The following is a 57671-nucleotide window of genomic DNA, read 5'->3' on the forward strand; positions in this document are numbered from 1 at the left end:
GCCTGCTTCATTCAAAATTTCAATCGCTGCATTAGCAGTCGCTGTTCCCGTTACTGGATACCCCTCTGTGCTATTTCCAGTGATCGTAGCCGTTGGCGCCGCCACGGTTAAACCGTTTACACTCACGGTGATTGGGGCACTCGGATCTTTGCCTTCGGATTCAGCTACGACCGTCACGGAATCGCCTTCTGACAATTCAGGAACCGTTGCTTCCCAGTTGCCTTCATCATCGGCTTCAGCCGTGATTGGGTGGCCTTCAGGAAGCGTGATCGTTACCGTTGCCCCCGGTTCGGCTGTCCCACTAACAGTTGTATCTCCAGCACTGACTGGATCGATCGTTGGTGTTTCCGTCTGCAGGATATCTGCAGGCACCACAACAGGTGTTGGGTTGCTTCGATAGGTTTCGCCGCCAGCGGTCACAACCGCTGTCACATTCAGGGTTTCTTCCGCGGCAACATCCGCTGGATCTAACGTCACCGTATAAACGCCATTCTCATTGGCAGTACCTGTTCCGACAATTTCGCCATCCGCATTGGTGATCTCAATGGCCGCATTTGGTGCAGTTGTTCCAGTCACTGGATAGCCCTCTTGACTGTTTCCTGTGATCGAAGCTGTTGGGGCATTGACCGTTAAGGCGGACACGGTGGTACTTGCTGGCTGACTTGGTGTTTGTCCTTCTAGTTCGGCGACAGCTGAAACCGTATCACCTTCTGACACTTCGTCCACATCAACACGCCAATTGCCCTCTTCATCGGCTTCCGTCACGATCGGATCTGCACCGTTGACGGTCACAGTAATCGAGGCACCAGGCTCGGCCGTTCCGCTGACGCTTGTATCCCCGGCAGTCACTGGTTGGATCGTTGGTGTTCCCGTTTGTTGCTCGGCATCGTCTGCTGGAACGACGATTGGCGTATTGCCACTGCGGTACGTTTGACCGCCAGCAGTAACGATTGCAGCAACATTCAAGTTTTCATTTTCTGCTACATCTGCTGGGTTCAACGTGATACTGTAGTTGCCGTTCTCATTTGCCGTCCCAGTGCCAACGACTTCACCCTCGGCATTGGTGATTTCAATGGCTGCATTTGCTGCGGCTGTCCCCGTCACAGGATACCCATCGGTGCTGTTTCCTGTAATCGAAGCCGTTGGGGCATTGACCACTGGTGCTGCTACCGTTGCCGTCGCAGGTTCACTCGCTGATTCCCCATCCGCTTCCGCTACTGCTGTGACTGTATCACCTTCTACCAATTCAGGGACATCGGTCGTCCAATTGCCGTCACCATCTGCGGTTGTGGTAATAGGTGCACCGCCGTTGATCGCCAATGTGATGGCTGCGCCTGGCTCAGCTGTTCCGCTGATCGTCGTTTCCCCTGCTGTCAATGGATTGATCGTTGGTGTATCGGTTTGATCTTCTGGTGTGTCTGGTGCAAACCAAATCGAGTTATTGCCGTCAGCATCCGTAAATAAATCAATGGTGATGAGGTCAAGCTGAGACATCGTTGCTTCGAAGCGAGCTTCGTAAGGAGTGGAAGGATTCGCCACACCATTTTCAACCAATTGCGCATAGGTCGGACTGGTAACATTCGTTGGAATCACCACGTTTGTTTGACCTAAAACAGAAGCAGAAGCGACCTGATCTGCTAGATCGGTCGTAGCATTCAAGACATTTTGAGCAGTTTCAACCGTGCCATTTAAAGTCGCTTTGGCGGTATTGACCGTCGTTTGTACCAGTGTGTTGATCCCGCTGATCAAGGTACCAATTCCTGGGATGCCGCTGGCACCATCTAGAATACTGACTTGGATCTGTGCTGCTTGTAAATTATCAAGAATTTGATTGATGCGCTGATTGACAACGATAAATAAACCATCATCCACATTGGCAATCAGGGCACGTTCGTTTTCGGTTAATCCAGCTGGAACTTCAAAATTCGCTTGGCCAAATTGTCCAAGTTGATTTAATAAGTCTAACTGAGTCGTAATTTCATCTAAGTTGACGGAAATCACTTGGCTAACATCCACGATTGAAGCCGCCGTATACAACGGATTTGGTACGCCGGGTAGGATTGTTGGCGGAATATCCAATGCGTCAGCTAAATTTTGATTGACGATTCCATCCACCGTGCTGATCAAGGTATTGACTGCTGGTGTGACTGTTCCGATCAATGTTTGCAAGGCTGGGAAATTCCCCACTTGTAGTGTCACATTGGTGGAAATCGATGCATTTCCTGCCGGTTGAACCAAACCAGTAAGTCCTTGAGGAACCCCAACAATTGCGACTTTATCCCCGTTCAAGACATCAACCGTTACTGCATTTGATCCAGAAATCGAGAAATTGACTTGGTTCGTTGCACCAGGCGTTGCATAAGGTGCAGACGCACTTGTGCCTGAGTTATTAGACGCTGTGATATCTGAGAAAAGTTCAGCTGAAACCAAAGCAGCTTCAACCGTCGTTGGTGCCCATAACAAACTTGCTGGCACGACCACCGTACTCGTCAACAACATCCCACTGACAGTTAAATTCGCAATAATGTTTTTCTTTGTTCGAACGCGTGTGTTTTTCTTTGAATCCATGAGCTTTTTGTAATTAATGCCTTTCATTCATTCTCCTCCTGTTCGAAAAAAATTTAACCGACAAAAGATAAAACTGATAATCTCTGGAATGTTTCCTGCCCCCTTTTAAACCAGATGAAAATCTATTTCAACCCAACACCCAAAGGCATAGAGAGAAAACAAAAGTTACCGATCGCAAAGCGAAGATTTTTTCGCATGCTTTCTGAAAAACCCAGTGATTTTTGTTCAAATAGTTTCACAGCATTTTAGAACGCACTTGTGAAACTTGGAAATTAAATAACTAAACAAACGCACTGTGTACCAAAATTCCAGCAAATTTATTTCTTTCCAACAAATTATAAACACGATAAATAATTAAAAAAACACTGAAATTAACATTACAAAACATAAAACATTTATTTTATAAACAAACGCAGATTATTTATATTTATCTTATAAAAAGGTGCCTAACGATAAAAATTTATCATTTTTTATCAAAAAAAGTACCTTACTCCTTATAATTAATCAACATAATGAATACGATTACATTTGTCTCTTTCTACGCAACAGGAGAGAAAAACGATGATGTTGTTTTTTCTTGTTTTAACCCCCGTTTTTTACCTACGAAAATAAAAAAACAAAAATAATTCAGGAATTTTTCACGATATTGTCTAAAATAACTCTTACCGAAGAAAAAAAGGGCTCGAAAAGCTGCCAGAACGTTCTGTGAAAAAAGGAATGAAAATCTCCTTTTAAAATCGAGCGTGCACAATCATGAAATGAAATTTCTTCAACCACCACCTACTTTTTTCTTTCAGGGAAATTCTTCAGTAGCTATTTGGTCTTATATTTTGGACGTAAGCGTTCACTCGCTTCTTTTTGTTTATACTTGCTGGTAAGAAGGAAACGCTGCTGCCCAATCGTCTTCTTCTAATACCACATAAGGAGCATGAGAAGATGGATTGGTTAGTAATGATTCTTGTATTGATATGTCTTAGTTTTGTCTGAGAAAAAAGCGTGAGAACGAATCGTTCTCACGCTTTCTTATTATTTCACGCCCTCTCCGGGTGCACATTACCGCGAAACATCCTTCCATCAAATCAGAAGCGGTCTGAAATATAAGACCTTTTTAATTCCTACACTGGACTTGTTTTACTATAATGAGGATACATGATTTCATTAATTCAATGAGAGCGGAGGCTTTCTTATGTATGGCGAAACGATCAGACAAATCCGATTGAAAAAAGGCTTCACCCAAAAAGAAGTCTATGGCACGATTATTTCAAAATCCTATGCCATCGAATTTGAAAAAGGCAAGCATCAGATTGCTGCCAACCTGCTGTTGCAAATCTTAGAAAATCTATCAATGGATATCGATGAATTTCTCTATATCGCGAATGGCTATCGGCTGGATGAGCAAAACAGCTACAACCATCGGTACACACAATATTCAAACAAGCACGATATCAACCAGTTACAAATTCTATTACAGGAGCTGCAGCAAACTTCTAGCCGACTTAACAATGTCCGCATCGCGGAGGTTCACTCACGGATTCGCATGCTGCAATGCTTGGCAGAGCATGGCGTCTATCGGAAACGTGCGGTTTTGGAATGTGATCGTCAAACGATTATCTCCTATCTCGTTGATGTTGAGAGCTGGACGTTACAAGAAATCCAACTCTTTGGCAACACCATCGATCTTTTGGACAACGACCATAATTTCCTCTTTTTCAAAAAAGTATCCAAGATGCTCGAATACTACATCGATATGGAAGTAGGTCGGGAAATTTATTGCGCACTACTGATCAATTTGATCGAATATACGCTAAAACACCAGCAATACGATGCGACGGAAGTTCTCGTCGTCCAATTAAAACTTTTGGCGACAGACTACAAAGAATTTTTCCACCAAGCCGTCTGCAAGTTTTTCCAAGGCGTGTTGCTCTTAAGAACCGGTGACAAAAAAGCAGGCAAAAGGATTATCACAAAGATGCTAGCTATCATGCGAGAATTGGATCAAGGTGCCCTTGCCGATGATTTTGCTTTACTGCTGGATGATGACTACCTCCGAGCATTTGCCTCCTCCGAGTGATAAAGCGGCAACTGCAGCGTTCGTTTAATAAAAAAAGGAAGTGATGATTGCCATCACTTCCTTTTTCAGCTATTAGCTAACACTGCGTTCGTCTGTTGCACCAAAGTATTGATACATTGGTTTTTGGCTGCCATTGAGCAATTGATCGACCGTCACAAATTCATAGCCTTGCGCTTTGAGTGCTTTGATGATGGCCGGCACGGCTTGAACAGATTTCGGATGAATATCATGTAGCAAAATAATCGATCCATCGTAAACATTGTTTTGGACGACCTTCAAAATCTTGTTTGGATCTTTCAGCTTCCAATCCTCGGTATCAACACTCCATTGAATGATCGATTTTCCTGCCGCTTGGGCGCTTTGCTGATCGATCGCCCCATACGGTGGGCGCAAATTCTTAGGCAAGACCCCTGTCGCCTGATAGATGGCTTTGTCCGTTTTGGTTATTTCCGCTTTGACCTCCTCTGGCGACAACGTATTTAATTGAGGATGAGAATAGGAGTGACTGGCAATTTCATGCCCTTCCTCATGGACTTTTTTCGCGACTTCAGGGTATCGATCCACCATTTGGCCTAATTCAAAGAACGTTGCCTTCACATCATTGTCTTTCAAGATTTTTAAGAGATCCAATGTCGAGGTATCATTTGGTCCATCATCGAAAGTCAACGCAACATATTTTTTGTTTTCGTCTAACATCGCTTGTTGCTCTTTCAATTGATCCGCATTGACAAGCTCTGGATCAATAAACGGTGCAATCTCTTTGTAAGCCAAAGTGATCTCGGCTACACCTGTTTGATTTTGCGGCAACTGGAGCGTTATTTTTTCAGGATCATAAGTAAACTTTGAATCATAGGTGATTCGGTCCATCCCCAAGACGGCATCAATGATTTTAGTCGGTTCTTTGGCTTGATCCAAAAGCTTTTGTTGAATCACTTGCTGGATCCCTAGCAAGCTGCCTTCATCTGGAACCAAGTCGTTCAAGGATAGTTCATTGCCAGTTTTCTCGGAAATAAAAATTGGATCGGCAACCACGCTATCCGCATCTTCAAACCGCCCAGTCTCCCGATTCCAAACATAGCTGTCCGCTTTTAAGGAATAGGTTGATACTTTTGATGCAACTGCTTGTGCTTGAATCCGAGCGATCGTAACGGTCTCTTTGTCGGCGTGTTTTTTGCATAGCTTGTTCGCCATGGTCGATAATTTCTTACTTGCATCCTTTACAGGGATGGCATTTTCTTCTTTTGGTCGGAAAATCAATTCTTTTTTGTCCCCATCAGACAATGTTTCAAGTTTTGCTGGAATTCCCTCTTTGGCCTGCTCTTCTTGGATCGATGCTAATAGCTTTTGCGCGGCAGCTTCATATTTTTCGCGTGCCAATGCTTCTTGCTGCTTCAATGTAAAGGCGATATAGCCCCCAGTGGCGATAATCACGATTGTCAGCAGCGTCATCAATGAAAAGAGATACTTGCGATGGGTTGGCTTCTTTTTAGAAACTTGACGATTGGCGGATGGCGTGCGTCTTGTCGTTCCCGTAGTTTGGTTTTGATGTGATTCGACCCTTGAAGTAGGTGCTTGTTTTTCAGAAGTCGCTTCTCTATGTTGTGAATTATTTGAATCATTGCTTGCTTTCTTCATAAACATTCTCCCTCAAACATAATAACGTAAACAAAATGTAACATAAGCGTAACAATATTTCAACAGTGTTACAGAGATTCTTATAAACTTCTCTTTTTGTTCACAAATTTTGAGAATTGTTCTTAGAAATCCTTTATTCTGCTTTTAAGAAAACCAATTCTGCCAAGTATGATATCGTGTTCACTGCTTTTTCTTTTTGTTTAAAAATAATGAGAGATATCTTTTTGTACTTTGATGCTTATTCTGTTTATAATTCAGCGTGTGACAATTACTTTAAAGGACGTGTTCAAAATGAAACACAAGTCAGCAACGTATTTATTTATTCTTACATTAGTCATCGGTTTAACCTATCAAATGCTTCCCTATACACCCCTAAGCGCTTCCGTTTTATCCATCATTGGTACTGTATGGAATGTGATTTTGGCATTTGGCGCAGGGTACTTCCTTTTACGAGGAACCTTTTTGGAACAATTCAAGCATTTTCGTTTCATCGTTTTATTATGGGGTGTCCCTTTCGTCATTTTGACTGGCGTGTTCTTTTCCTTTATTTATGCCGCTATTTTTGGACAACCAACAACCAACTCGATCAGCGAAACCATCACTGTCCAAATGGTCTTTTTACAAGTACCTTTCATGTTGATGGGAGAAGAATTGCTTAGCACCAACCTCTTGTTGGCGTTGCAGAAAAGAGGTCTTTCTTTTGCCTGGTCATCCATCATTTGCAGTGTGTTATTCGCTTTATGGCACATCCCAGCGTACGGTTTTCATCCAGCACAATTATTGATCACCTTGATGCCCGCAAGATTGGCACTCAACTACGTTTGGAAAAAATCCAATAGCGTATGGGTCAGCTGGATCTGCCATTTTCTTTATGATTCCCTGGGATTCATTTCATTTTTAGGTAAATAAGCAACAAAAAGGACAGCTGAAGCATAGCTGTCCTTTTTGATAGTCAGTAACGCCTTTCCCCAATGGCTTACTTAATCGCTATTTACGCTTTCTGAAATAAAGCCAGCTTGCCGTGGCGATAAAGAACAAACCAACTACAAACGGGATCAACGTCCCCTGTTCATCGGTCTGCGGCAATCTTTGTGCAGAAGCGCTTTTTTTCGAAACAACAGTCGCCGATGGTTCTTTTTCTTTTTTATCAGAAATAATGATGGTTGCTGCGTTTTCTTTTGTATAAACATACGTCACAGTTGCCTCTTCCTTACCGAATGTACCTTTGGCATTTTGCGGCAGCCGACTTTCGTCTACTATGTAGCCGTCGATTGTTAGTTGATATTTTTTTGTGCTGGCATCGTAAGACTCGCCCACGTTTCCACTGATCGTTTGTGAAGGATGAATTTCTTTGCCTTCTGTATCTACGTATTCGACCGTTACATCAGCTGCTGGTATCGGATTTTTTGTGTAGATGTAGATGATTGTTTGTGCTGTTTCGCTAAATACACCTTTACTATTTTCTGGTAATTGGCTTTCGTCTAAAGTGTAGTCTTCGATCGCTAGTTGAAATTCTTCTGTACTGGCATCGTAAGAGTCGCCTACGTTTCCTCTGATCGTTTGTGAAGCGTGTATTTCGTTGCCTTCTGTGTCCACATACTCGACCATCACATCCGCTGCTGGTACGGGATTTTTTGTGTAAATGTAGGTGACGGTTTGCGCGGTTTCACTAAATACGCCAGTACTGTTTTCTGGTAATTGGCTTTCGTCTAAGGTGTAGCCTTCAATCACTAATTGATAGTTCTTCGTGCTGGCATCGTAAGACTCACCTACGTTTCCACTGATCGTTTGTGAAGGGTGAATTTCATTGCCTTCTATGTCCACATACTCGACCGTTACATCCGCTGCTGGTATCGGATTCTTTGTATACACATAGGTGACGGTTTGTGCCGTTTCGCTAAATACGCCTTTACTATTTTCTGGCAATTGGCTTTTATCTAAAGTGTAGCCATCGATTGTTAGTTGATATTGTTCTGTACTAGCATCGTAAGAGTCACCCACGTTTCCACTGATCGTTTGTAAAGCGTGTATTTCTTTGCCTTCCGTATCCACGTACTCCACTTTTACATCAGCTGCTGGTATCGGATTTTTCGTGTAGATGTAGGTGACGGTTTGTGCTGTTTCGCTAAACACGCCTTTACTATTTTCTGGCAATTGGCTTTCGTCTAAGGTGTATCCATCGATCGATAGTTTATATTGATCTGTGCTGGCATCGTATGTATCACCTACATTACCGCTAATTTTTTCAGCAGCGTGAATTTCGTTGCCTTCTGTATCAACGTACTCGACCGTTACATCCGCTGCGGGTATCGGATTTTTTTTGTAAATGTAGGTAATTATTTGCTGGGTTTCACTAAATATGCCTTTGCTATTTTCTGGCAATTGGCTTTCATCTAGTGTATAGCCATCGATCGATAGTTTATATTGATCTGTGCTGGCATCGTAAGAGTCGCCTAGGTTTCCATTAATCGTTTGAGAAGCGTGAATTTCGTTGCCTTCTGTATCCACGTACTCCACTGTGACATCCGCTGCTGGTATCGGATTCTTTGTATACACATAGGTGACGGTTTGTGCTGTTTCGCTAAACACACCTTTAAGATTTTCTGGTAATTGGCTTTCGTCTAAGGTGTAGCCTTCAATCACTAATTGATAGTTCTTCGTGCTGGCATCGTAAGAATCACCTACGTTTCCACTGATCGTTTGTGAAGGGTGAATTTCATTGCCTTCTGTATCTACGTACTCGACCGTGACATCTGCTGCTGGTATCGGATTTTTTGTGTAAATGTAGGTGATGGTTTGTGCTGTTTCACTAAATACGCCTTTACTGTTTTCTGGTAATTGGCTTTCGTCTAGGGTGTAACCGTCAATTGGTAACTTATACTCATCCGTACTAGCATCATATGAAGCACCAATGGTACCAGATAAAGTCTTCGTTTCATGGATTTCTTACCCTTGAGTATCAAGATATCTGACAGTTACCTCTCCCACCTGCTCCGGGTCAACAATGACATTGACTACATGTGTTGTATATACACTATATGAGGCTTGTCTAGCCATAAAAATTGCTACGTAAGTCCCCGGTTTGCTCGGATCAACATTTGTGTAGTACGGAAAGATCTGTGAGTCAGAAATACTTTTTTCTATGTTGCCGCTAAAATTTAACTTAAACGCCTCGATCCCTGATGCCTGTGTTGAGAAATCGAAGTTACTGTTTACAGGAATATGAATCGTATCGGGGCTATCTCCAAAAGCATACTCGCCTACAATTTGACGCTCATAAAGTGCCAATGTTTTGGTTTCTCCTGCTTGCAAATTGATAGAATTTCCAATCGATGTAAATGCGTAGTTCAATCTTTGATTCGTTGTACCCACTTGCTTAATAAAGTAGCCCCCTGAAGGAACCTGAATCGTTACCTTTCCTGAACTGTCCGTGACTAACAACGTCACTTCACCAGATGTCGAGGAGGTCAATGTGAAATAAGCGCCTTGGATTGGCTGGTTTGAATTACTATCTAAAACTTGAACCGTCAGTTGCGCATTGGCAGCTCTTGCAGAAGACGGATCAACAGAAGAAGGGTCATTATTTACTGTGTCTACAGCAGATTCTTCTTTATTTTCCGATCCGCTGGTGGCTCCTTCACTGTTACTACTTGCTTGTGTTTGCTCGTTCTTAACATCCACACTCGATGAGGTCGTTGTTGTCAGCGTAGGATTTTCTACTTGAGAGGTAGCTTGTCTAGCATCCGCAGAAGCATTCGTATCATCAGATTGCACTGTATTCACTTCTTCCTGATCCACCTGCGGAGATTCTGAAAACACTTGGCTTTCCGCCATTACCTGAAATGCTGGCGTTACCACCACAGCACTTAATAAGATTACTAAAGATAGAATAGATTTAAACTTCTTTTTCACAAACTTTCACCTTAACCTTCTTTTTCAAAATTAAAACTTTTTTATCCAAACTTTTTTTACGCCTAAAAATCATTATAATTTATTAATTTTTAATTTACAAACATTTTTTTATTTAGCGTATCATTCACTCCTATCAAAAAATTTTTATGCGGACACATGAAATACCATTGAGCGTATGTATACTTAATTCACTTGTCATCGCATTGCATCACCTCTTCAGAATTTTATAATTCAAGCACCCTTACCTTCAAGCAAATCCAGTGCAAATCAGCGCAAATCTTCTTTACATCCTTGTTTTATCAATGATTTCATTTTCAAAAAAGCAAATTATTTTTTACTTAATCGTGGCATTCTTTTTTTGAATGATTCGAGCAAGTCTATCTTCTACTCTCAATATGTGATATCTTTGAACATTTATCAGTTCATATATGACAATTGTTACCTATTATAGGTGAAGGATTCACTGAAAAAATCGAGCACTTTCAGGAAATTTTTTAGGGATATCTGGCATAAGCTCATTTAAATTTAATCTTTTAAGAACAAAGAAAATATCTTGTGCATTTTTTCGTTAAATCGAGCTTTACAATTGTTTCTTTGAACCGCTTTATGATAGGATATGTCAGAAGGAGCATTGAAATGACTATAGCTGAAAAAATAAAAGAGAGTCGCTTGAAATTAGGACTCACCCAACAAGAAGTTTCCGAAAAATTATTTGTTACTAGACAAACGATCTCAAATTGGGAAAACAATCGAAGTACCCCAGACATCGACACATTGATCAAATTAAGTGATCTCTATCAAATTGATTTAGAGTCACTGCTAAAACCAGAACAATTAGCAGAAGAACCAGAAATAAAGATCGGGGAGAAGAAAAAAACCTTCCGCCTTCCTCTATACATGCTAAATTTGACTGCAGTCGTCGCTTGCGTTTTCACCGACTTCTTAATACCTACAGGAACAATGACCCTATGGACAGCTGCTGCACATTTTTTGTTACTAGTTAACTTTGTCCTTTTATTCGGCTTTTTCCTCACAAAAAAAAGACCCCTCCCTGCAAAAACAATTGTCTTTGCATTAGGAAAAGGTCTGCTGATCTTAGCCATTATATTAGGTTTTACTCTTTGGTCGAATAAAGGAGCTTCCGCTGATGCGTTACATCTGATTGGCCATAATTATGGTCATTTTATCTATTTGACGTTTAAAGCCATTGGGGTGATTTATTTGTTTGATTGGCGGAAGTTTATGTACTAAAAAATTTAAGCAGTTTAAAAAACCGCGTGTTTTTTATCCTATCAGATAAACAGTTAAAATCCATATTAAATAGAAAAGTACTCTGATATCTATACAAGATATCAGAGTACTTTGTTTTAAAACTCAGAAGGTTTTTCATTAGTTAAGCCAAAGCTGTATGCAATAGCATCTAAAATTCTCTGACTAGCAAATCCATCTCCGTAAGGGTTTGAAGCTTTAGACATTTGGTCGTAAATATCATTATCTTCAAGCAATTCTTTGGCAGAGACAAATACTTTATCTTCACTTGTACCAACTAATCTTAATGTGCCAGCCTCTATTCCTTCTGGTCTCTCAGTTGTATCACGTAAGACTAATACAGGTTTTCCTAAGGAAGGAGCTTCTTCTTGCACTCCTCCAGAATCTGACATAATCATATAGCTATGATTAGCAAAGTTTTGAAAATCCACCACGTCTAATGGTTCAATTAAATGAATTCGATCGCAATCAATCAAAGTTTCTTTTACCGTTTTTCGAACTATCGGATTCTTATGCATAGGGAATACCACATGTACATCATCAAAGTGTTCGACAATTCGATTTATCGCTTTGAAAACGTTCTTCATAGGATTTCCTAAGTTTTCTCTTCTATGCATTGTAACTAGTATTATTTTTTTATCCCCTATATCTGTTAATAAAGAATGACTATATTGGTCTGAAATGGTATATTTCATAGCATCAATAGCCGTATTTCCGGTAACGTAAATATCGCTGACATTTCTTTTTTCATTTAATAAATTCTTCTTACTCATCTCAGTAGGAGCAAAATAAATATCTGCTAAAACATCAGTGAGCTGTCTATTCATTTCTTCGGGAAACGGAGAGTACTTATTCCAAGTTCTTAGACCTGCTTCTACATGCCCAATTTTTATTTGATGATAAAAACTAGCTATTGATGCCGAAAAAGTTGTTGTCGTATCACCATGAACAAGAACAATATCTGGTTTTGCTTCTTCAAAAATCTGATCTAATTCTTTTATTACGCGACTTGTTATACCCGCTAATGTTTGTCCATCTTTCATTATATTTAAATCGTAATCTGCTGATAAATCAAAAATATTCATTACCTGATCTAACATTTGGCGATGCTGAGCCGTCACAGTTACAATTGATTCGAATCGAAGATCTTCTTCAATAGCTTTGACAAGTGGTGCCATTTTGATAGCCTCTGGCCTTGTACCAAATATTGTCATTATTTTTATCATAATTATTTACTCCTATTTAAAGATAATTTCTTAACGAAATATAGCGCATTTCTAAAATCCTGTTCATAAGAAAATAAAATTACATAAACTAACGTATTACATAAAAATGTACAAAACACGCCAATTATAAAAGCGATAAATGAATGAGTAGGAATATATTGCTTTAAGAAAAGTCCTAATGTAATAGCTATAGAAAGTTTAATAAAGAAAATTATAGTTTTCTTTGCGTAATCTATGGAAGAAGTTTTCAAACCATATTTAAAAACGAGATAAGGTTCATACCAAAATATTACTAACATAGTTGATAGAATTGTTCCAAGTATAATACCACTTATCCCTAAATTAAATGATTTCACAAGGACTAATGATAACAATATATTTATTAAACCTTCAATTATAGATTTCCACCTCTGTTGCCAGAATATTCCATATGCAGCTATAAATGTTCTGCATGTTCCCAGATATATTTGTAAAGTAATTTGTATAACTATAAGTAACATTAGTTGATCCGAAAAAAGAAAATCTTTTCCGACCCAAAGTTCTATGAAAGGATTCATTACTGTAACCAACGTAACAGAAATAAAATAAACTATTGATGAATTAATAAACAAATGAATCTTAAATAACTCTAATTCCTTCCTTTTGTTTTTTTCTGTAATAGCATTTCCTAAACTAGGAGTAACAGCACCTGTAATCTGACTTGTAATACCTCGAATAGCAGTGATTATCATTGTATAGTTAGCATATTTACCAACTGTCGCTAAACCAATAAAATAAGATATCATTATATTATCAGTAGCCAAGACGAGTACACTTCCGATTTGAGATGAAAAATTTCCAATAATATTTCTTTTCAAACGATTGCGTATTTCTGAAGAAGTTTTTGTTGGATTGATCGCAAAGATATCCTTATATTTTCTTGAAACAAAAAATGAAATTACAATATTACCTCCTATTGTAGCTATAATCTGTAAAATCAAATATATAATAAAGTTGTTAAAAAGAATCAAAGAAATTATCTGTGAAATACTAAGTGCAACAAAGAACGAAAACTCAATTATAACAACAACATAATTTTTTTGATCAGCATTAAGTAATGATTTTTTATAAGTAAAAAAATAGCTGACTACAGAATTAATCAAAAACAATATATATATATAGTAAACATTCGATACATTAGAACCTTCGATAAATAAATGTAGGAAAGGAATTATTAAAACACCTAAAATACCGACTGAAATCCCGATAACCATATAAGATTTCTTATAAAGGTTCATAAGAGCACTTAATGCTTTTTTATCTTTAATTGCCAACGGCTCATATAGTTCATAAATGATAGATGTCCCGAAACCTAATTCTGCCAGTGATAAAAAGCTTAAGATATTCGTAAATAATCCATTTAGACCTAAATATTCAATTCCTAAATACTGAATAAAAAAAGATCTTACTAAAAAACTCATTATTAGTCTTAATACAAATATAAAAACTGACACTGAAGAATTCAAAACCGTTTTCTGCAATCTAGTTTTCATAGAAACCTCTCTTTTATATACCTTTTATAATTTATACAATTCTTCCTAAGAAAAAGAAAAAAAGAATTAAACCCTAATTTGTTGAGAATCCAATTATCAATGTCTTTATTTTGTTGTCTTTTATCAGTATTGGACCAATAATATTCTGCAGTTAGAGTTATTTGATTTAAAAGCCATTTTCTTCTGTCTATACCTATTCTTTCTACCACTTTACTTAGTTTCATCTTCTCTTCAAAAGTATCCAAAATAAGCTCTGAATTTACTCCTTTAGTCATATTATGACTATGTACTCTGTAACAGCCTATACATTTAGATGAAAGAAAGATATCTGATTTAGTCAAACCATATAGATATATTATGGTATCATTTACCATTGAACTATCTAATATTCCACTTTCTATCAATTTACTTTTGCGAAATATTGTCGTAAAAGTCGACTTTGGCTTTGGTACCTTTCTTTGAAAATGTTCAAGAGCTACAATATTCGAATAAATCGAGTCCTCTTTTATTTCTCTTAAATGACGCCTCTCATTTGTATCTTCATTGAATAAATATGAGTCAAACCCTACAATACCAACGCTTTCTTTTTGAGAAAAAATTTGGTAAGCAAATTCAATAAAGCTATCATCAGTATAAAAATCATCATCATCACAGAAAATAATGAATTCTCCAGAAGCTTTCTCTAATCCAAGTTTTCTTGAGTAAGATGGCCCCATATTAATATCGTTTTTAATATATTTAATTTTATTGTTATCAAAAGTTTTAAACAAGTTATAATAAACATCATTTGAAGAATTATCATCTATTATAACTATCTCGATATTCTCCCATTTCTGCATGATAATTGAGTTAATACATTGTAATAAGTATTTTTCTCTATTGTATGTCGTTATAATAAAGGTCACAGTACAATTTTTCATTATAAGTCCTCTCATAATAAATCATTTTATTGAAAAATATAAATAGATAAGTAACCCTTTCAGACTCCTTACTCCATTAACAAGCTTCATTTTCTTGATTGAATTTTTATTTTTTTTGAAAAGTTTTTTCTTTTCCTCAAAACTATTATTACTATAAAATATAGTATTTAAGATTCCTACAGGAAGCCTATATCTTTCAATAATTTTAATTGATTTATGCTTTTCTCTGGTACTTATATCGCTATCATTGATATTTTTCTTTAATTTATTCATCCATAAAAAATCTCGTTGTACCTTGTCATCGATCTTTTTACTTAAACTATCTTCTGTAGAAATATAGTAATTCGTCAAATAAGCTTTAACAAAATTTATATTTTTAGTTACTAAAATTAAACTTGTAAAGAAGATCATGTCTTCTCCTAAGTTATTTCCAACTTCAAAAAATAGTCTTTTATTAATTAAAAAGTCTCTTCTAATAATCCATGAATTAGTGTTCGGTGTAGTTTTATTTTTCAAATAATTTATAAGTAAATTGCTTTTTTTAAAATATATTTTAGCTTTTTCTTTTCATCATAAGAATTAACTATAAAATGTCCACAAAAACAGGCATCAGCATCGTTTATACTTATTTGATTATACATTGAAGCTAAGAAATTCTCTTGATAAGTATCATCTGAATCTAAGAAAGTAACATACTTTCCATTGGATTTAAGAATACCTATATTTCGAGCATTAGATACACCATTATTATCTATAGATATGTATTGAAATCTACGAAAATTACCACTATATTCATTAATCAATTCTTCCGATTTATCAGTAGATCCATCATTAATAATAATAATTTCGTAATCATCAAATGTCTGACTTTTCAAGCTATCTAAACATCTCAAAATTGTAGTCTCTCTGTTATAGACTGGTATAATAACACTTATTTTACACATTTTTATCCTCTTCCAACAATTTCTCAATCGAAATGAAATGATTTAAGGAGCCATTATTCAGCCCATTAATATTGTCAAAGCTAAAAAGATTGTTATTTGTTATTTTTTCTACTATCTCATTATAATCCTCACTCAACTTTTTCAATTCATAAACTTTAGATTCTTTTTTGTTATCAGTTATAAGGTTTTTCATTTTATTCGAATAAGCTATTGGAATAAAAGGTATATTATATACTCCGGCTAATACAGCACTATGAAATCTAATAGCTATTATCATGTCGCAGGTTGAAAATTCCAATAAAAATTTATCTATATTACTTAAATATGGAATTATTTCAACATTCTCAGGATATTTTGATAGTTTTTTTATATAATAAGCTCCGATTAAATCATTTTCTCTTTCACAGTCAAATGCAAGTAATTTTACTTTCCCCTTAGTTTCTTCAATATAACTATCTGCAATCTTAGCTAAACTTTCATATGTTTGCCAATTATCTATGTTATTGGATAAAGATCTGTACACAGATATTCCTAATATATTTGTTTTAGCTTTTTTCTCTTGATTATTTTCCATATTAAAAACAATATCAGGATAATGATGAAGGTTTATATTCTTCAGTTTTCCTGATAGTTTATTAAAGGACTCTTTATCTCTTACAGTTATTAAATCTTTTGTCCGCATCTCTTCTTTTGCTAAGAAAAACCCAACATTCCTTTTATCAAATTGCCCAAGATTACATCCAATAATAGCAGATTTAATATTCTTTCTCTTTAATATTCTAGATAATTTTATTCTTTTATAAAAATATATCCAAGTTTTATAATTTGTTAATGTAAATAAAGAACCTCCAATCGTAACATGGAGATCAGTATCGTTCAATATTGTAACTAGTTCTTCAGATCTAAAAAAATTAATATTATTAATACCCTCAAAAGGTTTCTTCACTATATTGTTGTCTACGCATAAATATATATCATGTTGAGAAAAATACGAAGCGAACAAAGAGATCATTAGGTCATCACCTATGTTGTTGTCCAGATAAGCATTTAAAACAATCTTCATAATACACCCCTTTAATTAAATCTAAAGAAAAAGTTATACGGAATAAAAGTCTGTGATCCTAGTTGTAAAGAATAGTAGAACATAAAGAAACAGATAGGTATATATAATATAAGCAACACCAATCTATATTTAAACAAAATCTTTTCCACCAAATCAGGGACTACTAATATTGAAAATATAGTTCCATACAATGACAATCTGTGAGAGATAGTCCCATATCCGAAAAAGGATATATATATAATTAGACCAACTATAAATAATTTAAAAGATAAATTATTTTGAAATCTCTCAATGTTAAAAAATGCAAGCATTGCAATTGCTAACAAAATAAAAATTGCTTTTGTTCCTTCGATACTTTCACTTCTATTTAAATAAACTTGATAAACCGGAAAAAAATTAGTTACAACAAAAGAAATTAGATTAATTAGAAAAAAACTTGAAATTCCTAGAAAAAATATTATCTTCCTGTTAAATACTAGTAAAGTGACAGGTATGAAGCACAACGCCATTAAAGCTGACATATGAAAACCACTTGCAATCACAATAATTAGTAAGAACTTCCCTATTTTTTTTGTCTTAAAAAATGATAACCAATAAAAATTATTACAACAGCTGTCATCATTCTAACTACGCTAAATGAATTCAAATAAAATAATGGATACGAAATGTATAATAAAAAGCTCAACCAAAAATTTTGTGAATACTTTAAACATACAAAGCTTAGACCAAATATTTGAATCGCTGCATTAATCAAAAAATAATATATAGGAGAATTGAGATATCTTGATAAGATAATAAGCAAGTTGTTTAAATACTCTCCTCTTGTAACAATATTAGTTTCTGTATAATTAGTAATGGTATAAAAATATTGCATATAGTCCCAACCATTATTATATCTAAATGCTAAAAATAAAAAAACAACTAAGATAGCTATCATTTTAAATAAAGTTGTGCGATGAAATAGGCTTTTTTTATTAAAAATAATAGCCATAAAAAGCTCATTAAGGTAAGAAATTGTAATTATTAAAAACAGAGAAAAATAGATAAACATAATTTATCCTTTCAAAATTTGAATTAACGACTCTCTAAAATTTGTATTATCGCCTTTTATTTTATCCAAGAAATTATTCCTTCCAACTGTGTAGTATTTAAAATCATTGTCAATATAGTTTAATAGCTCTTTTTCTAAATTATTTAGACTGTCCAAAACAATTCCTAACTTGTAATAGTCTATTATTTCAGCTAAATAAGTTCCTTTATACGCAACTAAAGGTTTCCCAGCTATTGTAGCGGAATATAAGCGATTAGGTAAAGCAGTCTTGTTATTTTCAGAATCACAGTATCTAAGCACGCTTACAAAGTCACAATTATAAATAAGTTCGCGCTCATCTTCAGGGTTATATCTTCCTTTAAATACCACATTATTAATCCCTAAAGTTTTGGAGAAAGTCTCCAATTTTTCTTTAACTTCACCATCTCCAATATAAGAAAATTTAAATACTTCTGATGATTTAGTATTTTCTAATACAGTTGAATTAATTTCAAAATCCCGAATAGTCCCAATTGTAAGAATTTCATATTTATCTTTTCTTAAAAAAGAGTTTATCGGAGGGACATTATCATTTTGATGATAACCATAAGTGGTATTATGATTAATTACATATTCTCTTTGTGGCAACCAATCTTTGTACTTTTCGGAAGAAAGAACTACTAAATTAATTCTGTTTAACATTTTTTTTAAGTTCATTAAATTAATAATTTTATTTTTATCTCTTATATCTAAAATATAACTTAAATGAATTTTCTTTTGGAAAAATTTATTTAAAAAAAACGTTAATGGTAACCCAAAAATTATCACAGTATCATATGTGTCATCTACATACCTATCTTTTATGAATCTAGAGTACTTATAATAGTCTATGAAACCTCTTTGAATTTTTCGCTTATTATCATTGTAAGTAAAATGATTTTTCTTTTCTATACTAGTCCTATCCCAATTAATTAAATCATAATTAATATTCAACTCTTCAAAAATTTTGATATAAACTTTAATATATGGCATATGAATTATGTTTGAAGGGGTTACAAGCAGTACTTTCATGATAACCACACCACACGATTCACATAATCTGTATAAGAAACAATAATCCGTAATACTTTTTCAGATACATTTGGCATTGAATAATCTGATACTTGCCGGAGAGTATCATCTTCTTGTGACTCTAAAACTTCTAATCCTTCAAGAATTCTGGTTTTCTTTAAACCAACCATCATCACACTAGCTTCTTCCATAGCTTCTGGTCTTTCATGTGCCTGACGGATATTTAAAGCTTTGAACCCGAGGATCGATGCTTCTTCACTGATCGTACCACTGTCACTTAAAACAGCTTTAGCATTCATTTGAAGCTTATTGTAATCATTAAATCCCATAGGTTTCATGGTTTGAATCAATTCGTGGAATTGAATACCCTCTGCTTCTATCATTTTCATTGTCCGAGGATGAGTACTGATAATAATTGGATATTGATATACTTCAGCAATTGAGTTTAGCGAATCCACTAGATCATGAAAATTTTCTTTTGAGCTAATATTTTCTTCCCTATGTGCGGATACTAAAAAGTACTCATTTTGCTTAAGATTTAGTTTTTCCAAAATAGATGAATTCTCAATATCTTCTTTTCTAGAATTTAGTACTTCAAACATCGGACTACCTGTCTTAATAATTCGATCAGCTGGCAATCCTTCTCTTAGTAAATATTCTCTGGCGATATCACTATACGTTAAATTAATATCAGCTGTATGGTCAACAATTTTTCGATTTGTTTCTTCTGGTACTCTTTGATCAAAACAGCGATTTCCAGCTTCCATATGAAAAATAGGAATGTGTCTTCGCTTCGCGGCAATTGCACATAAACAACTGTTGGTATCTCCCAAGACCAAAAATGCGTCTGGTTTTACTTCTTCAAGAATTGGATCTATTTTGATCAGTATATTCCCAACGGTTTCAATGGCTGTACCTGTTGCTGCATTCAAAAAATAATCTGGTTTCTTTAATTTAAAATCTTCAAAAAAAACTTCATTTAGTTCATAATCATAGTTTTGACCAGTATGTACAAGTACATGGTCAATCGCTTCAGAACTCTCTAAACGATTAATAACTGCTGATAAGCGAATGATTTCTGGACGAGTCCCGACGACTGTCATAACTTTTAATTTTTTCAATGTTAGACCTCCACGTAATAAGTATCAGGATTTTCAGGGTCAAACGTTTCGTTCACCCACATAACAGTAACCATGTCAGTATTACCTAAGTTCTCAATATTATGAGTATAGCCAACAGGTATATCGACTACTTCTAATTTCTCACCAGAAACAAAATACTCGATAATTTCTTCAGAACCAATCTTTCTAAAGCGGATAACGCCTTTTCCACTTACTACCAAAAATTTCTCATTTTTGGTATGATGCCAGTGATTTCCTTTAACAATCCTCGGCTTTGAAATATTAATTGAGACTTGTCCGCGATCTTCAGTCCTCAAAAATTCGGTGAATGATCCGCGATCATCGATATTCATCTTTAAAGGATATGAAAACTCATCCTCTGGTAAAAAGCTAAGAAATGTACTATACAGATTTTTTTCTATTCTACGATTTAATTGAGGTACAGATAGATTTATTCTACTTTCTTTAAAAGAAAGAATTATATCTCTCAAAGCGCCCACAGTTACTGTATCCGTTTCTCTTACTGAACAAAAGTCATCGACAATAAATGGTTTTGCTTGAAGGCAATGCAGCAATTCTTTAACAACATCATCAATATAGCAAAGTTCAATTTCTGCATTTTTATCATTGACGGTTATTTCTTCACCTCGAGCCACTTTATAACAAAAAGTCGCTACTACCGTATTATAATTTGGTTTCGACCATTTTCCATACAAATTAGAGAATCGATAAATGTAGACTTTCGCTCCAGTTTCACTTTGATATTTTCGTAAAAGATCTTCTCCAGCTTTCTTACTGCGACCATAAGCATTGTTAAGAGCAGCTTGAATAGAGGATGATATCATTACTGGACAGGTATTGTTGTATTCCTTTAGTTTATCTAGAAGAACTGAGGTGAAACCGAAATTTCCTTCCATAAACTCTTCTTCTTCCTTGGGACGATTCACGCCCGCTAAATGGAAAACAAAATCTGCTTTTAAGCAATATTCATCTAATAAATGTGGACGAGTATCTATATCATATTCAAAAATATTTCCATAACCTTCATTTCGAAGCTCTGCAATTAAATTTTTACCTACAAATCCATTTGCTCCTGTAACTAAAATATTCATCGACTTTTCCACTCTTTCAACTCTTCTTGAACATAATCTAATGCTAATAATTTTTCCTTGATTTGTTCTACAGATAGTCGTTCTGTGTTATCAGAATTGTATTCACCTTCGTGTGTCAACTCAGTACTGCCTTCACTAAAATATTTCTCGTAGTTAAGATCTCTAGTATCAGCTGGAACACGATAGAAGCCGCCCATATCTTTCGCAACGAGATATTCTTCTTTTGTAAGAAGCGTTTCATATCTTTTCTCACCATGACGTGTACCTATAATTTGAATCTCATTTTCGACTTTAAAAAGTTCATTCACTGCTTGTGCTAGATCACCAACCGTTGACGCAGGCGATTTTTGAACCATGATGTCTCCTGCTTTTGCATTTTGAAATGCAAAAACAACTAATTCAACTGCTTCTTCTAAACTCATCAAGAATCTAGTCATGCCCGGGTCCGTTACAGTTAACGGTTTTCCTGCTTTTATTTGCTCAATAAATAATGGAATCACAGAACCTCTGGATGCCATGACATTACCATACCGCGTTCCGCAAATCATTGTATTTTCATCTGCCACAGTTTTCGCTTTTGCTACAAAAACCTTCTCCATCATTGCCTTTGAAATCCCCATTGCGTTGATTGGATAAGCTGCTTTATCTGTTGAAAGACAAATAACTTTTTTTACCCCCATCTCAACAGCAGCTGTCACAACATTATCCGTACCCATGACATTTGTTTTAACAGCTTCCATCGGAAAGAATTCGCATGAAGGAACTTGTTTTAAAGCAGCCGCATGAAATATGTAATCTACTCCGTACATTGCATTTTTAACACTATTTATATCGCGTACATCCCCAATATAAAATTTCAATTTGTCATTGTTGTATTTCTTTCTCATGTCATCTTGTTTCTTTTCATCTCGAGAGAAGATACGGATTTCTTTTATATCGGAGTCTAAAAATCTTTTCATTACTGCATTACCAAATGAACCTGTACCACCTGTTATTAATAACACTTTATTATTAAACACTTTTATTCCTCCAATATTCTTTTGAATAATTTAATGTATTTTTGAATTTGAATATTTCTACAATAGTTTTTGGAAACTTTGTTTGACATATTCTTACTCATAGAGCGAAGTGTTGTTTTATCATTATTTAAAGTCAACAAACTACTTATTAATTCTTCCGAATCTCCATTATGCACTGCGATTCCTGCATTACTTAATAATAATTCACGAGCAATGTCAGTGTTCGTATCCATGATCGCAATTACTGGTTTTTCTGCTTGATAATAACTATATGTTTTACTAGGAACTGCTAATCCAGAGAGACCCTCTTCAAGTGAAACAATAAATATAGAAGTGATGCTTAAAGCATCATTAAATTCATTCCCACTTAAATAATCAAACATAAAGCAATTCTTTAGACTTTTTTCTGTGATGACTTCTGATATTTCTTTTTTCTTATTGCCGTGACCAGCAAATAAAAAGGCGATTTTTTCTTTAGCAATACGTTCATCAGAAATTGTCTTCAAAATGGTATCCATATCCTGTGCCGTTCCCATATTACCAAAATAAGAAACTATGAGTGGATACTTATTACTTATCTCTATAAACTCCTGTGTCACAAGTTTATTCAATGATTTTTCTTCTGTTGCCCAATTTGGTATTACTATTATTCTTTCTGGATCAATGTTCCTATTTTTTCTAATATACGATTTCATGTCATTTGACAAAGCCACAATATTTGATGCTTCCGGATATAATCGTTCATTTATTTTTTGCATAAATCTAGAAATAAAACTATTCTTCCTAATCGTACCTGTTCTTTCAGCAATTTCAGGATAAAGATCATAAGCAACAAAAATAATTTTACATCCATATAGTCTTTTTGCAATAATGGATATTAAAGGCAAAATAGGTGGGTTTGAATAGACAATGATTGTTTTGTAATTTCTACACATTCGTACATTAAATAGTATTGTGAATATAAATGAAAAGTAATTTATTAGTCTACTTAAAAAATTCTTTCTGCCAAGTTGGATATATTTTTTTCGATAAACCGTCATATCATCGATTTTTTCGTTAACTGGTATTTTTTCATTTTTTTGTGTATATTCTCGAGGATAACCACATAGGACATCGACTGTTAGACCTGCTTTACTTAATCCTTGAGCAGTCTGATAAGGTAAGAGTGCCGAAGAAACATACTCTGGATAAAAGAATTGGCACATAAATAGTATATCTCTTTTCACTTTTCACTCTCCTCAATACTAGTCTTAAAATCTCTGATTTGATAATCAAATTTCACATTATTAAAAATCGATTCTGGATAACCCTCCAGCGTTGAATCATAGAAGAGCGTGCCAAAAACTTTTTGAAGTAATTTGCTATGCTCCGAAAGTTTAGAAATAAGGGTATCAAATCCTTTTATTAAATATATATTTCTGCTATGAAATTTTGCGATTTCATTTACCATTAAAGACGTGTTGACGAGCACTTTGTTCTGGGGATGGAACGTTCCATTTAACTGATTATCTATAATTACTTTGACAAAGCAATGGAGATTATCAATATAAAGCATGCTTCTCTTGTTGTTTACTTTAGGAAATACATTAATTTTTTTTGCCACATTTGATAATCTTTGGTAATTTCCAACACATTGCGGACCGTAAATCATAGGAGGTCTGATTATCGCTACTTTGAAAGAATCAGTTGCTAACCTTTCAATCTGTATTTCAGCTTCTCTCTTAGATTTACCATATGGTGTTTTAGGATTTATTTTAGTCTTTGCAGAAATAGCTCCACTCTCTACTCCAAAAACAGACATCGTACTAAAAAAAATAAAATGCTGTACATGTTCTTTCTTTGCTTTTTCTGCTATTCTAATAGCTAAATCACGATTTACTTTGTAATACAATTCTTCATTCGTTTCTTTGACGTGAACAATAGCTGCAAGATGAATCAAAACATCATATACAGAAAAATCAACATCTTTCCAAGTACTATCCCTAACACTAATCGTTTCAATTTGATAATATTCTTTATATTGCTCTATCCATGTTTTAAATGATGTACCAATATAGCTATTCTCTCCTGTGATGAGGATACGCTTCATTGCCCATCCTCCTTCTTAATACTACTTGTTCCGCCTTCTATAACACCCTCACTTTTAAAAACAGAAACAATCGTTCCAAGAAAACACTTCAGATCCATAGAGGGTGAAATGCTTTCAGTATAATTCCCATCTAAAAGAGCTTTTTGTTTAATTTCCAACTCGTCTCGACCACTAATTTGAGCTAACCCAGTCAATCCTGGTCGAATATCATTTGCCCCATACTTATCTCGTTCTTCAATCAAATCATATTGATTCCATAGCGCTGGACGAGGTCCAATGACAGCCATATCGCCTTTGATAATATTGAATAATTGGGGCAGCTCATCCAAACTAGTTTTTCTTAAAAATTTCCCGACCTTGGTGATATAAAAATCAGGGTCTGCTAATAGATGTGTCGGCATTTCTTTCGGTGTATCAATCTTCATTGTCCGAAATTTATAAATGTTAAAATGAGTTTTATTTTTACCAACCCGTTTTTGCTTGAAAATAATTGGCCCCTTAGAATCTAGTTTTATTGCTAAACATAAAAGTAATAAAACTGGTGATAACACAACGATCCCCATTAACGATAAAATAAAATCAATGATTCGTTTCAATCCATCCTTATACAACAAAATCCACTCCTATTTGTTTGAAGCATTTGCAAATTTCACGATTTCATTAGCCAATGTAGCACTCTCTTTAGGAAGTGCTTCTACAAAATAAAGTACCTCTTCCAATGAATATCCTTTGATATTACCAACAAAAATTTTCTCAAAGACTGCTTCATCATTCCGTTCTTTATCTAGTAATAATTCTTCGTATAATTTTTCACCAGGCCGAATCCCTGTTTCAATAATCTCAATCTCTTCTTCGCTATAACCACTTAGACGAATCATATTCTTCGCAAGATCAACGATTTTCACCGGTTCGCCCATATCTAATATGAAGATCTCGCCACCTTGAGCAAGTGCGCCTGACTGAATAACTAAGCGGCTAGCTTCTGGGATCGTCATGAAATAGCGAGTCATGCGAAAATCAGTCACTGTAATCGGTCCACCTTTTGCTATTTGCTCACGGAATACTGGAATCACACTGCCTCTTGAACCTAAGACATTACCAAAACGTACAGCAGAAAATTTCGTGCAACCTTTTTCATTTAAGCCAGTAACAATCATCTCAGAGATGCGCTTTGTTGCCCCCATGACGTTTGGCGGATTATTGGCCTTATCTGTAGAGACCATTACAAAGTTTTTCACCTTCGCATCTTTAGCAGCTTCAGCAGTATTCTTCGTTCCGTAAATATTGTTTTTGACTGCCTCTCTAGGATTGTATTCCATCAACGGCACGTGTTTATGGGCTGCCGCATGATAGACGATATCCGGTTTGACTTCGTTCATGATTTCAAACATCTTTTCACGATCTTGTATATCGGCTATAACGGGAACGATTTCGGTAATATTGTCTTTAAAATTGTTGTTCAACTCGCGGTCAATTAAGTAAATCGAGTTTTCTCCGTGTCCTAACAAAACTAGTTTTTTAGGATTGAATTGAATCACTTGGCGACAGATTTCGGAACCAATCGATCCACCAGCACCAGTCACTAATATCGTCTTTCCAGTAATTTGATCTTTGATGGAGTCGATATCCAATTTGACTTCATCTCTACCTAGCAAATCAACGACATCGATTTTCTTCAAACGTGAAGTGCTGATTTTTCCAGAGGCGATTTCTTCCATTGATGGCATCGTGTTGACTTTGACATGCAAAGGTTCAATTAAGCTAAAAATACTCCGCAATTTTTTCCGTGACAAGGATGGAATAGCGATCGTAACCATATTGATCTCATACTTTTGAATCAATTCAGGCAAATCGCTGATACAACCCAAGACTTTTTTCCCAGAAAGATAAGTGTTTCGTTTATTCGGATCATCATCGACAAATCCGATAATATTAATGTCACTTGCCGTTTTCGAACCTACGAAGCTATTGTAAAGAATACGGCCGCCTTCTCCTGCACCGACGATCAGGGTATTTTTGACAACCTCATTGGACGTACCCCTCATGTTTTTTCTTTCAATATAGATCCGCCAAATCAATCGACTAGCAATAATCAGAAAGAGCGAAAGAAAGTACGTAAAGATCACTAAGCGCACGCTATAGGTTTCATCACCGAAAAACAAGATCACGTTACAAGTAAAAGCGCTGCATGATACAGCCAAGAAGATAGCAATCATTTCTTTCAAGTTCGTGTAACGATTGATTCGAGAAAAAACACGAAACACTGATCCATAAAAAAGATAGAAACCGACAGAAAGGCTCACCGACATCAATGTAAATTCTTTTGGAATCGCCACAAAGGGTTTCATAAAATAAACTGCTGCAATATTTGCTGCTATGATCAATAAACTATCTACAACTATCAAAGTTACAATTTTTCTTCTTCTCGTTAATTCAAACAACCCAGTTGCCCCCTAAAATAACCCGAATTTCTTTTTTTTCACTTCTGTAAAAGCTGGAAAACTGATTTGATCCCCGTTTATCAAATCTTTTGCTACTTGTTTCATCAAGGTTACTTTGAGCATGCCAAAATCTTGCTCAATTTGCTCATAAGCTTCTTTTAAATTAAAGGTGCGTTTTGTAACGCCATGGGCATCCGAAGCGACCATCTGAACAAGATTATGTTCAACCATTGTTTTTGCTGTTTTTTGGATTTCTTTTCCAAATACGCCGACATAACTTGGCGCAGTTAACTGTGCCAAACAGCCCATATCCAAAAAAGGGATGAGATTGTTAGGGTCTTTTCTAAAATGAGCATTCCGCTCGGGGTGGACAATGACTGGAATCTTTCCCAGCTGTAGTAAATCGAAGAATATTTGTTCTGTATACGTAGGCACTTCAATCGTAGGAAATTCTATCAAGATATACGTATCATCAAGATCTGTAAAAAGGATGTCATTTTTCTGTATATCCTCAATTAAATCTCCTGTTATCCTAACCTCTTGCCCCTCAAGAACTGTCAAGGGCAGGTTCCGTGCGTCTAATTCTTCTTGTAAAGAGGTAACGAGAGAAATGACCTCTGACTTCGGATTGCGGTATTTTCCATTGTTATGATGTGGGGTACAAAGGATATGCGTAATTCCTTGGCTAATCGCTTTTTCAGCCATAGCAATGCTCGCAGTGATGTCTTCTGCACCATCATCAATTCCTGGTAAAATGTGGCAATGTAAATCAATCATTTCACTCGTCTCCTTCAAATTAATTAATTTCCATAATAATAGTAGTAACCTGAATCTTTCGAGTGTTCGGCACCGTTATAGACCACCCCAATGATTCTTGCTTGAACCATATTCAAAAGATCTCTCGCTTTTGTTAAGGATTCTTTACGTGCAACATTTTCTCGAACCACTAAGATCGTCCCATCTGCTTTAGATGCCATGATTTGTGCATCGGTGACTGCTACAACTGGTGGCATATCAAAGATAACCACATCGTAAAGGTTTTTCGCTTCTTCCATCACTTGGTTCATTCGTGCTGACCCAAGTAGCTCAGATGGATTTGGTGGTTTTGGTCCGCTAGTTAAGACAGATAAATTATCAATCACCGTTTTTTGAGCTGCTTCAAGGACGCTCGTTGAGGTACTTAATACGGTACTCAATCCACTCGCATTGTTTAAGCTGAATGTTTTGTATACAGTAGGCTTTCGCATATCGGCATCAACTAACAATACTCGTTGTCCTGATTTTGCAAAAACAACCGCTAAATTAGCTGAAGTTGTCGATTTTCCTTCACCTGGACCAGAAGAAGTAACAACAATGGTCTTGATTTGTTTATCTGCTGAAGACGCAAATTGAATATTTGTACGGATCGTACGATATTGCTCTGAGATTGGTGAAGAAGGATCAATTAGCGTGATCAAACTTACTGCATGTGTCTGCGTCCCAGTACGTTCTTGTTTTTTTGCCATCATTGTTCCCTCCTAGACTCGACTACGACTGCGGCGTGATTCTGCCGCTTTGTCGCCTTGCGGTTTCTTAATAAATGGTGCACTTGGTTTTTTCTGAATGGTCGCAGCCAATTCTTTTGGTGACATTTGGGGTACAGTACCTAATACGGTAAAGCCTAATGTTTCAGTTACAAATTTATCATCTTTGACAGTTCGATCTAGCAACTCCAATAAGAAGGCTAAGCCAACACCGACCATGATGCCTAGTACTAGACCAATGGCTAAGTTTAGTTTGTTGTTAGGTGAAACTGGAGTGGTACTAGCTACCGCACTTGAAATGATTGAGATTTTATCAACATTCATAACATCTTGGGCATTTTCTTGAAAGACTAATGCAGTCGTGTTGGCAATATTTTGCGCTGACACTGCATTGGTACTAGTTGCCTGAATGGAAAACATTTGTGAGTTTTGCGATTGATTGATTGAAATGGATTCTTTCAATTGTCCGACAGTCAAGTCAAGGTTGTTTTCGGACTCCAGTCGATCCTTTACTTGTGTCATAACTAAATCACTGACGATCATATCCTTATACGTATTGATCATTTGCAGGTTTGTATTTACATCGTTTGCATTGGTAGTTTCTGATTGAGGCAATGTCACAATCAACTGGGCTTGTGAACTGTATTTAGGTGTAATGACAAAGAAGGTGAATATCCCTGCTAAAGCTAAACCAGCAAACATTGAAATAAAAATAGCAGCTAAGTGTTTCCGTAGAATTGCGAATATTTCTTTTAAGCTAATTGTTTCTTCCATCTTTTCTCCACTTTCCTATTCATTCTCTAGATTTAGTTGAGCTTTCAACTCTTTTTGAACTCTTGCTAGTTCTTCTTCACTCACACGTTGATATGAGATGCCGTCTTGCATGAATCCTTCCCCTTGCAACTGATCTTGTTTGATCGTTTGAAAGGCACTGCGATAGTTAAATGCTAAGGTTCGCATGTCATCGAAACTCATATCTGTCTTCATGTTTTGCTCAACAGCATTTAAGATCGTTTGATATTGGGTGATTCCATCAAGACTCAAGACTTTCTTAACGATCCCTTCAACGATTTTCCGTTGGCGTTCTTGCCGTCCATAATCGCCGTTTGGATCTTCATAACGCATTCTTGAATAGGCAAGAGCTTGTTCGCCATTTAGTGACGTACGTCCGATAGCAAAATCAAAGCCATCTTGCGAAAAGGTGATTTCATTATCAACTTCAATGCCGCCGACTGCATCGACTAATTCTTTTAACCCAGCCATATTGATTGATACATAATGATCGATCGGAATATCTAAGAATTTTTCTACGGTATTCATTGCCATCGCTGGTCCACCAAAAGCATAGGCATGATTAATTTTATCTGTCGTCCCATGTCCAACGATATCAACATAGGAATCTCGTCCAATACTCACCACCGTCGTCTGATTGTCTTGCGGACTGATGGTCGCAACCATCATGGTATCAGAACGGCCTTGTTCGACTCTCCCTAAATCACCGGTATCGATCCCCATCAGTAAAACCGAGAAGGATTCTTGTTGGGATAGATCGACATCATTTTCACGTAGGCGATCTTCTCGATCACGCTCGACTGATTGATAAGTTTCGTTAATTGAATTTGACACATCAAAATATAGTTTGGCAGCGACACCGATCAATCCGATGACTAACACTGCGACGATTGAAAAAATAATTAAAAAGATTTTTTTTCCTTTTGACATTTGCTTTCCTCCAGTTATCTCTATTTTCTTTGATACATGTATCCATTAGTAGACAACGTCTGAACTTTGATCTGTCCAGGTGCCATCTCCTGCTGATGTATCCTCTGAATAACTTTCCGTTGAAGCGGGTGTATACGTGCTGTATCCTGTGTACCCCATTTGGGTAGCGACTTTATCTGCTAATTCGGTGTATTTATCTTTCAATTCTTCATTGCGAACTTTGCTGATACTGTCGACTGCACTCAGATATTTTTCTAAGGTGACTTCACTGGTCACCTCATCCCCATCAAGCATTTCATCAAAAGTTTCTTGTAACTTTGCAATGCGGTCTAATTGAGTATCCGCATATTCTAAATAGGAAACAACTAACTCTTTCCATTTACTATCCTCAAAAAAACTCAGATTTTCACGGACATTCCCAACATCCGTTTCTTTTAGATCGGCTCTAATGATGACATCATTTTCAGCACTTTGCCAATTTGAAACGCCTTCAGTAAATAAGGCTTCCGTATCCGCTTGTACTTTTAATTTTGCCTCGATGTCTTTTAGCTGATCATCAAGGGCGGTTTTTTCTTGTTGGATATCCACTGACTCACTTGGCAGTGCATCATCATCGATCCCATAATCGTCTGCTGATACTTTCACTGCAGAAAGTTTTGCGACTGTTTTAAGAACGTCTTCTTCTTTAAGATCTTTTCTCAAAAACGTTTGATCTTCGTTGCTGTAAAATTCAGCAATTTCATTAGACAACTCATTGATGCGATCTTTTTCGCTGGCAATCGCTGTCTGTGCGTATTCGACTCGTTGCTGATATTGCCTTTGGTTATTTTGTCGGTAACCAATGAAACATATTGCAACTGCGCCAATACCAACGGCTAAAACAGTCAAAGTCTTTACTAACGGCTTTCCCATGAACACACTCCCTACTTCAATTGTGCTTGTTTAAGCATTCTGCCTTCCTCTCACATAATAAAGGCAATTCTAGTTTATTATAAGAGAAATGTATCATTAAATAAAGGAAATTCCCGCTTTTTATTTATTAAGGTATATTTTTCGTCAATATAAGACTTATATAATGCCAAACATCAGTTATTTTAAAAAACCATAAATAACATCTACTCTACTTGACAGTTTTTTTAAACCCTCATTTTAAATAATAAATAATTCAGTTATAATCGTTGTTCTCATCACCTTTTAGGGTTGTCACTTTATAGAAAAATAACCTTGAGAGATTGTATTCATTCATTTTCCCAACATCTTTTCATTATAAATAGAAAAGATAAGAAATTCAGAAAGTAATTTTATACACTTTTCTTGTTATTATAAATCAATTTAGCAAAGATGAATTTTTTTCTTGGTGCACTTAGGGTTTCCTTCGCGTTTACTATTTATTTACACCAATCGTTCCTGTTAAAATTATAAGTTATCTTCTGTAAACTGACTTTCCCCCTCAATTCCTCCCTCCAATTTCTATGGTTTTTTTAAAATATAGTTAATCATTCATTTTTTATTTTATCACAATAAAATCATCACCCCCCTCTCATACTACTCAATGCCAATCAATTTCCTTCTATGCGCTGAAAGAAACGTGTTTCTACCTATATATATGCTGGTCGTCAGTTGATTTATAGAAAATGCAAAAAATCTTGCGCAGGCTCAGGTATAGATTTCACCAACCGATGAAATACGTGATTTGTTTTTTCTTCCCTATCTTCTTTAAGATGAATAAGTAAGATTTGCGATTTTATTCATGAAAGGAGCCACGTCTTGAGAAATTTTCAAATTAATTTCATTACCAACACTGCAACGATTCGATGGCTGAAAATTTTGATGGCATTCGAGAAAAATTATCAATGTTCGACTCAAGGTTTGGCAAAGATTTCAGGAAGTACCACGCGAACGATCGTTACGGACGTGACAGATCTCAAAGAGTATTTTGGCGACTGTTTATCGATCGACTCTTCTCATAAGGGGTATATTTTTTCAATCAAGCAGTCCGCTGTGTATTTAACGAAAAAACGTGCGCTGATTGCCGATGAGATTTTGTTCCATATCATCGAAAGTATTTTCCACAATGATCTTTATAGCTCATCGGAATGGGCAGAGAAGTACCATATATCAGAAAGCACCGTTCTTCGCTATTTACGGAAAGTACAACCTATTTTTTCTTTCTATCGTTTGGAGATCCAAACCAATCCTATTTGCTTTCTTGGTGAGGAGATCAATATTCGCAAGTTTTTCCATGATTTCTATTATGAATCGGAAATTACTGCCATACGATCTTTCCACCGATCGCCATCCAAAATATCACTGCTAGTGCTTTTTCAAGATGTTATCAACTCGACCAGCATGCTTGTTCATTTGGTGAATTCAATTATTACTTGTATATCACCTTTGAGCGCCATTTTGCAGGTCAAAGTATCGAGTTGCCTAAGCAAATAAAAAAAATATTTGAACAGTATAATGATTTTCGGTTATTTTCTGAAATCAATGAGGCTATGAGTGAACAATACCAAAAAGAACTTCCGTATGAGGAAGTCCTTTATTTGTTCTTATTGGTAAAAACTCGCCGCTCGATCAGTAATTTAGCGATCGAGCAAACCTTTTGTAGAGAGTATAATCATTGGCCTGAAATCAAGCAGCTTGCGGCAGCCTTTGTCAAGGATTGCTTGCCAGGTACACAAGATAGCGCTCGCGACCGACTCTTAGTAGAGTCCTTTTTTACGGTAGCAAAAATCAAGCAATTATTATCCCCTTTATTAAACCATATGATTTCTGATACCGTTCAATTTGTCGAAGAAGCATATACGGACGATTACCATCTATTTAAAAACTATCTGTTGACGCAACCATTAGCTAGAGAAATTTGGGACAGTAACACACTGGAGCACTTAGGAACGAGCCTTACGATGTATGTTACTTCTATTAAATCTTTGTACTGGCAAGCGAAGAAGAATATCGCTTTTTTGTTCGAAGGCCCCTTTTATTTATGCCAATTATTAAAATGCAAATCTGTTCGTTATTTGCGCAGCTCTCGGACCTTTTATTTCCCGGACTCCAATGAATTGTCCGCAGGCTATTTGGAAAAAAATCAAATTGATTTGATCGTTACCAACTATACGGAATACATTACCGAATATGCCCAAGACATTGATTATTTACTATTCAAAACCTTTCCCGATGAGCACGACTGGGAAGCTTTAGAGGAAAAACTGAACGCCAATTTCAATCCTTGATAAACGAACACCGTATGTTTGACTCCATCTGACCAAGCTATTCAAAAAATGCTCCTGAGAACGAGCGCAAGAGATTGTGATCAGTTTAACAATACATCCAGAGTATATCGTCTATGTCGTCACTGACGCAGCGATACGCTCTTTTCTTATGCCTTCCTACATTAAAAGCAAAAAAAAGAAGCAGCCACTTCATTCAGTGAGCTGCTTCTTGCTAGTTGATTGATTAATCGAGGATCGTTACTTTTACTTGACGACGTCCCCATTGGATACATTGTGCGACGTTATCAAAGTGAACATCAATGATGTTTCCTTTGATCGCGCCACCCGTATCAAGCGCTAGTGCTACGCCATAGCCTTCAACATTGACTAAGGTGCCTAACGGAATCACGCTTGGATCAACGGCAACTGCCATTGGATTTTTACGTAAGTCTGTGCCACTTGCTGTAAAGAAACTAGAGCCAGCTTCTTTATACGAGTAAGCAGTTGATTCCATCATCAATGTTCGACCACTACTTGTATTGCTGTTGTTGCTATTGTTATTACTGTTGTTAGTTGTATTGCTTGAGCTGCTGTTCGGGCTATTGTTGTTGCTTGAAGAGCTGCTTGATGATGAGCTGCTGCTTTCAGTCGTATTGCTGCTCGATGAAGCAGACGCTTGGGATTCAGAAGCGCTTGAACGTTCAGCAGCTTGAGCTGCTTCTTTTTCAGCTTTTTCTTTCGCTGCTTGTTCCGCTGCTTCTTTGGCTGCCCGTTCTTCTGCTGCTTTTTCAGCAGCTAAGCGAGCTGTTTCAGCTTCTTTGCTGGAAGCGATTTGTGCCAAGGTTGCTTCGTTTTCTTTCAATTGGGCTTGTAGATTCGCAATTTTTGAATCCAATGTTTTGGCTTCTGATTCTAATGCGGTTTGATTTTCTTTCAATGATTGCTGTGTTGACTGTGCTTTTTCTTCTAAAGCTTCCAGCTTTTCTTTTTCTGCTGTCAATGAATCGATCTTTTCTTTTTCCAAGTTTTGTAACATCGTCATCGCATAGGCACGATTGATAAAATCTTGGATGTTGGATGATTCTAATAGTACCGTCCAGTCTCTGGTAGCCCCGCCATTGACTTGGATGTCTTTCATACGTTCCGCAACGACAGCTTCACGCTTTTCAATTGTTTCTTGTGCAGTTTTGATTTCTGCTTTGGTTGTTGCTAATGATTCTTCATTTTCAGCGATTTGAGCTTTTAGCTCTTCTACCTCACTGTATTTCGCATTCACATCAGTCAATGCAATCTGTACTTCCGTACTGATTTCCTGACTTTGCTGCATGACGGCACTTTCTTGCTCTTGCAATGATTCAAGTGACTCAGCCTGCGCAAAGATTGGAGAAACGATTCCTGCCGCAAAGACAGCGACAACGATTGTTCGTAGTTTCTTTGCCTTCAAAAAATTCCCTCACTTCTCACTATGGTTTCCAACATATCCTATTATACAAATTCTTAAGAAGAATTTTATTGCAGGACCTTTACAATTTATTACAAATTATCGTAAAAGTGGGTGTTTTCATCGTCTTTTCCGACTGAAATTAGTCAGAAGTGGGAAGAATCAGCATTGATAAGGGTTTATTATTTGTAATCTAACCGTAACAAACCTATTTTTTCCTACGAATGGCTTCAATAAATCGAGACAATTCCTGACTGCTTTTTATCTGATTGATTTCTAACTTTTGAAAGTTTTTTAAGAGTCTTCTTTGATGGAAATTCAATCTCGGTAGATTTTGTTTTAAAACGCGCCATTCTTCTGGAAACGCTGCGAAGCGCCCTTGCCAATCGTTTTTATATTGCTCAATATTTTCAGCCAATTCTTTTTTGTGCTGTTCAAAGGCTTGATTGACCTGTTGCACCGCTTTCTGAAAGGCAACCAAGTTAGCTAGGGTATAGCCCATATCAAAAGAGAGAACCATTAATAAGAAAACGGGCAATAAGAATCCTACTCGAGCACTCAATGTTTGAACAATCTCCAGCATTTGCGGATGAACAAATCGAACAATCAGCACACAGCACACGCCCCAAAAAAGAGAAATCGGCAATGCCACCCGTCCATTGATATTCAATGGGACTTCTTTATAATCCCACCACGAGGCATGAAAAAAACGCTCAAGTAAATAACTTGTCACATATTCAAGCACGGTAACCAACAACGCTGCCGCAAAGAACAGTGGAATCACTTGCTCATGCAATGGCCGTAAAAAATAGACAACGCCAAGAATCCCAAAGCCGTAGATGGGTGTGATCGGACCAATAAGGAAGCCCCGATACACAAAGTGCTTGGCTTTTAGTGAGCAATAAATGGTTTCCCAAAGCCATCCGATAAATGAGTACAAGAAAAACAATAAAATGATCCGTTCAAATTGAACCATACCTATCCGCTCCTTTTCAAACTGTTGCAATGATCTGTGCAATCGTACTTGTCATCACAATCATACCACAAATCAATCGGTCTTATTTTGAATCAGTGTAGGAGCTTATTCCTCGTTTGAACGGTCTTTTTTGTTGCTTATTGATCACCAAAAATAATTGATGGGTGCACCTGTTCTTTCAAACTATAGCCACACAGTTCTTTGTTAAAGGTAAAATGATCTTGTTCCACATTGGCAATGATCTCATCTTCGGAAAATCCGTGAAAATCGTAGTCATTGATGTAACTGCGAAGTAATACTAATTTTGCATCGATCAAGAGAACTCGTTGGATGTCCATCCAAAAAGCCATGTCTTTGTTTTTCAATATTTTTTTCAATTCTGCTTCCTGTGCTAACCAGTACGCATAGACTGATGGCATTTCACATTTAATGGTTTCAGCAGATAATCCTTCTCTCATTTTTACTAGATACTCATTCACTGATTGATAAAACAATTTCCTTCCCCCTAGTTCCATTATTTTTAAACGTTGATCCTATGTTTCTTCTATTTCCTCGCCGCTTTGAGCTATCTTTCTCTATCCGACTGTTGCTGATGTCGCCTTTTTTGTATCGAAAGAAGCCATAGTATTTCGCAACAAAATTCTGACAATTATTCAAAACAAATAGATACATAAAAAACACACTATTATTTTATAGATATAACCGACACAATTTTTAACTTCACTATTCTTTTAATGCTTCCTTTCTTTTCTAAAGCATAGCAAAAGTCGCCCCGTATTTATAATCAACTTTTGCATCAATCTAAGAAAAAAGTGAAAATAAGCGGTAATAGTCAGTTATTTCCGCTTCATTTTTTTAAATTTACTATTTAACATTCCTTTATTTTTTTCGATTCATGCAATAACTGAGAATATTTTATTGCGTTATTTCCTTTCCTATTATACGATTAACTAAATAATGTTGGTTATTTGAAAATAAAAAACAAAGGGGAACGTGAGAATAATGAGAAAAAGTGTTGTTTTTAGTTTATTGGGGTTCACACTTCTTTTTGCTGGCTGCACGCCAAAAGAGGAGAAACCAGCTTCAGAAAGTACGGAAAATGCAAGCGCTACAAGCTTATCTATGACTTCGTCAACAGAAGTCGCCCAAGAATCGACGGTCTCTTCCAGCGAAGCGGCTTTACCGAGTTCGGAACAAACTATCACAGGCGTGAGCGGAACAAACTATACCATCGATTTACCTAGCAATTGGCAAGAGGTACCTGATTTCACTTCATTAAATCCTGACAATGATTTCATGTTGTCCGATGCGTTAGAAACAAAATACTTAGCTGCAGTCGTTGAATCGAAACAAGATTTTGCCGATTTAGAAACTTATCTCGGATTGGTTCAAGAAAATTTGGCAACGAGCTTCAATACGACTGCCACCTTTTTACCAATTCCTGACACGAAGGCCTATTTCGTTGATTTCCCTGCGACAGTTGAAGGGCTAAATATCCACTATATTTATTATGTACTTGAAACCGAAAATAATTACGTTCAGTTGTATGGTTGGACGTTAGAAAGCTTATACAACTCTTCAAAAGAGGAACTAACAGCGATCATGAACAGCTTCAAAGAAGAATAAACAAAACATCTGTAACCATTTTGGCAAATAGCCACAAAAATGGTTGCAGATGTTTTTTCTTTTTATCTACGGACTACAAGTCGTTGCCCTACAAAAATCAATGAGCCAGAAAGATTATTCCACTGCATCAACTGATTGACAGTCACACCATAGCGTTGCGAAATCCCCCATAGAGTGTCTCCCGAACGCACGGTATAGGTGGTGCTGTTTGATGAGGAAGCGTTCGTTTCTTGAACATACGCTGCACTTACCCAGCCACGCCCTTCAATTCGATACCAGACATTGTTACCATTGACGCTGGTTCCGGTCTTTTGCGCAACTGCGCGAAAAGAGGAGTTATTTAACAAAGAACCAACAATTCTAGCACTGGTAGACGCATCAGAGCGAATATTCAATGTTGCGGTGGTGCGAAACTCTTTATTGATGCTTTGTTCAGAGCTATTACTTCCAGCGGTCACTTCTGTCACGTACGCAGCGCTCACCCAGCCGCGTCCTTGGATTCGATACCACACATTGTTGCCGTTGACACTCGTTCCCGTCTTTTGAGCGACTGCTCGAAATGTTGCATTGCTTGCCAAGGAGCCGACAACAGAAGCGCTAGTCGATGCGTCGGAACGGATGTTCAAGGCGGTGGTGGTGCGAAACTCTTTGTTGATGCTTTGTTCGGCACTGTTGTTATTGTTATTATTATCGTTGTTATTATCATTATTATTGTTGTTATCATTCCCACCCGTATTCGATGAGATCTCCGTCACGTGAGCGGCACTTACCCAGCCACGTCCTTGAATTCGATACCACGTCGTATTACCGTTCACACTGGTGCCGCTTTTTTGCGCTACTGCTTCAAATGTTGCGTTGGCAGCCAATGAACCCACGATCGAGGCGCTGGTGGAAGCATCTGAACGGATATTGAGTGCTGCATTTGTTCTGAATTGCTTATTGATCGCCTGTTCAGAATTGTTATTGTTGTTATTGTTGTTATCGTTTGAACCGCCACCACTTGATGTATCGTACTGGGTCAAATTGTACGTTTCAATCAAGTTGTTTAGCTTACTTGCATAAGCCGTGTCGGTGGCATAACGTCCTTGCAGCCATTGTGTCGCGTCACGATAAGAATTCGTATTAGACTTCCATGCCCCATGGTAGAAGAAAACACCCGGCGAGAATGAGGTGGTTCTCAAAACGTGCGCATTGTCTTGAAAAGATTCTTTTAATGAGGGGTATTTACGAAACTTCGCAATAATCGGATAGAGATTGCCATTCCCGTCATCTTCCATGGTTTGCATCTCTACAAACTGTCCATTGTAAGATCCCTTGATACCAAACATATTATTGGCAAGAGTAGTCAGCGTGGATTGCCCCCAACCTGATTCTAAGATCGCTTGCGCAATCATGACTGAAGCGTAGAGGTCATTTGCCCCCGCAACTTCTTGTGCCATTGGTCCTACTTGCTGAATAAATGCTTGCTGATTATTAGAACGTGCCATTGGATTGTTGTAGTTGGGCATGACCTTCGTTTCAATGGCGATCCGCTCTTCTTCTGACAGAACAGGAATGTCACGATCAATTTCTGCTTCATTCTGTTCAGAAGCATCATCTGCTGGTTCATTTTCGGGTACGTCTTGACTTTCTACTACATCCGAACTTTCAGCTTCTGATGGTTCGGTACTATCTTGCGTTGCTGGTGATCCCTCGTTGACTTCTTGATCTTCTACAATGCTCACGGAATCTTGCGTCGATGTGTCTTGGGTTGACTCTGCTGTTTCAACTACTTGAACACCATTTTGGGTTTCTGCTGACTCAAGTGTATCTGCTAAGACATTCATCGGCAAAATATTCACCGTACTAACAAGTGCAGCGGTTGCCGCCGCACTTTTACGGTAAAGAAGCCCTCTTTTTTGTTTCTTCGCACGATAACGAAGCTGTTTTCTTTCTTCCATTTGTCTCTCCTTAAAACTACAGCTAGCTATTTCTTACATTCTTACTGCAAAGCTAGGTGTAAAATGAGCGGTACTGCCAACAGAAACATTTTGTCCTGGGCGTGGTGCATGAATGTATTGTCCGCCACCTAAAGCAATGGCTACATGATAGGTGCTGCCTGATGAACCCCAGAATAATAGATCTCCTGGTTGTGCTTGGCTAACGGAAATCACTGTACCTGCTGTTTCTTGTGGTACCGTCCATCCACCAATATCTCTCCCTGTTACTTGTAAAAAGACATAGCGAGTAAAACCAGAACAGTCAAAGCTGTCCGGTCCTTTGGCACCCCAAACATAGGGTTTTCCGATATGCTTATAAGCTTCTGCCACGATTGCAGCCCCATTTGTTGATGCTGGTGCAGAAGGTGCTGGCGGCGTCACGATCGGTGCAGGTGACGGAGCAGGCGTTGGCGCCGGTGTTGGTGTAACTGGCGTCGGTGCTGGCGTTGGTGCAGGAACTGCAGGTGCACTGTCCGCTGGCGTCTCCGGTGCTGCAGGTGTCACTGGTGTTTCTGGCTCATGAATTTCTGGTGTATCTACTGGTGTTTCCTCTGGAACCTCTGGTGTTTCAACCGGTTCAGATTCTTGCGTTTCCTCTGGTTGCGTTTCTGCTGGTGCTTCTGGCTCTTCCGCTGCAGCTTGTTCTGCCTGCTGTTGCGCCGCTTGTTCCGCTTGGGCTTGTAAAGCAGCTACTCGGGCAGCTTCTTCACGAATTCTCGCTTGCTCCGCTTCATAGGCTTCTTTTTCCGCACGCAGCTGTTCTTTTTCTTCTTCTTTCGTTGCTTCTTCGTAGGCTAAATTACTAACTAAGACATTTAATTCTGCTTGGCTTGCTTCCAAAACACCTTTTTGTGCTTCCAGATGGCTCTGTGCTGCTTGCAATTCTGCCACTTTTTCTTGTGATTCCGCACGCTTTTGTTCAACAGCTTGTTGGTCGGCTTTTTGCTGTTCGATCACTTCATTATTCGCTCGAATGATCGTCGTCATCGCATGCAAACGACCGACTAGATCACTGACAGAGTCCGCCTCTAGTACCGCTGTTAGAAAATGGTCGCCTTTTCCATTAACTTGTGTTTCTCTGGCTTGCTTTTCAATGTTTTCTGAGCGTTTGGCAATGCGCTCTTCTAACTGACTGATTTCCTGATCCAATCCTTCGATCGCTTGCAACAAATCACTTTGCTGCGCTAAAATGATTGCTGCTTCTTGATTTAACGAATCAATTTCTGCAGACAATCCGTCAATTTCCCCTTGTACGCTTTGACGTTGCTGTCTCAACTGATCAATTTCGTTATTTTTTTGTTCGATCAATTGATCGTGATTCGTAGCAAAAACGGTCACAGGTCCGCCGAATGATGACAATACAATGCCGCACATACACACTGTTGCAAAGATTTTCTTCTTCATCTGATCCTCCAAATTCAATTTTAAAACTTTTTTTTCATTTATTTGACCATTTTCATTTTACCATAGTTCAGCAACAAACCCAATCCGTAAGCGATTTACATTTTAGTTACATAAATAAGCTCTGTTTTTTTATTACATGTTCCCCACTCCTATCCCACCGACACGCCGAGTGAATCCCTATGTATCAACTGTTCAAGAAAACTTCATAGAAAAAGTCCTTTTTCTTAAGAAAAAATAAATAATGTTGTAGATTTCACTTTTATTACATTAATTTTCTGCAAAATATGCTTGATTCACAAAGTTATAAACAGACGAAAAAAGCTCCTTCCTAGTGTTTTCTAGAAAAGAGCGAGTTTTTTTTGTCTGTGTTATTCACGATAAGGGAGTAGTTGTCTCATTACGGCGATTTGGTCATCAATGGTCTGTTCTGTGATGTGACCGGTCAGAGCCAAAATCCCTAATCCTTCAATCACGAACATATAGTTTTCTGCAATCACTGCCAAGTTTTCATCTTTTAATACACCTTGCTGAACGCCCACTTGAAAAATCTCATGGATCGTCCGTTTCGTCTCAGCGAGTTGAGCTTGCTGCAGTGAACTGGAGGCTTCGGTTTTATGCGTATAGTAATACTCGTAGACGGCTCGCAGCATACCGTCAGAAATGCTGTGGAGTAGACGCTTGCGATGGTCGGAAAAATATTTGTTTAAAATCGTTTCAAAGGGCACTTGCTCCATGATCATCTCTCGTACATCATCAAATTTTCGTTTGGAGCGCTGCTCTAACACTGCCAAAAAAATCTCATCCACCGAACGAAAGTATAAATAAATGCCACCACGACTAATGCCGCACTCTTCGATAATGTCCTTCATTGTCGCATCGATCAAGCCTTTCTTACTAAAGACAACTTTGGCACTTTCAAGAATCAAATCACGCTTTTGTTGTTTTTTCTTTTCCGCTGTAGTCAATTCGCTCTGCTGCTTCTTCGCCATTTTTTGGCTCCTTTCATCACATTATTAATGACACTCGTGTCATTTTGTTGTATAATCAACCTAACTTAAAAATGACACGAGTGTCATTATAAAAAAAGGAGTTTTTACAATGAATACAAAAAGCAAAACCTATCGCCTTGTCATTCGTGCCATTTTGACTGCTATTATTATTTTACAGACGATGGTGCCTTTTCTTGGATTTATTCCGATCGGTATCACTAGTTTGACGATCATCCATATCACGGTAATCGTCGCTGCCATCGTTTTAGGGACAAAAGACGGGATGTTCATTGGCTTAGTCTGGGGGATTTTTACCATGATCCGTGCGTTTACTTCCCCGACAACGCCTTTGGACATTGCCGTTTTCACCAACCCAATCATCTCGGTGGTCCCCCGTGTGTTGGTTGGCTTAGTGGCTGGTCTCTTGTTTACGATCATTTACAAAAAGACCAAAAAAGTCGTCGCTGCTTCGATTGTTGCAGCAATCTTTGGGACCATCACCAATACAGTTTTGGTCTTAACCCTAATGGGAACCTTGTATACTGGCTTAGTTGCCACTACCTATGGTGTCGATGCTTCGGCTTTATTCGTGACCCTCGGTGGAATTGCAGTAACGAATGGAATCTCTGAGGTGATCACAGCTGCGATCTTAACACCCATTCTAGTAAAAGCCTTATTTGCAGCAACTAGCTTACGTCCCGAAAATCGTTAGTCCCTTCTCTTATCCTATCATTTTTTTCACGTTCTGAGTACTCTTTGCCCAAACATTAAAAGCCCCCGATCGAAGAAAGCTTCTATTGTATAGAAAAGCTTTCTTCGATCGGGGGACTTCTTCTTTTATTGGTTAAAAAAAGGTGGACAGCAAGGCAAGGATCGCTAGACCGCCTTGGGTCAAAATAATTTTCTTGTCGCTAGTCACACTGCCATATGCAGCTACTAAGATAATGTAGATCAACAGCAAGCGACTGATTTCCAATGGCGCTGAAGCAAAGGTAATACTATACAGTAACCCCAAACCGATCAGCCCATTGTAAACCCCTTGGTTTTTGAACAAGGTCACGACGATCGGTCGTTCAAGTTCTGCTTTCGTCACGTTGAAGACCCGCGCTGTTGCTTTGGACGTAGTGGCAAATGTTTCTAAATAGAGAATATAGAAAAACTCTAAGGCAACCAGTACAATCAAAATCGTCGATAAAATCGTCATCCTTATTCTCCTTGATGAGCGACAACGATCTCGCTCGGTTTGGCTGCAAAGTCAGGCATTTGTTGGAATAATTGTTGCAGCAGCGGGTTTTGATTGTGCGCGCTGATCGCTTCTTGGTTCGCCCATTTTTCGACCATGACAAACCGATTGTTCTCTTCCAATGATTCATAGAGATGATAGCCGTGGCAGCCTTCCTCAGCTCTCGCCGATGCTAATAATGGCGTAACAGCGGCTAAAAAATCTGCCCGCTTTTCTTCTTTGATGTAAAACGTTGCATTGATGATTTCCATCGTTTTCCCTCCTCTTATAGAAATGTCGTAATTTGTTCTGCGTCTAACCGAACGGATTCATAGCCTAATTCTTTGGCTTTTCCGACTGAAAGGATCATGACAGGAACATAACGTTCTTTGTCTAAGCCAAAAGCTTCGGCTAATTGATCTGCTTCAAAGCCGCCGATTGGGTTGGTTTCATAGCCATGCGCCCGCGCAACTAACATAAATTGCATCGCTGCTAAACTAGCGTCGATCTTCACCACATCATTCATTTGTTCTTTTGTAAGATTTTCGTAATGAGGAATGATCGCTGCTAATTGTTGGTCACGTACTTCCGCTGGCATTTTGCCTTCTGCTACTGCTTTGTTATAAATTTCTTCTCCTAGTTCATGACAAAGCATATCGCCAAAAATCAAGACCATTGCAGAAGAGGTATCATTTTGTCGGACGTTGAAACGAATCAACGGTTTCAATTTTGCTTTTTGCTCATCGCTTTCCACAACGACAAAGCGCCAAGGCTGCATATTGACTGAGGAAGGTGCTGTCGTTGACTCTTGGATCATGGTCAACATTTCTTCATGGGGGATTTTGTAGGTTTCATCATAGACACGAACCGATTTTCGGCCAAAGGTGATCTCTGAAAAATTGTTATTGCTGTATTCTGTCATGGGTTTGCCTTCTTTCATGGAACTAATTTCATAAGTAATGTTAGAAGCTGTTCTTCTTCTTCTTCGGTCAAATTGATGCCTAACGACTCCTCAGAGCTGGCATGCTTTGAAGCACAACTAGCCAAATCGGCTTGTGCTTTCGGTGTCAAAGAAACAAAAATCTCGCGGTTATTGTCTTTGTTTCGTTCCCGTGTCACAAATTGTTTTTCTTCGAGAATCTTCAAATGCCGAGTGACCGCTGCACTATCGATCTTCAATTCATTCTGTACTTGATTTTGGGTACAGCGTCCTTGCTCATTCAAAAACTGCAGCAACTGATAACGGGTCAGACTAAAGCCAGTCTCTTTTTCAAAGATCGCCGTTAATTCTTGATTCACGATTTTCATCCGATACAGCAATCCGCTTAGCTCACGTAAATTCATTGCATAAACCGCTCCTTTCATCGTTGACTTATCAACTGTTGACTAGTCAAGTATAAATCATTTTCTTTTGCTTGTAAAGAGTAAGCAAAAAAGACCCGCAGCTAGGCGAACTTCATCAAGGATCGAATCAAGAATCCTTTGGCGAAGTTGCGCCATTAGGCTGCGGGTCTTCGTTACTCCGGTATTGAGAAAATACTGGAGAATTTATTTTATTTTAATTGGAAGAGTTTCTTCAAGCCCATCACGATCAGTGTAGAGATCGCTGCAGCAGCGAAGATAATGCCCCACGTACCAGCTTGAATCGGCATCGTATCCAATAGCTCATTCATAAACGGTACATAGACCGCTGAAAGCTGTAAGCCGACGGAAAGGAGCAATGCCCCCATCAATGGTTTGTTTTTCAAGAGGGTTTTGTCTAAACCAAAACCGCTGCTCTTACGAACGTTGAAAATATGCATCAATTGCGCCACTGCCATAAAGGTAAAGGTTGCTGTTTGTGCATAAAGCAACTCGTGATCCGTCAGCATCAGGAAGTTGAAGAAGCCAAACGCCACCAAACCAATCACGACCCCACTTAAAATAATGCGTCCTAAGAAGCGCTTGTTAACGAGGCCATCAGCTTTCGACCGTGGCTGGCGCTTCATAATGTCGTCTTCAGCTGGTTCAAAGGCTAACGCCATGGCTGGAGCAATATCGATGACTAGATTCAAGAAAAGGATATGCAGCGGTTGGATTGGCATAGGCATCAAGAAGATGACACTTAGAAAGATCGTCACGATCTCAACCATATTACAAGAGAACAGGAAGGAAACATATTTTTTGATGTTGTCAAAAATGATGCGTCCTTCTTTGATGGCATCGACGATCGTTCCAAAACGGTCATCCGTCAAAATCATATCGGAAGATTCTTTGGCTACTTCTGTCCCACGAATCCCCATGGCGATCCCGATATCGGCGCCGTTGAGTGCTGGCGCATCGTTGACCCCATCGCCAGTCATTGAAACGATATCGCCTTCTTCACGCAACGCTTCCACAAGCTGTAATTTATTTTTTGGTGAAACTCGAGCAAAGACAGCGACTTCTTCGATTTTTTCGTTAAAGCCTTCTTGCCCTGCCAATTCATCGATCTCACGACCCGTCATGGTTTTTTCATGGTCTTTTAAGCCAATTTCTTTGGCGATCATGGATGCCGTCTTCGGATGGTCCCCGGTGATCATTTTCACTCGAATCCCCGCTTCTTGTGCGACCTTCACTGCTTCTTTGACATCTGTTCGCGGCGGGTCGGCGATGCCCGCAAAGCCTTGGATCTTGATTTCCTGCAGTGCTGCTTTCAGCTCTGCTTCGTCCGTTCCACCTTGATAATCCTTGATGCAACCGACAGCGATCACTCGCTGCCCATGACTGGCTAACGTGTCATTGTATTCATGAAGCTGTTCTTTTTCTTTGGCATCCGCATCGGCTAAATCAATCAAGACATCTGGTGCCCCTTTGATGATCAATGTCCGTTGCTTTCCTTCATACACGGTCACCATGTATTTGTTGTCGGAATCAAAGGGCATTTCTGCGATTTTCTTCAGCCCGCTGTCCTGCTCTTTTTGGCGATCGATGCCGATTTTTTGACCTAAAACGACAAACGCCCCATCTGTTGGATCACCGAGGATCTCGTATTGCCCTTCGTTTTCACGTAAAGTGGCGGTGGTACATAAAGCACCGTTTTCGATCATCCCTTGCAGCGCCTCATGATTGGCTGCATCGATCTCGGTTTCATCCTCCGAGTCTGCCTTGTAAAATTTTCCGTTGGGTTCATACCCATTTCCTGTCACTTTGAACATTTCTCCTGAACCTAAAATGATCTCAGCAACCGTCATTTGGTTTTCTGTCAGCGTCCCCGTTTTGTCACTGGCAATAATACTGGTGGCGCCCAGGGTCTCAACAGCTGATAACGATTTGACCAGTGCTTTGTGCTCGGCCATCGTCCGCATGCCTCGGGACAATGTGATCGTCGAAACGGCTGGCATTGCCTCAGGTATCGCTGCGACCGCCAAAATAATCGAGATATGGATCATTTCGACAAAAGGTTGATTCGTCAAGACCCCAGCGATCAAAACTGCCACCGCAGCAAAAAGCGCGGCAATAATGATTGCTTTTCCTAGCTTGTCCAATTCGATATCTAACGGCGTTTGACGCTTTTTGTCACCCGTCAGCATGTCACTGATTTTTCCGACCTCGGTCTTCATACCGGTTTCTGTCACTACCGCATAGGCATTTCCCCGAGTTGCCGCAGTTCCTGCGAAAACGACATTGCGGCGATCGCCTAGTGGAACATCTTCTTCATAGGTTTCTCGTGCATCTTTTTCAACAGCTTCTGACTCACCGGTCAGCGCTGATTCGATGCAGGCAAAGTTGCTCGTTTCAAGTAAGCGGGCATCTGCCGCAATGGCATCCCCTTCTTCCAGAACGAGAATATCGCCTGGAACGATTTTTGCCGACTCGATCTCCATTACTTCTCCATCACGAATCACTTTTGCGGTAGTGTAAATCATGCTTTGAAGAGAATCAATTGATTTTTGTGCTCGTAACTCTGTGATAAAACCTGTCATTACAGCAATCACCACGGCAATCAATACTGCAATTCCTTCAATCGTTTCCCCCATCGCAAAAGAGAGTAACGCAGCTGCTAGCAATAAATAAGCAATCAAGTTGTTCAAGTTATGCCACAGCAATTCCCATACAGAAAGGGATTCTTGTTGCTGGATCGTGTTTTCTCCGTATTTTTCTAAGCGTTTGTCGGCTTCTTTCCCGCTTAGGCCTTGCTTGCGGTCACTTTCAAAATGTTTCAAGGTCTCTTCAGTCTTTTGCTGGTAAAATTTTTCCATCAAATTCCTCCTTTAAATTATAAACTTCTTGCCGAGGGTTTCCACGTTTCTGAAGGGATAAATCGGTACAGATACCTTGCACAGTCATTTTTTGATTTGAATCGGTTCAGGCAATTGCTGAGTGAAGGGAATATAACCAATAAGAAAAGCAAGCGCAGGTTGACTGGCTGAGGGAAAAGGTATGTGTGTTGAGCATCGATCATTTTGCGAGCAATGAAGTCGCTTCTTTTAATCGTCGCAAGTGATCTTTCTATGTACGTACTTTGTGAAAAAACCATCCGGCCTACTTCTAACCTATCATGGATGAAGATGTTCGCAAAGGATTTTGCTTCACAAGTGGTGTAAAAAAACAGTCGTAACAAAATTAGCACCACCGCTTTTGATGACGATTGGGCAGCATGTCAGCAATGCCAAAACGGTACTCGTTTCGGTGTTTTCTTAATAAACTAAACTTCTGCTATGTTGTGATTTACAATGTTACAACTCTAGCAAAAAAATAACTTTAAAAAGAGAACGCTTGCTGTCCTTACTTTATTTTAACAAAAAACAACAAACTTTTGAACAAAAAAAGTGTTTATTGCTAAAAAAACAATTAAGTTTCGATATCTCGCTGACATTCTCCTTCCTGATCGCCAGAAAAGGTTGAAGCAAAACAAGCCATTGATCCATTGTGTTCATATAAAACAAGCACGCCAATACCCCAAAAAGCATTCCTCGTTTGAATGATAAATCACCAACCGAAGAATGCTTCGTATTTATTCTACTTTATGAGGGAACTTCCTCACTCTCGATATAGCAATAGACTCGCAGATCAGGCAAAGCCTGTTTGATCTGCTGTTCGATGGTATCGATAAATACGCTTGGTTCTTCGGGTCCTAGCTTCAAGGTAAGGTCGGCGACGATCAAAAGTTCTTCTGGGCTTAGATGGAGGGTTCGCAAATCTTTGATTTGAATGATGGCAGGGTCGGCTAAAATTTGTTTGATCGCCATTAAATCAGAAGCAGAGGCGCCCTCACCAATCAAGAGGCTATAAAATTCTTTGGCTAAAAAGACAGCAGCAGCAATCAGCAACAATCCACCTAAAATGCCGCCGAGGGAATCAAATACTGGATTGTCCGTCAATGCGGTCAATAAGATTCCTGCGATGGCGATCGTCACACTACCTAAGGCAAACAAATTTTCCGTGAAACCTAAAAGCAGATCGGAATCGCGGCTTTCTTTTAAGAAACGGACGAGGGGCTGTTTTTGCTTTTTTTGTTCTTTGACTTCTTGCCATCCCTCTTGTACAGCCGTCACTTCAATAAACAAACTGACAAATAAGATCGCTGCCACCAGCTGGAGCTGTTCCACTTCGTGGGTGGGGTCTAGCAGATCACGGCTGGCTTCAACAACCGCTAAAATTCCACCACCTAAAAAAACTGTCATGGCAACTACAGTACTAAAAAAATAGGTCGCTCGTCCTTCACCAAACTGATGCAGTTCGCTGCGTCCTCGCTGTGCTCGGTTTTCACCGATGGCTAGAAGTCCTTGATTGATGCAATCGATCAGACTATGGATACTTTCATTCATCAAGACTGCACTGCCGCTAAAGAAGTAGCCGATGGCTTTCATGATCAACCCTAAGACATGGGTCAGCAAAACGATTCTACGGGCTTTTTGCTCTTGCTGTTTTTCCATCATGGTTCCTCCTTCGGTGTCGGACTCGCTGTAACAAGCTGTCTCTTTTCTTAAGCATAGCACTGCACTTCCTAGATGAAAACGAAAGTGGCTTGCGACAAAGATTTACCATTTGCTCCCCTCTTGAACGCAAAAAAACCAGGATTTCTCCTGGCTTGCTTCTGACAATTATACTTCATTAATAATTTGAATCTGATCCATACTCCGTGCCATAGCCCGTTCCGTTGTCAGTACCGTACTCGTTGCCATAACCTGTTCCTTGAGACCCGTCGTCGTATCCTGTCTGAGCACCTGTGTTTTGATTTTGGGTACTCTGTTCTTCTGTCTGCTTGCCTAATGCCTTAAGCATGTCGTTTCGGATTTCATTGTAAGAGTAGTCTTGGATGTACACAATGGACTGACCATCGTAAGACTCCCCATCATACCATTCAAAGGTATGACTATTGATTTCAAACCCTGAAATCATATTTCCAGCAAGGGAAACTAAATCTTCAAATTTAAAGTTTGTATTTACGTCTTCGCTGACTGAGTCTAAGATTTCTTGATACTTGGTGACATTATTGATTTTCAAAGCCTGGTGGATCGCTGCTTCAATGACTTCTTGCTGACGATTTCCTCGATCCACATCGGTATCCATTTTACGGATGCGGGCAAAGATCAAGGCTTGCTCACCGTTCAACAACTGACGACCTTCCGGAATCAATGTTTCCCCAGAGTTATCTGCGGCATAATCTTGATTTATGTCGTAAGGGACATTTACAGTTACACCACCAATTGCATCAATAATTTTTTTAAAGCTTATGAAATTCACATTTACATAGTAATCGATTGGTAATTGCAAATAATTTTGAACGGTTTCGATCGTGGCATCTTCTTCTCCGACTGTATAAGCACTATTGATTTTTGCTGTGGTATAGATCGTACCCGTTCCAGTTCCATCATAGATATTCGTCCAAATATCCCGCGGGATGCTGACCATATCGATTTTTTTATTTTCGCCATCATAAACCATGTAGATCAAACTATCAGTACGTGCGCTGTCTAAATGATCTGTTTGTTCACGTTCCTCATCATTATCGACACCCATCAATAAAACACCGAACTTAGAACTTACATCGGATGTTTTGAGTGATCCATCCTCTTTTCCTTTGTTAGAGGTTATCACAGCGGATTCTTTAAACATTTTATCCACTGAATTTTTTGCTGCATAATACGTATAGCCGGCAAATAAAACGATGCCAGCAATGGCGAAAAGAAAGATTCCTCCAATAATCACGCGTTTGTTTCGCGCTTTGTGGGCTCTTTGCTGTTTATATCTCGTCTTTCTATCCATAGTGCCTCCTTCATTTCTCCTGAATTGCTCTCCCCGATTGTACCAGAATTTTTACGATCCGCCTATTTTTTTAAGAAGTTTTATTCTTTTTCTGTGAAGTCCTTTAAACATTCCTTAAAAATAATTCTAGTAACGAAAGAAACTTGGATAATTAGTCAACTTCTATGGATATTTTATTAAAAAACGAGTTTTTTCATTCACCCTTTTTGGATGGATCAACTTCTTTTTCGGCAGTAAGCTGAATAATTACACCAAAGGGATCGCGAACACTTGCATAAAAAAACGCAAAAGCATTCTCACTTGGTGCTTGGATCGTCTGACTGCCTTTTTGCCTCAATCGTTGATAAAGCTTCTGAGCTATTTGGCTCTCCGCTAGCGTCAAACTCAGCGACAAGTGATTGCCTCGCTGAATCGTCTCTCCTTCAACTAATGGATTGTCTGCCAGCTGTAACTGAAAATCTCCGATCTGTAGGATGGAGTGAGAAAGATACTGTTCTTGTCCCGCAAGAATCTCCAGCGTTGGATCAAGTCTCTCACGATACTCCTGGTTGGTGATGGCAAATAAGAGGGTTGCGTCTAGTGTTTCTTGATAAAATTGAATGGCTTCTTGGGCTTTGCCGTCTAAGGTTAAAAACATAGCGATTTTTGGTTCGATCATTTGTTGGTTCCTCCTTTTCTTGTTACCATAAGTGTAACTGTGAATATTGCCAAAACTTGGCACCATTGGAGAAAGAAATGAAAAAATCAGAACGCTTAACGCAGGAACTATTGTATTTACAAGGAAAAACCACTTTTCAACTAGCCGATTTGATGGAAACCTTCGCAATCTCCAAACGTACAGCCGTCCGTGATGTCCAATCATTGGAAGAGCTGGGCTTGCCTCTCGTGGTAGAAACCGGTCGTTATGGCGGCTATCAGATTTTGAAAAATCAACTGACCCCCTTGTACTTTGATAAAAATGAACGGTATACCCTTTTCTTTGCTTTGCAGCTCTTACAAAAATTAACCGATTCTCCTTTTGATCGGAGCTATCAAGGGCTACGGCGAAAATTGTTGCAGTCTTTTTATCAAGGAGACACCGAGTGGTTAGAAAAAATGGAGACGGCGGTTTCGTTTCAAGGGGTGCCTCAATTGACGAGTGCGCCGATCCTCTCAACGCTTTTTTCAGCGATCGTACAAGAACAAGTCATCCAATTTACCTATCAGCGTTATCAAAAAACGAACAAGACCGTCCAACCCTATCAGCTGGATTTTCGTGCTGGCTACTGGTACTGTTTGGCCTATGATTGTCAAAAGCAGGCTTTTCGCCGCTATCGCTGTGATGCAATGCAGGGACTTGCTCCGACTGAAAAAACAGGCTATACCTTGCAGCAGTTAGCTGAAAAACAGCTGCAGCAACAAGTGTTGACACAAACACTGGGCTATCACATCCGCTTTGATCTATCGGCAAAGGAACGCTTGTGGCAAGAAAAATATCCTGACATGGCAGTGGTGGAACGTCCTAGTGAGCTTTGCTTAGAGGGGCACATTGCCGACAATGAGCTGGGTTTTCTGGCTGATTTTCTCTTACAATTTGGTCCAACTATTAAAGAAATCCACCCGTTAGTCCTCAAACAAGCGTATACTGAAAAAGTTCGGCAAATGCTGCAGCCATTTGCACCTGACTGACCGCTTTCCTGTATTGATTATTGATTGCTTGCGCCGAAACTGATTCTAACTGATAAGGAGTTTTCTATCTATGTTTCTTTTAAATAAAAAAACTTTCCAAGCGTTAGCAGCCCCCTATAGGACAGAAGGGGCTGCCATCGGCTATGCAAAATGGCAGTCCTTCAACGCCATCACCAGCCGTAGCCTGCTCGTCTTGGATGATCAGCATTTGACGATTTTGGCGTTGAATCTTTTCTCGACAAAAGTCGTGCAGCACAAAAGCGTGCCGCTTGCTGAGCTGAAAAAACAGCACAAAGATCCTATTGTAGGAATGCTCGTCCCGATTCGCTTTACTTATAAAGGGGAAACCTACCGTTTTCAAATGCAGCGAGTGATCTTGCCCTTGAGAGATTGGCAAAAAACCTTTCTTGCCCGCTGGCAGTCGTGGTAAATGAGCAGCAACTGGCAAGGTTCGTTTCCTAGAAAAAGACTTTTCCAGTGATTTACATTTTTTTTGCAAGAAAATGAACAGATTTTTCAGGGGATGTTTTCGGCTATTTCGTTCTATGGTAAGATGTCCCTAAAGAATTGGAGGCTGTTATGGATTTTATTGAAAGCGAACGTTTACTGCTCCGTCCGTTTCAAGAAAGTGATTTTGCCGATACCTTTGCTATTTATCGGCAAGCGGAAGTCTGCCGATTCTTACTTCATGAGCCTTGGCAGACAGAAACGGCAGCTGCGGCTTTTGCCAAAAAATGCCAACAGCACGCCTTGACGGACCAAGCAGGCCTTTCTTTGGCGGTACTACACGATCAAACGGTCATCGGCGATTTGTCGGTGTGGTTTACTGGTCAGCCGTCTTCCGTTGAAATCGGCTATGCCTTCCATCCGTCATTTGGCGGACAAGGGTTTGCTCAAGAAGCATTGAAAGAATTGTTGGACTGGTTGTTTGCCAGTCAGAAGATCCATCGGGTCCAAGCGACGCTAGACGCCCGCAATCAGGCCTCAGCTAAGCTTTGCCAACGCATTGGATTACGCCAAGAAGCACATTTTATCCAAGACTGGTGGAACAAGGGGGAATGGACCGATAGTTTGGTTTATGCCTGTTTAGCCAGTGAACATCCTGCTCATCCGAAATAATTTAGGAGGTTTTTTATGATTAGCTTGTTACGCTATGCCAAGGATTATCGCAAACAGATTATTCTTGGTCCGTTTTTCAAATTTTTAGAAGCGGTGTTTGAATTGGTCCTGCCTTTGCAGATGGCCGCTTTAGTCGATGAGGGGCTGCGGCAAAACAATTGGTCGAAAGTCGTTGAAATGACGATCTGGATGATCGTGATGTCCGTGGTAGGCATGATCTGTGCCGTCATCTGTCAGTATTATGCTTCCGTCGCTTCTCAAGGCTTCGGAACGGAATTACGCAATCGCTTGATGAAAAAAATCAACACCCTCTCCCATAGCGAACTGAACTTATTCGGGACGGATACCTTGATCACCCGAATGACCAACGATATCAACCAGATGCAGATTGCTTTGGCAATGCTGATTCGGCTGGTGGTCCGTGCGCCCTTCTTAAGTATCGGTTCGGTGATTATGGCCTTTGTCATTGATTGGCAAGCTGGCTTGATTTTCCTACTCGTCTTACCGCTCTTTTGTATCGTCTTATTCTGGATCATCGCCAAAACCGTGCCATTATATAAGAAAGTTCAAATTCATCTCGACGAATTAAACGAACTAGTGAGTCAAAATTTAAGCGGGATTCGGGTGATTCGTGCTTTTGCCCGCACAAAAACGGAAACGAAACGTTTTGATAAAGCAACTGATGATTTAAGTGATGTCTATTTACGGGTCACAAATCTCTCTGCTTTATTGACGCCTGCCACCACCTTGATCATGAACGTCGGCATTATCGCGTTGTTTTATATCGGTGGATTCAAGGTCAATATTGGCAATTTGCAGCAAGGACAAGTGCTGGCACTGGTCAATTACATGAATCAAATGCTCTTAGCATTGATCGTGGTTTCCAACTTAGTGATCATCTTTACCCGTGCGGCAGCATCAGGTTCACGGATCAACGAAGTGTTAACCACTGAGCCATCGATCGGCGATGAACTTTCAGAAGTCTTTATGGATCAGCCGAAAAACAACGTCGGAGCGATTCGCTTTGAACATGTTGATTTCCGCTTTTCAAAAGAATACGGATTAGCTTTGAAAAACATTGATTTCCAAGTCGCGCCAGGGTCTATTTTAGGTATCACTGGACCAACCGGTAGTGGGAAATCTGCCTTGACCCAATTGATTCCCCGCTTCTACGATGTAGCAGATGGCAAAGTGATCGTTGACGGTCACGATGTGCGGAAATGGCCTTTACAGCAATTACGCCAAAAAATCGCTATGGTGCCTCAAACCGCCGTGCTGTTTACGGGGACGATTCGGGAAAACTTGCAATGGGGCAAAAAAGAGGCCACCGATGAAGATTGCTGGCGCGCTTTAGAGATCGCTCAAAGCCGTGACTTCGTTGAAGCCTTGCCACAGCAACTGGATACCCCGATTTTTGAAGGTGGCAAGAACTTTTCTGGGGGACAAAAACAACGGTTAACGATCGCCAGAGCGTTGATTGCTAAACCAGATATCTTGATTTTGGATGATTCTCTGAGCGCCCTTGACTATCAAACCGATCTTGATTTGCGGATGGCTTTAAAAGAAAGCATTCGTGGCACGGTCATCATTATCTCTCAACGGGTTCGCTCCATTCAAGACGCGCAGCAGATCTTAGTCTTAGACCAAGGGAATTTGGTAGGCAAAGGGACCCATGAAGAGCTGTTGGCATCTTCAAAAGAATACCAAGAAATCGTCGCATCACAGGCAGAGGAGGAAGAAGCATGAAAAAGAAATCATTCGATTGGTCGGCCTTTCGTCGCTACCTCCCTTATTTGACTGCCTACGCGAAGGAAACTTGGGCAGCAGTTGTCCTCGGGATCGCTGCTGGCGTCTCCTCGGTTTATATGACGTATCAGATCGGTCAAGCCGTCGATCAGCTGATAGGTGCCGATCAAGTGCAGTTCAGCGCCCTCTATCGCATTTTGCTTTTGTTTGCCGGAGTGGTTTTAGTGACTGTGGTCAGTCAATGGTTGATCCAACGACTAGGCAACCGCGTGGCGTATTTATCCGTCGCCGATTTGCGCAAAAAAGGCTTTGCCCATCTCAATACATTGCCGTTACGCTATTATGACCAAAACTCCCACGGCAACATCGTCAGTCGTTTTACCAACGATATGGACAATATTTCCATTGCCGTCGCTGCAGTCTTTAACCAGCTGTTCTCTGGTATTTCGGTCGTCTTGATCGCCTTAGTCGTCATGCTGCAAATGAGTGTGCCCTTAACGTTGGTCGTATTGGTTTCGACCCCGATCATCTTTTTGGTCAACTGGATCGTGGCACGAACGTCTCAATCGCATTTTGCTCGCCAACAAGAAATCGTCGGCGAAATTTCTGGCTTTGTTACGGAAATGATCGGCAATCAAAAAATCGTCAAAGCCTTTGATCGAGAAACCATCAACCAAAACCGTTTTGAAACGATCAACCAAGAATTGAATGTCCGGGGGCAAAAAGCACAGTTTTCTTCTTCTTTGACCAATCCCCTTTCACGATTCGTCGATCACTTGGCGTATCTGTCAGTCGGCTTTGTCGGCGGTCTGCTTTACTTTTCTGGTTCAGGTGCCGTCACGGTTGGGGTGATCTCCAGCTTTACGATCTACTCCAGTCAGTTTTCGAAACCATTCATTGAATTGTCGGGAATTACCACCCAGATCCAAACGGCGTTGGCTGGACTTTCAAGAACCTTTGAGCTATTGGATCAAGAGCCCGAAACAGCCGATGACCAAGAATCTCAATCACTGGGTGAGATCAAAGGCGAGATTGCCTTTGAGGAGGTTTCTTTTGCTTATGATCCTGGTCAAAAATTGATTGAAGATTTCACTTTTACCGCAAAACCTGGAGAAACCGTCGCGATCGTTGGAAAAACTGGTGCTGGTAAATCGACGTTGGTCAATTTATTGATGCGTTTCTATGATGTCGATAAAGGGGCAATCAAGATCGATGGCACCGATATTCGTCAGTTGAAACGAGAAGAATTACGGCAAAGCTTCGGAATGGTCTTGCAGGATACGTGGCTCTTTGATGCCTCTTTACGAGAAAACTTGCAATACGGCAATGACACTGCCACAGATGAAGAAATCTACGATGCCTTAAAGCATGCCTATATGTATGAGTATGTGATGCGCCTACCAGAAACACTAGATACACCGATCGGTCATCAAGGGATCAAGATCTCTGACGGGCAACGGCAGCTCTTGACGATCGCCCGCACGATGATCAGCAACCCACCAATGCTGATTTTGGATGAGGCAACCAGTTCGGTTGATACTCTGACTGAGAAAAAAATCCAAGATGCTTTCTTGAAAATGATGGAAGGCAAAACCAGCTTTGTGATCGCCCATCGCTTATCAACGATTCGAGCAGCAGACAAGATCCTGGTGATGGATGCCGGTCAAATCGTGGAGCAAGGAACCCATGAAGAACTACTAGCAGAACAAGGCTATTACTATCGCCTGTACCATGCACAATTCCAACATTGATCAGCCATACCACAAACCCCCATCAGCTCAAAGGTACCTGCTTGAGCTGACGGGGGTCTTTTTTATTTATTGGTTCCAAACATCGGCATATTCTGGTTTGTGTTCAAATTCTTTTTTGGCAAAAGGACACAAAGGAATGATTTTCTTTTGTTCTTTGCGGGCTTTTTCCACCCCTTTTGCCACTAATTTTTCGGCCAGACCTTGGCCCCGATAAGCGGGATCGACAAAGGTATGGTCAATGATCAAGCGCGTTTCGCCCGCTTCCGACCACGTCATTTCACCAATTTCTTTGTCGCCGTCTTTTAACACAAATCGAGTGTTTTCTTCTAAGATTTCCATGGTTCTTCCTCCTTTAATATGTACTTTAATGCACCGCTGGGGCAAGTGTGGATCACTTGTGCCGCTTGCGCTGCTTCCCCGTTATCAGGAATCACCCATGGGCGCCGTCCAACTTCAAAAATAGCGGGATTGCCCCGCACACAATTGCCGCTGTGAGTGCAGATTTCTTTGTTGTAATAAATATCGATCGCTTCGCCACGATACTTCCGATATCCTGCAGCGATCAACCCTGCTTCTGTTTCCTTGCCTAGTGGCTGTTCGTCCATGTTGAACACCCTCCTCTTATTGATTGTCAGAAGCAAACTGCCTGCCTCCTCCTTCATCATACGACTTCTCGAGAAAAAAATAAATCATTTGTTCAAAAATAACCTCTCAGTTGCCGATCATTAGCCAAATGCTTGCGGCAGCACAATAAAGCGTCCCGTCAAAGCATGTTGCTTTGACGGGACGCTGATTTTCATTCGTGAGGCGCTTTTGCAACAAAATGAAACCGCTGCGTGGCGTAATCCCCTGCTAAATGAGGATCGATATACAACCCGAGCTGCATCAATTCATCGCCACCGAAGGTCTCTCCCCCACTTTGATAGGTAAGGTCAGGATCTAAGCCCGCCAGTTTTAAAGTAACCAATGGTGCAGAGGCTTCGGCTAAGACTCGGAAGTAAAAGACGATCGCTTCTTTTTTATCTGGAGAAACATAC

Annotated in this window: 52 protein-coding genes and 1 pseudogene (2 of these 53 running past the window's edge); 12 read left to right on the plus strand and 41 right to left on the minus strand. The window is 39.1% G+C overall.

Translation table 11 applies throughout. From position 1 onward, the window contains the following. Positions 1–2595: the 5' end (the start) of an Ig-like domain-containing protein gene (locus tag IGJ15_RS10160; protein ID WP_430599048.1), read on the minus strand. The gene continues 6300 nt to the left of window position 1, outside the view; only the first 2595 of its 8895 coding nucleotides appear in the window; its start codon is at positions 2593–2595; the stop codon falls past the left edge of the window. Between the two features lie 1159 nt (positions 2596–3754). On the opposite strand from IGJ15_RS10160, the gene IGJ15_RS10165 reads away from it, so the two are divergent. Next, positions 3755–4639 (plus strand): helix-turn-helix domain-containing protein, encoded by an 885-nt coding sequence (locus IGJ15_RS10165; RefSeq protein WP_430599050.1) that lies wholly within the window; start codon positions 3755–3757, stop codon positions 4637–4639. Between the two features lie 72 nt (positions 4640–4711). On the opposite strand, the gene IGJ15_RS10170 is transcribed toward IGJ15_RS10165, so the two are convergent. Continuing rightward, a complete protein-coding gene (locus IGJ15_RS10170; protein WP_170924021.1) occupies positions 4712–6274 on the minus strand; it encodes a polysaccharide deacetylase family protein in 1563 nt (520 codons plus the stop codon). Between the two features lie 234 nt (positions 6275–6508). Between IGJ15_RS10170 and IGJ15_RS10175 the strand changes: the two genes are divergently transcribed. Beyond that, positions 6509–7183, plus strand: coding sequence for a CPBP family intramembrane glutamic endopeptidase (locus tag IGJ15_RS10175; protein ID WP_086292102.1), 675 nt, complete (start codon positions 6509–6511; stop codon positions 7181–7183). A 78-nt stretch (positions 7184–7261) separates the two neighbouring features. Here the strand turns inward: IGJ15_RS10175 and IGJ15_RS10180 are convergent, their stop codons facing one another. Then, complete coding sequence (locus IGJ15_RS10180) at positions 7262–9217, minus strand: MucBP domain-containing protein (RefSeq protein WP_430599463.1); 1956 nt, start codon at positions 9215–9217, stop codon at positions 7262–7264. Between the two features lie 3 nt (positions 9218–9220). Further along, complete coding sequence (locus IGJ15_RS10185; protein WP_231472428.1) at positions 9221–10186, minus strand: SpaA isopeptide-forming pilin-related protein; 966 nt, start codon at positions 10184–10186, stop codon at positions 9221–9223. Positions 10187–10822: 636 nt separating this feature from the next. On the opposite strand from IGJ15_RS10185, the gene IGJ15_RS10190 reads away from it, so the two are divergent. Then, positions 10823–11437, plus strand: coding sequence for a helix-turn-helix transcriptional regulator (locus IGJ15_RS10190; RefSeq protein WP_086292101.1), 615 nt, complete (start codon positions 10823–10825; stop codon positions 11435–11437). Between the two features lie 116 nt (positions 11438–11553). On the opposite strand, the gene wecB (IGJ15_RS10195) is transcribed toward IGJ15_RS10190, so the two are convergent. The 20 genes and pseudogenes from wecB (IGJ15_RS10195) to IGJ15_RS10290 all read right to left on the minus strand — a co-directional run bounded on the left by wecB (IGJ15_RS10195) (position 11554) and on the right by IGJ15_RS10290 (position 31180). Next, complete coding sequence (gene wecB / locus IGJ15_RS10195) at positions 11554–12681, minus strand: non-hydrolyzing UDP-N-acetylglucosamine 2-epimerase (RefSeq protein ID WP_086292100.1); 1128 nt, start codon at positions 12679–12681, stop codon at positions 11554–11556. A gap of 2 nt (positions 12682–12683) precedes the next feature. Then, a complete protein-coding gene (locus tag IGJ15_RS10200) occupies positions 12684–14213 on the minus strand; it encodes a lipopolysaccharide biosynthesis protein (protein ID WP_206902084.1) in 1530 nt (509 codons plus the stop codon). Beyond that, entirely contained in the window at positions 14210–15133 is a 924-nt protein-coding gene (locus IGJ15_RS10205) for a glycosyltransferase family 2 protein (protein WP_206902083.1), read from the minus strand. The genes IGJ15_RS10200 and IGJ15_RS10205 overlap by 4 nt, the downstream gene beginning before the upstream one ends. Positions 15134–15154: 21 nt before the next feature. Further along, positions 15155–15544, minus strand: a complete 390-nt coding sequence (locus tag IGJ15_RS10210; RefSeq protein ID WP_430599051.1) for a hypothetical protein — start codon at positions 15542–15544, stop codon at positions 15155–15157. 110 nt (positions 15545–15654) lie between these two features. Continuing rightward, positions 15655–16077, minus strand: a complete 423-nt coding sequence (locus IGJ15_RS10215; protein ID WP_430599052.1) for a glycosyltransferase family 2 protein — start codon at positions 16075–16077, stop codon at positions 15655–15657. Next, on the minus strand, positions 16070–17140 hold the full coding sequence (locus IGJ15_RS10220) for a polysaccharide pyruvyl transferase family protein (RefSeq protein WP_430599053.1): 1071 nt from the start codon (positions 17138–17140) through the stop codon (positions 16070–16072). Before IGJ15_RS10220 ends, IGJ15_RS10215 begins: the two co-directional genes overlap by 8 nt. An 11-nt stretch (positions 17141–17151) precedes the next feature. Continuing rightward, positions 17152–18191: pseudogene (locus tag IGJ15_RS10225) on the minus strand (EpsG family protein). Positions 18192–18194: 3 nt separating this feature from the next. Further along, complete coding sequence (locus IGJ15_RS10230; RefSeq protein ID WP_206902079.1) at positions 18195–19241, minus strand: glycosyltransferase; 1047 nt, start codon at positions 19239–19241, stop codon at positions 18195–18197. After that, entirely contained in the window at positions 19238–20362 is a 1125-nt protein-coding gene (wecB, locus tag IGJ15_RS10235; protein ID WP_086292097.1) for a non-hydrolyzing UDP-N-acetylglucosamine 2-epimerase, read from the minus strand. Before wecB (IGJ15_RS10235) ends, IGJ15_RS10230 begins: the two co-directional genes overlap by 4 nt. A gap of 2 nt (positions 20363–20364) precedes the next feature. Next, a complete protein-coding gene (locus IGJ15_RS10240; protein WP_086292096.1) occupies positions 20365–21474 on the minus strand; it encodes a capsular polysaccharide biosynthesis protein CapF in 1110 nt (369 codons plus the stop codon). Beyond that, on the minus strand, positions 21471–22493 hold the full coding sequence (locus IGJ15_RS10245) for a polysaccharide biosynthesis protein (RefSeq protein ID WP_086292095.1): 1023 nt from the start codon (positions 22491–22493) through the stop codon (positions 21471–21473). Before IGJ15_RS10245 ends, IGJ15_RS10240 begins: the two co-directional genes overlap by 4 nt. Positions 22494–22495: 2 nt before the next feature. Beyond that, the gene (locus IGJ15_RS10250; RefSeq protein WP_430599054.1) at positions 22496–23719 is read right to left on the minus strand and encodes a glycosyltransferase family 4 protein; all 1224 of its coding nucleotides are present in this window, start codon (positions 23717–23719) and stop codon (positions 22496–22498) included. Continuing rightward, positions 23716–24582 carry an NAD-dependent epimerase/dehydratase family protein gene (locus IGJ15_RS10255; protein WP_086292093.1) on the minus strand — a complete coding sequence of 289 codons (867 nt, stop codon included), beginning with the start codon at positions 24580–24582 and terminating at the stop codon, positions 23716–23718. Before IGJ15_RS10255 ends, IGJ15_RS10250 begins: the two co-directional genes overlap by 4 nt. Further along, positions 24579–25193 (minus strand): sugar transferase, encoded by a 615-nt coding sequence (locus tag IGJ15_RS10260; RefSeq protein ID WP_170924024.1) that lies wholly within the window; start codon positions 25191–25193, stop codon positions 24579–24581. The genes IGJ15_RS10255 and IGJ15_RS10260 overlap by 4 nt, the downstream gene beginning before the upstream one ends. Before the next feature lie 12 nt (positions 25194–25205). Then, entirely contained in the window at positions 25206–27023 is a 1818-nt protein-coding gene (locus IGJ15_RS10265; RefSeq protein WP_086292091.1) for a polysaccharide biosynthesis protein, read from the minus strand. 12 nt (positions 27024–27035) lie between these two features. Continuing rightward, positions 27036–27800 (minus strand): tyrosine-protein phosphatase, encoded by a 765-nt coding sequence (locus IGJ15_RS10270; RefSeq protein ID WP_086292090.1) that lies wholly within the window; start codon positions 27798–27800, stop codon positions 27036–27038. Positions 27801–27823: 23 nt separating this feature from the next. Continuing rightward, on the minus strand, positions 27824–28531 hold the full coding sequence (locus tag IGJ15_RS10275; protein ID WP_005234973.1) for a CpsD/CapB family tyrosine-protein kinase: 708 nt from the start codon (positions 28529–28531) through the stop codon (positions 27824–27826). Positions 28532–28540: 9 nt separating this feature from the next. Continuing rightward, positions 28541–29320, minus strand: coding sequence for a YveK family protein (locus IGJ15_RS10280; RefSeq protein WP_074931986.1), 780 nt, complete (start codon positions 29318–29320; stop codon positions 28541–28543). A gap of 15 nt (positions 29321–29335) precedes the next feature. Continuing rightward, positions 29336–30268: an LCP family protein gene (locus tag IGJ15_RS10285; protein ID WP_074931990.1), complete on the minus strand. Its 933-nt coding sequence runs from the start codon at positions 30266–30268 to the stop codon at positions 29336–29338. A 45-nt stretch (positions 30269–30313) separates the two neighbouring features. Next, positions 30314–31180, minus strand: coding sequence for a hypothetical protein (locus tag IGJ15_RS10290; RefSeq protein WP_430599056.1), 867 nt, complete (start codon positions 31178–31180; stop codon positions 30314–30316). A gap of 855 nt (positions 31181–32035) precedes the next feature. Between IGJ15_RS10290 and IGJ15_RS10295 the strand changes: the two genes are divergently transcribed. Beyond that, a complete protein-coding gene (locus IGJ15_RS10295) occupies positions 32036–32710 on the plus strand; it encodes a helix-turn-helix domain-containing protein (protein WP_242595989.1) in 675 nt (224 codons plus the stop codon). A 56-nt stretch (positions 32711–32766) separates the two neighbouring features. Continuing rightward, positions 32767–33504, plus strand: a complete 738-nt coding sequence (locus tag IGJ15_RS10300) for a hypothetical protein (RefSeq protein ID WP_231472426.1) — start codon at positions 32767–32769, stop codon at positions 33502–33504. A 223-nt stretch (positions 33505–33727) separates the two neighbouring features. On the opposite strand, the gene IGJ15_RS10305 is transcribed toward IGJ15_RS10300, so the two are convergent. From IGJ15_RS10305 to IGJ15_RS10315, 3 genes are all read right to left on the minus strand, one after another. Then, complete coding sequence (locus IGJ15_RS10305) at positions 33728–34927, minus strand: 3D domain-containing protein (protein WP_430599058.1); 1200 nt, start codon at positions 34925–34927, stop codon at positions 33728–33730. A gap of 205 nt (positions 34928–35132) precedes the next feature. Then, positions 35133–35900 (minus strand): putative ABC transporter permease, encoded by a 768-nt coding sequence (locus IGJ15_RS10310; RefSeq protein ID WP_034868446.1) that lies wholly within the window; start codon positions 35898–35900, stop codon positions 35133–35135. 137 nt (positions 35901–36037) lie between these two features. Continuing rightward, positions 36038–36415, minus strand: coding sequence for a DUF7006 family protein (locus IGJ15_RS10315; protein WP_194186020.1), 378 nt, complete (start codon positions 36413–36415; stop codon positions 36038–36040). A 487-nt stretch (positions 36416–36902) separates the two neighbouring features. On the opposite strand from IGJ15_RS10315, the gene IGJ15_RS10320 reads away from it, so the two are divergent. Then, entirely contained in the window at positions 36903–37526 is a 624-nt protein-coding gene (locus IGJ15_RS10320) for a hypothetical protein (RefSeq protein ID WP_301969476.1), read from the plus strand. A 62-nt stretch (positions 37527–37588) separates the two neighbouring features. On the opposite strand, the gene IGJ15_RS10325 is transcribed toward IGJ15_RS10320, so the two are convergent. From IGJ15_RS10325 to IGJ15_RS10335, 3 genes are all read right to left on the minus strand, one after another. Further along, on the minus strand, positions 37589–39466 hold the full coding sequence (locus IGJ15_RS10325; RefSeq protein WP_430599059.1) for a glucosaminidase domain-containing protein: 1878 nt from the start codon (positions 39464–39466) through the stop codon (positions 37589–37591). Positions 39467–39499: 33 nt separating this feature from the next. Further along, positions 39500–40909, minus strand: a complete 1410-nt coding sequence (locus IGJ15_RS10330; protein WP_194186022.1) for an NlpC/P60 family protein — start codon at positions 40907–40909, stop codon at positions 39500–39502. A 368-nt stretch (positions 40910–41277) separates the two neighbouring features. Continuing rightward, positions 41278–41898 (minus strand): TetR/AcrR family transcriptional regulator, encoded by a 621-nt coding sequence (locus IGJ15_RS10335; protein WP_005225615.1) that lies wholly within the window; start codon positions 41896–41898, stop codon positions 41278–41280. 109 nt (positions 41899–42007) lie between these two features. On the opposite strand from IGJ15_RS10335, the gene IGJ15_RS10340 reads away from it, so the two are divergent. Further along, the gene (locus IGJ15_RS10340; protein ID WP_005225613.1) at positions 42008–42610 is read left to right on the plus strand and encodes an ECF transporter S component; all 603 of its coding nucleotides are present in this window, start codon (positions 42008–42010) and stop codon (positions 42608–42610) included. 132 nt (positions 42611–42742) lie between these two features. Here the strand turns inward: IGJ15_RS10340 and IGJ15_RS10345 are convergent, their stop codons facing one another. From IGJ15_RS10345 to IGJ15_RS10380, 8 genes are all read right to left on the minus strand, one after another. Then, complete coding sequence (locus IGJ15_RS10345) at positions 42743–43102, minus strand: DUF1304 domain-containing protein (RefSeq protein ID WP_016613516.1); 360 nt, start codon at positions 43100–43102, stop codon at positions 42743–42745. A 2-nt stretch (positions 43103–43104) separates the two neighbouring features. Next, positions 43105–43392 carry a putative quinol monooxygenase gene (locus IGJ15_RS10350; RefSeq protein WP_005225610.1) on the minus strand — a complete coding sequence of 96 codons (288 nt, stop codon included), beginning with the start codon at positions 43390–43392 and terminating at the stop codon, positions 43105–43107. Between the two features lie 14 nt (positions 43393–43406). Continuing rightward, positions 43407–44042, minus strand: coding sequence for a nitroreductase family protein (locus IGJ15_RS10355; protein WP_008378805.1), 636 nt, complete (start codon positions 44040–44042; stop codon positions 43407–43409). 14 nt (positions 44043–44056) lie between these two features. Further along, entirely contained in the window at positions 44057–44464 is a 408-nt protein-coding gene (locus IGJ15_RS10360) for a MarR family winged helix-turn-helix transcriptional regulator (protein ID WP_034868440.1), read from the minus strand. 209 nt (positions 44465–44673) lie between these two features. Then, positions 44674–47340 carry a cation-translocating P-type ATPase gene (locus IGJ15_RS10365; RefSeq protein WP_430599060.1) on the minus strand — a complete coding sequence of 889 codons (2667 nt, stop codon included), beginning with the start codon at positions 47338–47340 and terminating at the stop codon, positions 44674–44676. Between the two features lie 765 nt (positions 47341–48105). After that, positions 48106–49020 (minus strand): cation diffusion facilitator family transporter, encoded by a 915-nt coding sequence (locus IGJ15_RS10370; RefSeq protein WP_430599061.1) that lies wholly within the window; start codon positions 49018–49020, stop codon positions 48106–48108. 175 nt (positions 49021–49195) lie between these two features. Further along, on the minus strand, positions 49196–50350 hold the full coding sequence (locus IGJ15_RS10375; protein ID WP_142423677.1) for an LCP family protein: 1155 nt from the start codon (positions 50348–50350) through the stop codon (positions 49196–49198). A 193-nt stretch (positions 50351–50543) separates the two neighbouring features. Beyond that, positions 50544–51008: a VOC family protein gene (locus IGJ15_RS10380; protein ID WP_142967155.1), complete on the minus strand. Its 465-nt coding sequence runs from the start codon at positions 51006–51008 to the stop codon at positions 50544–50546. Between the two features lie 77 nt (positions 51009–51085). On the opposite strand from IGJ15_RS10380, the gene IGJ15_RS10385 reads away from it, so the two are divergent. The 5 genes from IGJ15_RS10385 to IGJ15_RS10405 all read left to right on the plus strand — a co-directional run bounded on the left by IGJ15_RS10385 (position 51086) and on the right by IGJ15_RS10405 (position 56634). After that, a complete protein-coding gene (locus IGJ15_RS10385) occupies positions 51086–52018 on the plus strand; it encodes a helix-turn-helix transcriptional regulator (protein WP_142967154.1) in 933 nt (310 codons plus the stop codon). Positions 52019–52088: 70 nt separating this feature from the next. After that, a complete protein-coding gene (locus IGJ15_RS10390) occupies positions 52089–52448 on the plus strand; it encodes a hypothetical protein (RefSeq protein WP_142967153.1) in 360 nt (119 codons plus the stop codon). Positions 52449–52597: 149 nt separating this feature from the next. Further along, complete coding sequence (locus tag IGJ15_RS10395) at positions 52598–53137, plus strand: GNAT family N-acetyltransferase (protein WP_142967152.1); 540 nt, start codon at positions 52598–52600, stop codon at positions 53135–53137. A 15-nt stretch (positions 53138–53152) separates the two neighbouring features. Then, the gene (locus IGJ15_RS10400) at positions 53153–54883 is read left to right on the plus strand and encodes an ABC transporter ATP-binding protein (protein WP_142967151.1); all 1731 of its coding nucleotides are present in this window, start codon (positions 53153–53155) and stop codon (positions 54881–54883) included. Next, the gene (locus IGJ15_RS10405) at positions 54880–56634 is read left to right on the plus strand and encodes an ABC transporter ATP-binding protein (protein WP_010747846.1); all 1755 of its coding nucleotides are present in this window, start codon (positions 54880–54882) and stop codon (positions 56632–56634) included. Before IGJ15_RS10400 ends, IGJ15_RS10405 begins: the two co-directional genes overlap by 4 nt. Positions 56635–56700: 66 nt before the next feature. Here IGJ15_RS10405 and IGJ15_RS10410 read toward each other — a convergent pair whose 3' ends face one another. The 3 genes from IGJ15_RS10410 to IGJ15_RS10420 form a co-directional block, all read right to left on the minus strand. Beyond that, entirely contained in the window at positions 56701–56973 is a 273-nt protein-coding gene (locus IGJ15_RS10410; RefSeq protein ID WP_142967150.1) for a GNAT family N-acetyltransferase, read from the minus strand. After that, positions 56961–57239, minus strand: a complete 279-nt coding sequence (locus IGJ15_RS10415; RefSeq protein WP_015509363.1) for a (4Fe-4S)-binding protein — start codon at positions 57237–57239, stop codon at positions 56961–56963. The genes IGJ15_RS10410 and IGJ15_RS10415 overlap by 13 nt, the downstream gene beginning before the upstream one ends. Positions 57240–57430: 191 nt before the next feature. Continuing rightward, a protein-coding gene (locus tag IGJ15_RS10420) for an alpha-galactosidase (protein ID WP_142967149.1) crosses the window boundary here: on the minus strand, positions 57431–57671 show its 3' end. 1952 nt of this gene lie beyond the right edge of the window; only the last 241 of its 2193 coding nucleotides appear in the window; the start codon falls outside the window, past its right edge; it ends in the stop codon at positions 57431–57433.

The sequence above is a fragment of the Enterococcus sp. AZ079 genome (assembly GCF_050547255.1).
Classification (GTDB): Bacteria; Bacillota; Bacilli; order Lactobacillales; family Enterococcaceae; genus Enterococcus_D; species Enterococcus_D casseliflavus.

Excerpts from the sequence above, each read along its gene's own strand:
- IGJ15_RS10165 (WP_430599050.1), top strand. The coding sequence starts at position 3,755 with ATGTATGGCGAAACGATCAGACAAATCCGATTGAAAAAAGGCTTCACC.
- IGJ15_RS10170 (WP_170924021.1), bottom strand. The coding sequence starts at position 6,274 with ATGAAGAAAGCAAGCAATGATTCAAATAATTCACAACATAGAGAAGCG.
- IGJ15_RS10175 (WP_086292102.1), top strand. The coding sequence starts at position 6,509 with ATGCTTATTCTGTTTATAATTCAGCGTGTGACAATTACTTTAAAGGAC.
- IGJ15_RS10190 (WP_086292101.1), top strand. The coding sequence starts at position 10,823 with ATGACTATAGCTGAAAAAATAAAAGAGAGTCGCTTGAAATTAGGACTC.
- wecB (WP_086292100.1), bottom strand. The coding sequence starts at position 12,681 with ATGATAAAAATAATGACAATATTTGGTACAAGGCCAGAGGCTATCAAA.
- IGJ15_RS10200 (WP_206902084.1), bottom strand. The coding sequence starts at position 14,213 with ATGAAAACTAGATTGCAGAAAACGGTTTTGAATTCTTCAGTGTCAGTT.
- IGJ15_RS10205 (WP_206902083.1), bottom strand. The coding sequence starts at position 15,133 with ATGAAAAATTGTACTGTGACCTTTATTATAACGACATACAATAGAGAA.
- IGJ15_RS10210 (WP_430599051.1), bottom strand. The coding sequence starts at position 15,544 with ATGATCTTCTTTACAAGTTTAATTTTAGTAACTAAAAATATAAATTTT.
- IGJ15_RS10215 (WP_430599052.1), bottom strand. The coding sequence starts at position 16,077 with ATGTGTAAAATAAGTGTTATTATACCAGTCTATAACAGAGAGACTACA.
- IGJ15_RS10220 (WP_430599053.1), bottom strand. The coding sequence starts at position 17,140 with ATGAAGATTGTTTTAAATGCTTATCTGGACAACAACATAGGTGATGAC.
- IGJ15_RS10230 (WP_206902079.1), bottom strand. The coding sequence starts at position 19,241 with ATGAAAGTACTGCTTGTAACCCCTTCAAACATAATTCATATGCCATAT.
- IGJ15_RS10240 (WP_086292096.1), bottom strand. The coding sequence starts at position 21,474 with ATGAATATTTTAGTTACAGGAGCAAATGGATTTGTAGGTAAAAATTTA.
- IGJ15_RS10255 (WP_086292093.1), bottom strand. The coding sequence starts at position 24,582 with ATGAAGCGTATCCTCATCACAGGAGAGAATAGCTATATTGGTACATCA.
- IGJ15_RS10270 (WP_086292090.1), bottom strand. The coding sequence starts at position 27,800 with ATGATTGATTTACATTGCCACATTTTACCAGGAATTGATGATGGTGCA.
- IGJ15_RS10275 (WP_005234973.1), bottom strand. The coding sequence starts at position 28,531 with ATGATGGCAAAAAAACAAGAACGTACTGGGACGCAGACACATGCAGTA.
- IGJ15_RS10280 (WP_074931986.1), bottom strand. The coding sequence starts at position 29,320 with ATGGAAGAAACAATTAGCTTAAAAGAAATATTCGCAATTCTACGGAAA.
- IGJ15_RS10285 (WP_074931990.1), bottom strand. The coding sequence starts at position 30,268 with ATGTCAAAAGGAAAAAAAATCTTTTTAATTATTTTTTCAATCGTCGCA.
- IGJ15_RS10290 (WP_430599056.1), bottom strand. The coding sequence starts at position 31,180 with ATGGGAAAGCCGTTAGTAAAGACTTTGACTGTTTTAGCCGTTGGTATT.
- IGJ15_RS10300 (WP_231472426.1), top strand. The coding sequence starts at position 32,767 with ATGAGTGAACAATACCAAAAAGAACTTCCGTATGAGGAAGTCCTTTAT.
- IGJ15_RS10310 (WP_034868446.1), bottom strand. The coding sequence starts at position 35,900 with ATGGTTCAATTTGAACGGATCATTTTATTGTTTTTCTTGTACTCATTT.
- IGJ15_RS10315 (WP_194186020.1), bottom strand. The coding sequence starts at position 36,415 with ATGGAACTAGGGGGAAGGAAATTGTTTTATCAATCAGTGAATGAGTAT.
- IGJ15_RS10320 (WP_301969476.1), top strand. The coding sequence starts at position 36,903 with ATGAGAAAAAGTGTTGTTTTTAGTTTATTGGGGTTCACACTTCTTTTT.
- IGJ15_RS10325 (WP_430599059.1), bottom strand. The coding sequence starts at position 39,466 with ATGGAAGAAAGAAAACAGCTTCGTTATCGTGCGAAGAAACAAAAAAGA.
- IGJ15_RS10330 (WP_194186022.1), bottom strand. The coding sequence starts at position 40,909 with ATGAAGAAGAAAATCTTTGCAACAGTGTGTATGTGCGGCATTGTATTG.
- IGJ15_RS10335 (WP_005225615.1), bottom strand. The coding sequence starts at position 41,898 with ATGGCGAAGAAGCAGCAGAGCGAATTGACTACAGCGGAAAAGAAAAAA.
- IGJ15_RS10340 (WP_005225613.1), top strand. The coding sequence starts at position 42,008 with ATGAATACAAAAAGCAAAACCTATCGCCTTGTCATTCGTGCCATTTTG.
- IGJ15_RS10345 (WP_016613516.1), bottom strand. The coding sequence starts at position 43,102 with ATGACGATTTTATCGACGATTTTGATTGTACTGGTTGCCTTAGAGTTT.
- IGJ15_RS10350 (WP_005225610.1), bottom strand. The coding sequence starts at position 43,392 with ATGGAAATCATCAATGCAACGTTTTACATCAAAGAAGAAAAGCGGGCA.
- IGJ15_RS10355 (WP_008378805.1), bottom strand. The coding sequence starts at position 44,042 with ATGACAGAATACAGCAATAACAATTTTTCAGAGATCACCTTTGGCCGA.
- IGJ15_RS10360 (WP_034868440.1), bottom strand. The coding sequence starts at position 44,464 with ATGAATTTACGTGAGCTAAGCGGATTGCTGTATCGGATGAAAATCGTG.
- IGJ15_RS10365 (WP_430599060.1), bottom strand. The coding sequence starts at position 47,340 with ATGGAAAAATTTTACCAGCAAAAGACTGAAGAGACCTTGAAACATTTT.
- IGJ15_RS10370 (WP_430599061.1), bottom strand. The coding sequence starts at position 49,020 with ATGATGGAAAAACAGCAAGAGCAAAAAGCCCGTAGAATCGTTTTGCTG.
- IGJ15_RS10375 (WP_142423677.1), bottom strand. The coding sequence starts at position 50,350 with ATGGATAGAAAGACGAGATATAAACAGCAAAGAGCCCACAAAGCGCGA.
- IGJ15_RS10380 (WP_142967155.1), bottom strand. The coding sequence starts at position 51,008 with ATGATCGAACCAAAAATCGCTATGTTTTTAACCTTAGACGGCAAAGCC.
- IGJ15_RS10385 (WP_142967154.1), top strand. The coding sequence starts at position 51,086 with ATGAAAAAATCAGAACGCTTAACGCAGGAACTATTGTATTTACAAGGA.
- IGJ15_RS10390 (WP_142967153.1), top strand. The coding sequence starts at position 52,089 with ATGTTTCTTTTAAATAAAAAAACTTTCCAAGCGTTAGCAGCCCCCTAT.
- IGJ15_RS10395 (WP_142967152.1), top strand. The coding sequence starts at position 52,598 with ATGGATTTTATTGAAAGCGAACGTTTACTGCTCCGTCCGTTTCAAGAA.
- IGJ15_RS10400 (WP_142967151.1), top strand. The coding sequence starts at position 53,153 with ATGATTAGCTTGTTACGCTATGCCAAGGATTATCGCAAACAGATTATT.
- IGJ15_RS10405 (WP_010747846.1), top strand. The coding sequence starts at position 54,880 with ATGAAAAAGAAATCATTCGATTGGTCGGCCTTTCGTCGCTACCTCCCT.
- IGJ15_RS10410 (WP_142967150.1), bottom strand. The coding sequence starts at position 56,973 with ATGGAAATCTTAGAAGAAAACACTCGATTTGTGTTAAAAGACGGCGAC.
- IGJ15_RS10415 (WP_015509363.1), bottom strand. The coding sequence starts at position 57,239 with ATGGACGAACAGCCACTAGGCAAGGAAACAGAAGCAGGGTTGATCGCT.